The following is a 57,671-nucleotide window of genomic DNA, read 5'->3' as shown; positions in this document are numbered from 1 at the left end:
TTCAGAAACTGGCTGAAACACAACAACAAAATCAGCTAACAACTCAAGAAGTAGCACAGAGAACAGTTCAGCTCGAACAGAAATCCGCAGAAAACAGTGGTTTTGAGTTTCATGGCTATGCCCGTTCCGGGTTACTGATGAATGATGCCGCTTCCAGTAGCAAAAGTGGGCCGTATCTGACTCCCGCAGGTGAAACTGGTGGAGCTGTTGGCCGTCTGGGAAATGAAGCCGATACCTATGTCGAGTTAAATGTAGAACATAAACAAACACTGGATAACGGTGCGACCACACGCTTTAAAGCAATGTTGGCTGACGGACAAAGAGATTACAACGACTGGACTGGCGGCTCCAGTAACCTGAATATCCGACAGGCTTTTGCCGAACTGGGCGCATTACCAAGTTTTACCGGAGCATTCAAAGACAGTACTGTCTGGGCTGGTAAACGCTTTGATCGCGACAATTTTGATATTCACTGGTTAGACTCCGATGTCGTATTTTTAGCGGGAACGGGCGGCGGTATCTATGACGTAAAATGGAACGAGACATTCCGCAGTAACTTTTCTCTCTACGGACGTAATTTCGGCGATCTTGATGATATCGACAATAACGTTCAGAACTACATCCTCACCATGAATCATTATGCAGGCCCCTTCCAGTTGATGGTTAGCGGATTACGGGCAAAAGATAATGATGATCGAAAAGATGCCAATGGTGATCTCATTCAAACTGATGCTGCAAATACTGGCGTACATGCGTTAGTTGGTCTGCACAATGACACTTTCTATGGCCTGCGTGAAGGGACGGCAAAAACAGCACTGCTATATGGCCATGGCCTGGGTGCGGAAGTCAAAGGGATTGGCTCCGATGGCGCTCTGCTGTCTGAGGCGAATACCTGGCGCTTCGCATCTTACGGCACAACACCTCTGGGAAGCGGTTGGTATGTTGCGCCAGCAATTCTCGCACAAAGCAGTAAAGATCGTTACGTCAAAGGCGATAGCTACGAATGGGTGACCTTCAATACACGTCTGATCAAAGAGGTAACACAGAATTTTGCTCTGGCCTTTGAGGGTAGCTATCAATATATGGATCTGAAGCCAAAGGGGTATCAAAACCACAACGCCGTAAACGGCAGCTTCTATAAACTCACCTTTGCTCCAACTCTAAAAGCTAACGATATCAATAATTTCTTTAGCCGTCCGGAGCTTCGCCTGTTTGCCACCTGGATGGACTGGAGCAGCAAACTTGATGATTTTGCCAGCAATGATGCTTTCGGCAGCAGTGGTTTCAATACTGGCGGAGAGTGGAATTTTGGTGTCCAAATGGAAACCTGGTTTTAATACCAGACAGCCTCACGGATGTGAGGCTTTTACTGAAATAACAATGAATTAGAGGGTTATATGGATTTCGATAAAATCGCCCAATCGTTGCTTCCTTTATTAGGTGGTAAGGAGAACATCGCCAGTGCAGCACATTGCGCCACTCGCCTACGGCTGGTACTGGTTGACGACACACTTGCCGATCAACATGCCATTGGCCAGATTGATGGAGTGAAAGGTTGTTTTCGTAATTCAGGGCAAATGCAAATCATCTTTGGCACCGGCGTGGTTAATAAAGTCTATGCTGCCTTTATTCAGGTTGCAGGTATTAGCGAATCCAGTAAAGCAGATACCGCTCGACTCGCCGCTCAAAAACTCAATCCTTTTCAGCGAATAGCACGGCTACTTTCTAATATTTTTGTCCCCATCATTCCAGCCATTGTTGCTTCTGGTTTATTAATGGGGCTTCTGGGAATGGTGAAAACATATGGCTGGGTGAATGCCGATAATGCGATTTATATCCTGCTGGATATGTGCAGTTCAGCCGCATTTATTATTCTCCCCATCCTTATTGGCTTTACTGCTGCTCGTGAATTTGGTGGAAATCCTTATCTTGGCGCGACATTAGGAGGGATTCTGACTCACCCGGCACTCACAAATGCCTGGGGCGTTGCTGCGGGATTTCAGACAATGAACTTCTTCGGTTTTGAAATCGCCATGATTGGCTATCAGGGAACGGTTTTCCCCGTGCTTCTGGCAGTATGGTTTATGAGCATAGTGGAAAAACAGTTACGCAGGTTTATCCCTGATGCTCTGGATCTCATTCTGACGCCATTTCTGACTGTCGTCATTTCTGGCTTTATCGCTCTTTTGATTATTGGTCCGGCAGGACGAGCGTTAGGTGACGGTATCTCTTTCGTTCTCAGCACGCTGATTGCACACGCAGGCTGGTTAGCAGGGTTGTTATTCGGCGGGCTATATTCAGCGATTGTTATTACGGGTATTCATCATAGCTTCCACGCAATTGAAGCAGGACTTTTAGGTAACCCTGCAATCGGTGTTAATTTCCTGCTGCCTATTTGGGCAATGGCAAACGTTGCGCAAGGCGGTGCATGTCTGGCGGTATGGTTTAAAACCAAAGATACAAAAATTAAAGCAATCACCCTACCCTCGGCCTTTTCCGCAATGTTAGGGATTACTGAAGCCGCTATTTTTGGTATCAACCTTCGTTTTGTTAAACCTTTTATTGCGGCCTTAATTGGTGGCGCTGCCGGCGGTGCCTGGGTTGTCTCTGTTCACGTTTATATGACTGCCGTTGGTCTGACCGCAATACCCGGCATGGCAATCGTTCAGCCAACATCGTTGGTTAATTATATTATTGGAATGGTGATTGCTTTCGCTGTCGCTTTTAGCCTCTCTTTATTACTCAAATACAAAACGGACGAGGAGTAATGTCGATGCCTTCACAAATGCCCGCGATTTTACAGGCAGTGATGAAAGGTCAGTCCAAAGCACTGGCAGATGCCCACTATCCTTGTTGGCATCTCGCTCCAGTCACCGGACTAATGAACGATCCAAATGGCTTTTGTTGGTCTGGAGGCCGCTATCATCTGTTTTATCAATGGAATCCACTGGCTTGTGATCATAAGTACAAATGTTGGGGGCACTGGAGTTCGACGGATTTATTGCACTGGCAGCATGAACCATTAGCGCTAATGCCCGATAAAGAGTACGACCGTAATGGTTGTTACTCAGGAAGCGCGGTTAATAATCAGGGCGTTCTCACACTTTGCTATACCGGTAATGTTAAGTTTGATGATGGCAGCAGAACAGCATGGCAATGTCTGGCCACCGAAAATAACCAGGGCGGGTTTGATAAACTAGGCCCTGTCATACCGTTACCTGATGGTTACACCGGACATGTTCGTGATCCAAAAGTCTGGAAGCACAACAGCCAATGGTACATGGTGCTTGGCGCGCAAGATAAAGAGAAACGGGGGAAAGTACTGCTGTATTCCTCTGTCGATCTCTATACCTGGTCTTTTCATGGAGAAATTGCTGGTAATGGTCTGAATGAAATAGATAACGCAGGATACATGTGGGAATGTCCTGATCTTTTCGCCCTTGATGGTGAATACATTCTCCTCTGCTGCCCCCAGGGAATGGCGCGCGAACATGAGCGCTATCTGAATACTTATCCCTGCGCCTGGCTACATGGACAGTTTGATTACGAGACAGGCAAGTTTACGCATGGCGCTTTCTCAGAGCTGGATGCGGGATTTGAATTCTATGCACCACAGACGATGGAAGCCCCGGACGGGCGACGATTGCTGGTCGGCTGGATGGGGGTTCCTGATGGCGAAGAGATGTTGCAACCAACCAGAAAGCATCATTGGCAGCATCAAATGACCTGTTTTCGCGAACTCTCATTCCAGAAGGGAAAATTGTTTCAGATGCCAATCAGGGAACTCGCGCAACTGCGTGAAGCTGAACACTTCTGGCAAGGAAAAGCGGATCATGCGCCGCATGTCGAAATTGAACGCCTGGAAATGGACATCATTCCGTCGGGTGAGCTGTATCTGAATTTTGGCAATGCGCTGGCACTGCATCTTAATGACGATGGTATTCAACTACAGAGGAGAAGCCTTGCAGGGCAAGAGAAACTAACTCGTTACTGGCGAGGAAGCGTAACGTCACTGAAGATTCTCTGTGACAGTTCCAGCGTAGAGATATTCATCAATAATGGTGAAGGTGTAATGAGTAATCGTTATTTTCCCCATCATCCAGCTTCGCTGATATTACAGGGTGAGTCTGACGTCACGTTACGCTACTGGTCGCTACGCGCCTGCATGGTAGAATGAGGGTTTTGAATTACGGATCCTCGTCGTGAGAAAAACCAAACGCGTTACTATTAAAGACATTGCTGAACTGGCGGGAGTGTCGAAAGCAACCGCCAGTCTGGTTCTCAATGGTCGTGGCAAAGAGTTACGTGTTGCGCAGGAAACGCGTGAGCGTGTGCTGAGTATTGCCCAACAGCAGCATTATCAGCCCAGCATTCATGCCCGCTCATTACGGGACAACCGCAGTCATACCATTGGTCTCGTCGTTCCTGAAATCACTAACTACGGATTTGCAGTATTTTCCCATGAACTGGAAACATTGTGTCGGGAAGCGGGCGTCCAACTCCTCATATCCTGTACTGATGAAAATCCTTCACAGGAAACAATGGTGGTGAACAATATGATTGCCCGCCAGGTTGATGGGTTAATCGTCGCATCCAGTATGCTGCATGATAATGACTATCAAAAACTTAGCGAGCAATTACCTGTTGTGTTGTTCGATCGCCACATGAACGGCAGCACATTGCCATTGGTCATTACTGACTCTGTTTCTCCCACCGCCGCTCTGGTGGCAGATATTGCACGGAGTCACCCGGATGAATTCTATTTTCTGGGGGGACAACCCCGTTTGTCACCGACTCGTGATCGACTGGAAGGATTTACACAAGGCTTGCAGCAAGCCGGAGTAACGCTACAACCTGAATGGATTATTCACGGTAATTATCATCCGAGCTCAGGCTATGAAATGTTTGCCGCGCTATGCGCTCGTTTAGGACGTCCCCCTAAAGCCTTATTCACTGCCGCTTGTGGATTACTGGAAGGCGTTCTGCGCTATATGAGCCAATATAATTTACTCGACAGTAAAATCCACCTGGCGAGTTTTGATGATCATTACTTGTATGATTCACTTTCGGTAAGAATCGACACAATACAACAGGATAATCGCCAACTTGCTTTTCACTGCTTTGAACTTATTTCGCAACTGATTGAAGGTGAAACGCCATCCCCATTACAGCGTTATCTTCCTGCCAGTCTACAAAAACGCTACCGATAATCCCGTCACTATCTTGCATCGCCCCTGTAAAACGGGGCGATTATTTTCATCCTGAACGTTAAATATCAATGATGCATAATCAAATCAGGCAATATTTAAATATTTATGCGTTTGCATCGACAAACGCCAGTTGCGCGCAATGCAGGTATCGATACATAAACGCGTAGCATCTTCCTTCTGGCTAATTGGCTGCAGTGCAATGACTCGCGGTTTATCATCGGTCAGCGTCGCAAGCAATTCATCCAGTGCTTCGATATCACGTACGCGTCCCACTGGGTGTTTGATTTCGTTGGCTCGCTCCAGTGCCTGTGACAACACTTCATAGCCACCGCGCATATTCAGCTTTGGCGACACGGTGACCCAGGTATTCGGTGTACAGCGTACTTCATGAGTACCACTGGTTTCTATCTGGCAGCTAAAACCGTTCTTTTCGAGCAGGTCAGTCAGCGGCAGCAAATCATGAATGCAAGGCTCACCACCCGTAATCACCACGTGACGCGCGGTGTATCCCTGACGGCCAATGACAGCCAGCAAATCTTCACTGCTCGCCGCCCCCCACTTATCACTCTCTTTGGTCTTCGCCAGAATGCTGAAAAGGGAGACTTCCCGATCCTCAAGCTTTTCCCAGGTGTGTTTGGTGTCGCACCAGGCACAGCCAACCGGACATCCCTGTAAACGAATAAAAATGGCGGGGACGCCGGTAAAGTAACCCTCACCTTGCAGGGTCTGGAACATCTCGTTAATCGGGTACTGCATAGCATTCTCTGTGAAGTGGATAATTGTTAATTATTGCAGATCCTGCCACAACAATCATGTCTTATTAACATTCTGTTACCGGCAGGTTTAAAGAAAAATGCGAAACATATCGTTAATAATAAAAGGGAGTGACGTATTATGTCAGAAAGAAATAAAGTAAAGGGATTTAATCATGTCAAAAACATTCACCAAAATTATATTTATCTTTTCTGTATTCATTTTTAATTATAACGAACCTCAAATTACCGATACCGCCGTCAATTTATTTATCCAGCTTTAATAGGACATTTATAATGCGCTATTTCATACTAATATTCACACTCGTGTGTTCCTTTGTTGCAGCCCAACCAACTATTGTCCCACAATTACAGCAACAAGTTACGGATCTTACGAGTAGCTTAAACTCACAAGAAAAGAAAGAACTGACGCGCAAGCTAGAATCTATTTTCAATAATACCCAAGTACAAATTGCTGTATTAATTATTCCCACAACCAAAGACGAGACAATTGAACAATATGCTGCAAGGGTTTTTGACAATTGGCGTTTAGGAGATGCCAAACGCAATGATGGGATACTGATCATTGTTGCCTGGTCGGATCGCACTGTCCGCATCCAGGTAGGTTATGGACTGGAAGAAAAGGTAACCGATGCTCTGGCTGGAGATATCATCCGTAGCAACATGATACCCGCATTTAAACAACAACAATTAGCTAAAGGATTAGAGTTAGCTATAATCGCTTTGAATAACCGACTCACTTCACAACACCAATATTCGGTTAATCCTTCAGAAAGTGAATCAGCATCTTCCAGCGATCATTACTACTTTGCTATTTTTTGGGTATTTGCAGTGATGTTCTTCCCTTTCTGGTTTTTTCATCAAGGCAGTAATTTTTGTCGCGCATGTAAAAGCAGTGTCTGTATTTCAGCAATCTATCTTTTAGATTTATTCCTGTTCTCCGATAAAACTTTTTCCATTGCTGTATTTTTCTTCTTTTTTACTTTCACCACCATTATGGTCTTTACCTGTTTATGTGTACTTCAGAAAAAAGCATCTGGTAGAAGTTATCATTCAGACAACAGCGGTTCCGGTGGCGGCTCAAGTGGCGGCGGATTTAGCGGCGGGGGCGGTTCTTCTGGCGGTGGCGGCGCGTCCGGTCGTTGGTAACTCAACCATAAAAAACGCCAGCCCGAAGGCTGGCATTTTTAAATCAGATAAAGTCAGACTTATGCTTGGCCTTTGATCTCTTTACGACCGTTGTACGGTGCTTTTTCGCCCAGAGCTTCTTCGATACGAATCAGCTGGTTGTATTTAGCAACACGGTCAGAACGGCTCATAGAACCCGTTTTGATCTGGCCTGCAGCAGTACCAACAGCCAGGTCAGCGATGGTAGCGTCTTCAGTTTCGCCAGAACGGTGAGAGATAACTGCAGTGTAGCCAGCGTCTTTCGCCATCTTGATTGCAGCCAGAGTTTCGGTCAGAGAACCGATCTGGTTGAATTTGATCAGGATGGAGTTAGCGATACCTTTTTCGATACCTTCTTTCAGGATCTTGGTGTTGGTTACGAACAGGTCGTCACCAACCAGCTGGATTTTGTCGCCCAGAACTTTGGTTTGGTATGCGAAACCGTCCCAGTCAGATTCGTCCAGACCGTCTTCGATGGAAACGATCGGATACTGTTTGGTCAGTTCTTCCAGGAAGTGAGTGAATTCTTCAGAGGTGAATGCTTTGTTGCCTTCGCCAGCCAGAACGTATTTACCGTCTTTGTAGAATTCAGAAGCTGCGCAGTCCATCGCCAGAGTGATGTCTTTGCCCAGTTCATAACCAGCAGCTTTAACAGCTTCAGCGATAACAGCCAGAGCTTCAGCGTTGGAACCCAGGTTCGGCGCATAGCCACCTTCGTCACCAACAGCAGTGTTCATGCCTTTCGCTTTCAGAACTTTTGCCAGGTGATGGAAAACTTCAGAACCCATGCGGATGGCTTCTTTCACAGTTTTCGCGCCAACCGGCTGAATCATGAATTCCTGGATATCAACGTTGTTGTCAGCGTGCTCACCACCGTTGATGATGTTCATCATCGGAACCGGCATAGAGTATTTGCCCGGAGTGCCGTTCAGTTCAGCGATGTGCTCGTACAGCGGCATACCTTTAGCAGCTGCAGCAGCTTTGGCGTTAGCCAGAGATACAGCCAGGATTGCGTTTGCGCCGAATTTGGATTTGTTTTCAGTGCCGTCCAGGTCGATCATGATCTTGTCAATGCCAGCCTGATCTTTAGCATCTTTGCCAATCAGCGCCTGAGCGATCGGGCCGTTAACCGCAGCAACAGCTTTGGTTACGCCTTTGCCCAGGAAACGGGATTTGTCGCCATCGCGCAGTTCCAGAGCTTCACGGGAACCAGTAGAAGCACCTGACGGAGCAGCTGCCATACCGACGAAACCACCCTCCAGATGTACTTCGGCTTCAACAGTCGGGTTACCACGGGAGTCGATGATTTCACGACCGATGATTTTTACGATTTTGGACATTAGGTTTTCCTCAAGTCACTAGTTAAACTGAAACTCCAGACAAACAACGCGTACCCAGGGTACGCGTTGCCGTTCTAACTTTTTTACTTACTTCGCCTGACGTTTCTGGAACTCGCTGGCGGCTTTTACAAAGCCAGCAAACAGCGGGTGACCATCACGTGGAGTAGAAGTAAACTCCGGATGGAACTGGCAAGCCACGAACCACGGATGATTCGGAACTTCGATGATCTCGACCAACTGATCATCCCCGGAACGGCCCGCAACGCGCAGACCTGCATCTTCAATCTGTTTCAACAGCATGTTGTTGACTTCGTAACGGTGACGATGACGCTCAACAATTGTCGGCGCATTGTACAGCTGGCGAACCAGGCTATCGTCAACCAACTGGCACTGCTGTGCGCCGAGACGCATGGTACCGCCGAGATCGCTCTTCTCGCTACGAACTTCAACGTTGCCGTTTTCATCGCGCCACTCGGTAATCAGCGCCACAACCGGGTACTTACAGTCTGGCACAAATTCCGTAGAGTTGGCGTTCTCCATGTTGGCAACATGGCGAGCGTAATCAATTAACGCCACCTGCATACCCAGGCAAATGCCCAGATAAGGAATATTGTTCTCACGCGCAAAACGCGCGGTCGTAATCATGCCTTCTACGCCACGATAGCCGAAACCGCCAGGTACGAGGATTGCGTCCAGACCTTTGAGGATTTCAACGCCGCGCGTTTCAACATCTTGTGAATCGATCAGTTTGATGTTGACGCTGACACGATTCTTCAGCCCACCGTGTTTCAGTGCTTCGATCACGGATTTGTATGCATCCGGCAGCTCAATGTATTTGCCGACCATACCAATGGTGACTTCACTTACCGGATTCGCTTCTTCGAAGATAACCTGTTCCCATTCGGACAGATTCGCTTCCGGGCAGTTTAAGCTGAATCGTTTACAAATATAATCGTCCAGCCCCTGAGATTTCAACAGGCCCGGAATTTTATAGATGGAATCGACGTCTTTCAGAGAAATAACCGCTTTTTCCGGAACATTACAGAACAATGCAATCTTCGCACGTTCGTTCGCTGGAACGGCGCGATCTGAACGACAAATCAGGATATCAGGCTGGATACCGATTGAAAGCAGCTCTTTTACAGAGTGCTGAGTCGGTTTGGTTTTGACTTCACCTGACGCTGCCATGTACGGCACCAGCGTCAGGTGCATAAACAGGGTGTGCTCACGGCCAATTTCAACAGCCATCTGGCGAATCGCTTCGAGGAACGGCAGGGATTCGATATCACCGACAGTACCGCCGATTTCGACCAGTACTACGTCATGACCTTCGCCGCCTTCCAGCACGCGCTCTTTGATAGCGTTAGTGATGTGCGGAATAACCTGTACGGTTGCGCCGAGATAGTCACCGCGGCGTTCTTTACGCAGAACGTCAGAGTAGATACGACCCGTGGTGAAGTTGTTGCGGCGGCTCATTTTGGTACGAATGAAACGCTCGTAGTGCCCCAGGTCCAGGTCGGTTTCAGCGCCGTCTTCAGTAACGAACACTTCCCCGTGTTGGATTGGGCTCATAGTACCGGGATCGACGTTGATGTACGGATCCAGTTTCATGATGGTCACATTGAGGCCACGGGCTTCAAGAATGGCTGCGAGGGAGGCTGCGGCAATGCCTTTACCCAGAGAGGATACGACCCCGCCGGTCACAAAAATATAGTTCGTTGTCATGCTGAACCTGAGAAGTTAGGTTGAAAAGACGATGGAATAACCAGGACGGGAAAGCAGTATACCCGAACATGACCTGTGCCACAAACTTTCATTATCCCTCCTCTTCGCCAGCGCACTATTGAAATCAGGAGTGAGAAAATAGCCCCTTTGGGGTAAATGTTTTTGACGCAAATCAAGCGCTTGTCATTTAAAAAATGACACAAATCGCGCTTGACCACGTAATTCCCTTAGAGATCAATTTCCTGCCGTTTTACCTGTTGCCAGACTTCTTCCATTGTTTCGAGGTCAACACCTGTCATTTCCAGTCCACGCGCGGCAACAATACGCTCCACTTCGCGAAAACGACGCTCGAATTTTTCGTTCGCTTTTTGCAATGCGATTTCCGCTTTTGTCCCTAAATGACGAGCCAGATTGACCGTGGCAAACAGCAGGTCACCCATTTCCTCCTCCAGTTTAGCCTGGTCGACAACAGCCTGCCGCGCCTCGTACATCACCTCGTCGATCTCTTCGTAGACTTTATCGACTACCGGACCAAGCGTCGTCCAGTCGAAACCAACGTTGGCGCAACGTTTCTGGATTTTTTGCGCACGCATTAAAGCCGGTAAACTACGAGGAATATCGTCCAGCGCCGAATGCTGCGCTTTCTGCGCGCGCTCTTCGGTTTTGATTTGCTCCCAACGGGCAAGCACTTCACTACTATTTTCGGCAGAACTGTCAGCAAAAACATGCGGATGGCGACGCTCTAATTTATCGCTAATAGCAGCGCAAATATCATTAAAGTCAAAGCGCCCTTCTTCCTGAGCTATTTGTGCGTAAAACACCACCTGGAACAGCAGATCGCCCAGTTCACCGCGCAGATCGTCAAAATCTTCACGGGCGATGGCGTCCAGCACCTCGTAGGTTTCTTCAAGGGTGTAAGGCGCAATGGTGGCAAATGTCTGCTCTTTATCCCACGGGCAGCCGTTTTCCGGGTCGCGCAGGCGCTGCATGATGGTGAGCAAACGGTCGATTTGATTCATTGAATTATCCTGAAAATTGCGGGTCCGTCAGGTGTAATACCTTCGAGTAAAAGATATCGCTGGATACGGCTGACGCCATATCCAGCTATGTAAGATTAACTCCCGTGCAACCGACGCGCGTCGATAACATCCGGTACCTGGTTGAGTTTACCCAGCACGCGACCCAGCACTTGCAGGTTGTAAATCTCAATGGTCATGTCGATGGTCGCCAGTTGCTGTTTGGTGTCGCTACGGCTGGCAACGCCAAGTACGTTCACCTTCTCGTTGGCGAGAATGGTGGTGATATCACGTAACAACCCACTACGATCATTAGCCACCACGCGGACCACCAGCGAATATCCGGCGGAGTAGCTCTCGCCCCATACCGCGTCAACAATGCGTTCTGGCGCATGGGAGCGCAGTTCCGCCAATTGTTCGCAATCGGCGCGGTGTACTGAAATACCGCGCCCCTGGGTAATGAAGCCGACAATCTCATCTCCAGGAATCGGCTGGCAGCAGCGCGCGATGTGGTGCATCAGGTTACCGACCCCTTCTACCACCACACGACCGTTATCTTTACTGCGGTTTTGCGGCGTGTAGCTTTTTTGCTGAAGCTGTTTCAGCGCGGCGGCGTCCTGCTCTTCGGCACTCGGCTTATTAAATTGCGATTGCAGGAAGTTCACCATCTGATTGAGACGGATATCCCCGCCACCAATCGCCGCCAGCAACTCGTCGACATCATTGAAGTTGTAACGCGGCAGCAGATGTTTTTCTGCTTCTTTCAGGCTGATCCCCAGATGTTCCAGCTCGTCGTCAAGGATTTGCCGCCCAGCCAGAATGTTTTTGTCACGGTCCTGTTTACGGAACCAGGCGTGAATTTTCGAACGCCCACGGCTGGTTGTGACGTAACCGAGGTTTGGGTTTAACCAGTCACGGCTGGGGTTCGGCTGTTTCTGGGTGATAATTTCAATCTGGTCGCCCATCTGCAGCTGGTAGGTGAACGGCACAATGCGCCCGCCAATTTTTGCCCCGATGCAGCGGTGTCCGACATCACTGTGGATGTGGTAAGCGAAGTCCAGCGGCGTTGATCCCGCAGGCAAATCAACGACATCACCTTTCGGCGTAAAGACGTACACTCGGTCGTCAAAGACCTGACTACGTACTTCGTCGAGCATTTCGCCGGAATCAGCCATCTCTTCCTGCCACGCAATCAGTTTACGCAGCCAGGCAATCCGGTCTTCATGTCCCGAACGTGCGCCGCCAGCAGCCGCGCCCTCTTTATATTTCCAGTGCGCAGCAACACCCAACTCTGCATCTTCATGCATCTGTTTGGTGCGGATTTGGATCTCAACGGTTTTGCCACCCGGCCCCAGAACCACGGTATGAATAGACTGATAACCGTTTGGTTTCGGGTTAGCGACGTAATCGTCAAACTCATCCGGCAGGTGGCGATAGTGAGTGTGCACTATCCCCAGTGCGGCATAACAATCCTGTAAACGCTCGGCGACAATACGTACCGCACGCACATCAAACAGCTCATCGAAGGCGAGGTTCTTTTTCTGCATTTTGCGCCAGATGCTGTAGATGTGTTTCGGACGGCCATACACTTCGGCTTTAACGCCTTCAGCTTTCATCTCAGCGCGCAGATGGCCGACAAACTCTTCGATATAGTGTTCGCGGTCGAGACGGCGTTCATGCAACAGTTTTGCGATGCGTTTGTATTCGGTCGGGTGGAGATAACGGAAGCAGTAATCTTCCAGCTCCCATTTCAGTTGCCCAATCCCAAGACGGTTCGCCAACGGCGCGTAGATATTGGTGCACTCTTTTGCCGCCAGTACACGTTCATCTTCCGGCGCATCTTTTACTTCGCGCAGATGAGCAATACGCTCCGCCAGTTTGATGACTACGCAGCGAAAATCATCGACCATCGCCAATAACATCCGGCGAACGTTATCGACCTGTTCGGAGGAAACAGAATCAGTGTGCGTCGCTTTCAGCTGGCGGATCGCCGCCATATCACGCACGCCGTGAATAAGGTTAACGACCGACTTACCGACGCTCTCGCGCAGCACATCTTCGCTGACTACGTTGGCATCAGCCAGAGGGAATAGCAGCGCCGCCCGCAGCGTGTCAATGTCCATACTTAATGTCGAGAGGATCTCCACCATCTCAACACCACGCCACAATAACAGACTGGCATCCGGATGCCCCTGCGTCTGTTGCAGACAATACGCCCAGGTTTCGGCTAAGCACTCACACGACTTCTGGCTGGTAATACCCAGACTTGCGATCCATTTTTCCGGATCAAATTCACCAGCCTTATTGATATGTGCACTTCTTACCGCAACCATCGTCCTCTCCTTTAGGGACCAGACCTGCCGAAATCGGCAAATCGTAACTATTTAACGCGCGAGAAAAGTACCATCGATTCCAGATGTCCCGTGTGTGGGAACATATCCAGCATCGCCAGTCGCGCAATGGTATATCCTGCTTTTAATAACGCTTCGCTATCCCGAGCCAGCGTTGCAGGGTTACAGGATACATAAACTATACGAATAGGTTCCAGTTTTATAATTTGCTGCATAACACCTGCGGCACCTGCTCGCGCCGGGTCCAACAACACTTTATCGAAGCCGTTTTTCGCCCACGGCTGCTTTGTGACATCTTCTTCAAGATTTTCGTGATAAAACGTCACATTCTGTAAGCCATTAAGACGCGCATTCTGCTGGCCTTTTTCCACCAGCGCCGGAACACCTTCTACACCGACCACACTGGCAGCTTGTGTCGCCAATGGCAGTGTAAAGTTGCCCATACCGCAGAACAGATCCAGTACGCGATCTTCAGGTTCCACATCCAGCCATTCCAACGCACGCGCTACCATTTTTTGGTTCACACCCGCATTGACCTGAATAAAATCGCGCGGGCTAAAAGTTAAGCGCAACCCATTTGAGTCATACCAGGGCATCTCACCAGAGACGGTTTCGAGTATCTCACTATCGGGGGCGAGATACAGATCCAGGCCTTCAGAATGCGAAAAGCATTCCAGTTTTTCGCGATCTGCCGAACTTAGCGGTGCGGTATGGCGCAAAATCATTAGCGTGCCGCTGGTTGCCTGTACCAGTTCAACATGACCAAGATGGCGCATAGCTTGTAAGCTGCCCAGGCATGCCCTGACTTTGGGCAGCAATGCTTCTAGTTGGGGCACTAAAATGGGGCATTGTTTAACGTCGACAATGTCACTGGAGCCCGCTTTGCGAAACCCCATCTGAAGTTGCTGTGTTTTCGGTAAGTAGTTCAGACTTAAACGCGCGCGACGGCGATAGCCCCAAGGAACATCGGCGATCACTTCAGAGACTTCGTGTTTCATTAATCGGGCGAGTGCCGCACTTTTGCTTCGCTGCTGTAAATCCACGCTGGCGTGTTGTTGCTGACAGCCGCCGCATACGCCAAAATGAGGACAGCGTGGCGTTTCGCGTTCCGGGCTATCGCTTAACCGGCGTACGACTTTAGCGCGGGCATACTGTTTTTTATCTTCAGTAACAGTAACTTCCGCGTTTTCCTGCGGCAATAATCCGGGGATAAATAATGTTTTGCCGTTATGTCGCGCCACACCCTGACCAAAAGAGTCGAGGTCGTTGACTGAAACGGTTATGATCTGACGCGTCGTCGTGCGTCGTTTTGCAGAGTAGAATTGCGCCATTGGCGAGACTTTCTCAATTTAACAGTGTGACCTTAATTGTCCCATAACGGAACTCCATGACCAACTACAGCCTGCGCGCACGCATGATGATTCTGATCCTGGCACCGACCGTCCTTATTGGTTTATTGCTGAGTATCTTTTTCGTCGTGCATCGCTATAACGACTTGCAGCGTCAACTGGAAGATGCCGGTGCCAGCATTATTGAGCCGCTTGCAGTTTCTACTGAATATGGCATGAGTCTGCAAAATCGCGAATCTATCGGTCAGTTAATAAGCGTACTGCATCGTCGCCATTCTGATATTGTTCGCGCGATTTCGGTTTATGATGAAAATAACCGACTCTTTGTCACCTCCAATTTTCATCTTGATCCCTCATCAATGCAGCTCGGCAGCAACGTGCCGTTTCCTCGCCAGCTCACTGTCACTCGTGACGGCGATATTATGATCCTCCGCACGCCGATTATTTCTGAGAGTTACTCCCCCGACGAATCGCCCAGTAGCGATGCCAAAAATAGTCAAAATATGTTGGGATATATTGCGCTTGAGCTGGATCTTAAATCGGTTCGCTTGCAGCAATATAAAGAGATCTTTATTTCCAGCGTGATGATGCTGTTTTGTATCGGTATTGCGCTTATTTTTGGCTGGCGCTTAATGCGCGATGTAACCGGTCCGATTCGCAACATGGTGAATACCGTCGACCGCATCCGTCGCGGGCAACTCGACAGCCGGGTGGAAGGATTTATGCTCGGCGAGCTGGATATGCTGAAAAACGGTATCAACTCGATGGCAATGTCGCTGGCGGCTTATCACGAAGAGATGCAACACAATATCGACCAGGCGACGTCCGATCTGCGTGAGACGCTGGAGCAAATGGAGATTCAGAACGTTGAGTTGGATCTGGCGAAAAAGCGCGCCCAGGAAGCGGCGCGTATTAAATCCGAGTTTCTGGCAAATATGTCACACGAGCTGCGTACACCACTGAATGGTGTTATTGGCTTTACCCGCCTGACGCTGAAAACAGAATTAACACCAACGCAGCGCGATCACCTGAATACGATTGAACGTTCGGCAAATAATTTGCTGGCAATTATTAATGATGTTCTCGACTTCTCGAAACTGGAAGCCGGTAAGCTGATTCTGGAAAGTATTCCGTTCCCACTGCGCAGCACGCTGGATGAAGTCGTTACCCTTCTGGCACACTCTTCCCACGATAAAGGGCTGGAATTGACGCTCAATATTAAGAGCGACGTCCCCGATAACGTGATTGGCGACCCGCTACGTTTACAGCAAATCATCACTAACCTGGTGGGGAACGCGATTAAATTCACCGAGAATGGCAACATCGATATTCTGGTGGAAAAACGTGCGCTGAGTAATACCAAAGTGCAAATTGAAGTGCAGATTCGGGATACCGGCATTGGTATTCCTGAACGCGATCAATCGCGCTTATTCCAGGCCTTCAGACAGGCTGATGCCAGTATTTCCCGCCGTCATGGTGGCACCGGGCTGGGGCTGGTGATTACACAAAAACTGGTTAATGAAATGGGCGGTGATATTTCGTTCCATAGCCTGCCGAATCGTGGTTCAACTTTCTGGTTCCACATTAATCTCGATCTGAACCCGAACATTATTATCGAAGGGCCATCCACCCAGTGCCTCGCTGGTAAGCGCCTGGCCTATGTCGAACCAAACTCCGCAGCAGCACAATGCACGCTGGATATTTTAAGTGAAACGCCGCTGGAAGTGGTTTATAGCCCAACGTTCTCCGCGCTGCCTCCCGCGCATTACGACATGATGTTGTTAGGCATCGCGGTGACCTTCCGCGAGCCGCTAACAATGCAACATGAGCGATTAGCGAAAGCGGTATCGATGACCGATTTCCTGATGCTGGCACTTCCTTGCCATGCACAAGTCAATGCTGAAAAACTTAAGCAAGATGGTATCGGCGCGTGTCTGCTGAAACCATTAACACCTACGCGCCTGTTGCCTGCCCTGACGGAATTTTATCATCACAAACAAAACACGCTTTTGCCTGTAACCGATGAAAGTAAGCTGGCAATGACAGTCATGGCGGTTGATGACAACCCCGCTAACCTGAAACTTATCGGCGCATTGCTGGAAGATATGGTGCAACATGTGGAACTTTGCGATAGCGGGCATCAGGCAGTTGAACGGGCGAAACAGATGCCGTTCGATTTAATCTTAATGGATATTCAAATGCCGGACATGGACGGCATTCGGGCATGTGAGCTCATCCACCAGCTCCCGCATCAGCAGCAAACGCCGGTTATCGCGGTAACGGCGCATGCGATGGCCGGGCAAAAAGAGAAACTGCTTGGCGCGGGGATGAGTGATTATCTCGCCAAACCGATCGAAGAAGAGCGATTGCATAATTTGCTGTTGCGCTACAAGCCTGGCAGCGGTATTTCCTCTCGCGTCGTGACGCCCGAAGTCAACGAAATTGTGGTCAACCCGAATGCGACCCTCGACTGGCAACTGGCACTACGCCAGGCAGCAGGAAAAACCGATTTAGCGCGCGATATGCTGCAAATGTTACTCGATTTCCTGCCTGAAGTTCGCAACAAAGTTGAGGAACAGCTGGTTGGAGAAAACCCGGAAGGCCTGGTTGATTTGATTCATAAACTGCATGGCAGTTGCGGCTATAGCGGTGTACCGCGTATGAAGAATCTCTGCCAACTGATCGAACAACAGCTACGTAGCGGTACTAAAGAAGAAGATTTGGAGCCGGAGCTGCTGGAACTGTTGGACGAGATGGATAATGTAGCGCGCGAAGCCAGCAAAATTCTCGGGTAATGGACGTCTTGTCGAGTAGCAACCGGATTTTTATGACGCTGGTTTCAGATTGGTGACAAGTGCCTGTGTTTATGCCGGATGCGGCGTTAACGCCTTATCCGGCCTGCAAAACCAATTAAATTCAATGAATTAAAAAATGATGTAGCCCTGATACGTAGCGCAACAGGCAATTTTGCGTTTGGCATCAGTCTCAAACCGGCTCCAGATAGAGCCGGTTTTGGTTTTCTGTCTTAACGCACCATGCACGGACGCTTGTTATCGAACGTCCAGCCGGGGATCAGGTACTGCATTCCCATCGCATCGTCACGCGCGCCAAGCCCGTGTTTCTGATACAGCTCGTGCGCTTTCATCACTTGATCCATATCGATTTCTACACCCAGCCCCGGTTTTTCTGGCACCTGAACCAGACCGCCTTTGATCTCTAACGGTTCTTTGGTCAGGCGCTGATTACCTTCCTGCCAGATCCAGTGCGTATCAATCGCGGTGATTTTACCCGGTGCGGCAGCGGCAACATGGGTAAACATCGCCAGGGAAATATCGAAGTGGTTGTTGGAGTGTGAACCCCAGGTCAGGCCAAATTCATGACACATTTGCGCCACACGTACCGAACCTTGCATCGTCCAGAAATGCGGATCCGCAAGCGGGATATCAACGGATTGCAACGAGAGCGTATGGCCCATCTGCCGCCAGTCGGTGGCGATCATATTGGTTGCGGTCGGCAGGCCAGTTGCGCGACGGAACTCTGCCATCACTTCACGCCCGGAGAAACCTTGCTCCGCACCACACGGATCTTCTGCATAAGCCAGCGAACCTTTCAGGTATGTACCGATTTTAATCGCTTCGTTCAGCGACCAGGCACCGTTAGGATCGAGCGTAATACGCGCCTGCGGGAAACGTTGCGCCAGTGCCACAATAGATTCTGCTTCTTCTTCCCCGGCCAGTACACCGCCCTTCAGTTTGAAATCGTTGAAGCCATATTTTTCATATGCCGCTTCCGCCAGGCGCACCACCGCATCCGGCGTCATCGCTTCTTCGTGACGCAGGCGATACCAGTCACATTGATCATCCGGCTGGCTTTGATACGGCAGCGGTGTGGCTTTGCGATTACCGACGAAGAACAGATAACCGAGCATTTCGACTTCGCTACGCTGTTGGCCATCGCCCAGCAGCGATGCCACGTTTACCCCCAGATGCTGCCCCAACAGATCCAGCATTGCCGCTTCTATCCCGGTAACTACATGAATAGTGGTACGCAAATCAAATGTCTGCAAACCGCGCCCACCGGCATCACGATCGGCAAACGTATTACGCACCAGCGTCAGAACGTTTTTGTATTCACCCAGCGTTTTACCCACCACCAGCGGAATCGCATCTTCCAGCGTTTTACGGATTTTCTCGCCGCCGGGAATTTCCCCTACGCCAGTGTGACCGGAATTATCTTTGATAATCACAATATTACGCGTGAAGAACGGTGCATGTGCACCACTCAGATTCATCAGCATACTGTCATGACCCGCCACCGGGATGACCTGCATTTCAGTAACAACAGGCGTCGTAAATTGAGAACTCATATTTATGTCCTTTTTCAGAATCAATGACGGCCGAAAACGGGGCGTTTACGGTCAAAGGTCCAGCCGGGGATCAGGTACTGCATCGGGCCTGCGTCGTTACGCGCACCGCCAGGCAGACGTTTATAGGCCTCATGTGCCTTTTGTACCTGTTCCCAGTCCAGTTCCACGCCCAGACCGGGCGCATCAGGAACGGCAATTTTTCCGTTTTTAATCTCCAGCGGATTTTTGGTCAGACGACAATCGCCCTCCTGCCAAATCCAGTGGGTATCGATAGCGGTAGGATTACCCGGTGCCGCCGCGCCCACATGGGTAAACATCGCCAGAGAGATATCAAAGTGGTTATTAGAATGGCAGCCCCAGGTCAGCCCCCAGTCGTCGCAAAGTTGCGCCACGCGGACTGCACCGGAAAGCGTCCAGAAGTGCGGATCGGCAAGTGGAATATCTACCGCATTGAGCATCACCGCATGACCCATTTCGCGCCAGTTGGTGGCAATCATGTTGGTCGCGACGGGCAAGCCGGTCGCCCGTCGAAACTCCGCCATCACTTCACGACCGGAGAAACCCTGCTCAGCGCCGCACGGGTCTTCCGCATAGGTAAGAACATCATTCAGCCCTTTGCACAGAGAAATGGCTTCATCAAGCAGCCAGGCACCATTGGGATCAACGGTAATCCGCGCATCCGGGAAGCGTTTCTTCAATGCACGAACAGTGTCGATTTCTTGCTCGCCAGGTAACACGCCACCCTTAAGTTTGAAATCTTTAAAGCCATAGCGATCCTGTGAGGCTTCCGCCAGACGCACAACGGCTTCGCTGTTCATCGCTTTCTGATGCCGCAACTGATACCACTCATGGTTGCCCGGCGTATTTTCCAGATAAGGAAGATCGGTTTTGGTCCGATCACCGATATAAAACAGATAACCGAGAACGGTAATAGCATCACGTTGCTTGCCTGGCCCTAACAGTTCGCAGACCGGAACATTCAGCGCCTGACCTAACAGGTCAAGCAAGGCGGCTTCCAGCGCCGCTACGGCATTAACGCGCAATTCAAAAGTCCAGGCACCTTTGCCGAAGGTATCAAAATCGGCTGCCTGATTACCTTTATGCACCTGCTGAACCACTTTATTCAGGCGCGCAACTTCCTGGCCCAGCACCATCGGAATAGCCCCGACCAGTGTTTGATAAATCACCTCTCCGCCCGGCGCTTCACCAATGCCGGTATGCCCGGCATTATCGGTGAGTACCACAATATTGCGGGTGAAATATGCGTTATGTGCACCACCAATATTAAGCAACATGCTGTCATGTCCGGCGACCGGAATGACTTTCATATCAGTAATAACAGGACTGGATTGTGTCGTCATCTTATTGCCCCGCGACAGGTTTCAGCTCAATACGCTTGATATCGCCCACCAGCACCAGGTAGCTGAGTACCGCGATTAAGGCATGAACACCAACATAAATCAGCGCCCCATTAAAGGAGCCAGTCGTGCCAACGATATAACCAATTGCGATTGGCGTGACGATGCCAGAAATGTTACCAAACATGTTGAACAGGCCACCGGAAAGACCGCTGATCTCTTTTGGCGCAGTATCAGCCATTACAGCCCAACCCAGCGCACCGATCCCCTTACCGAAGAAGGCCAGCGCCATAAAGCCGATGATCATCCACTCAACGTTGACGTAGTTGCAGAACACCATCACCATCGACAACAACATGCCCATCACGATCGGTGTTTTACGCGCAATGTTCAGTGAACCCGTGCGACGCATCAGCCAGTCGGAAATAATCCCCCCCAACACACCGCCGATAAAACCGCAAACCGCCGGAACGGAAGCCACAAAGCCCGCTTTCAGAATCGACATCCCGCGCGCCTGCACCAGATAAACCGGGAACCAGGTAATGAAAAAGTAAGTCAGGGCGTTGATACAGTACTGACCGATATAAACGCCGATCATCATCCGTGACCCGAGCAGCTGTTTGATCTGCCCCCACTTCACGCTGAACGGCACTTTAACTTTGGTGTTTTGCTGATCCATATTGATCAGCGCGCCACCCGCGGCGATGTACTCCAGCTCTTTCTGATTTACGCCCGGATGTTGATTTGGCTCGTGGATGACTTTCAACCAGATAAAGCTGATGACAATGCCCAGACCGCCCATAAAGAAGAAGACGTGTGACCAGCCCACTTCATGAGTCAGCCAGCCCATAATCGGCGCGAAGATAACCGTTGCGAAGTATTGGGCGGAGTTAAAAATCGACACCGCCGTTCCCCTTTCCTGCGCCGGAAACCAGGCCGCAACAATGCGGCTGTTGCCAGGGAAAGATGGCGCTTCAGCAAGCCCGACCAGGAAGCGCAGTGTAAACAGGGCCACGATAATGCCGAATCCACTAAAGATATCGACGAAGCCTTGCAGCAAGGTAAACATCGACCAGATAAAGATCGACCAGAAGTAGACGCGTTTTGAACCAAAACGATCCAGCAACCAGCCACCAGGGATCTGCCCGATAACATAAGCCCATGAGAAGGCAGAGAACACATAGCCCATTCCCACGGGATCAAGGCCGATATCTTTGGCCATTTCCGAACCGGCAATAGAAAGCGTAGCGCGGTCGCCGTAGTTGAAGGATGTGACGATAAACAACATCACCACTATCCAGTAACGAGCATTCGTGCGTTTTTCCACACTGCTCGCAGCCTGACTTAAAGAACTCATTGTTGCACTCCTGAAAATTCGCGTTAGCCACGCTCACTCTGGACTGCGACATCGCCAGGAAATCAGAGGTGACGTAGGGTGTTTTTGCCGTTTTTATAGGTCGTTCGCCGAATACGGCGCGTGTTTATATCTGGCAATAGCAGTATAAAAAGCGCGCCATAGCGGCTCACCGTGCAACAACACAACATTAATGCGTTCAATGAGGCCCGATTTTGGCATTAGCCCTGGACGGTGGAATCCACTTCACGGAAATGAAAACAAGAACAAGAAAGGAAGGGTTAAAACGAAGAAATAAAGAAGAGTATGAAATGGATCGCTTGACTCCAGGCAAACGCCAGTAAAAATCCGCGCTATGAAGCAGTTTTTACTGGCATTTGCCTGAAAAGATTCGATTCAGCACCGCTAAAACGGCATTTACCGCTCGCTGAACATATCAGGACAACATCGTGCCCCAATGTTCAACCCACGGATTTGATTCCGTTTCCGGTTCCGGGTTCTCACTGGCGTCAATCAACAGCATTTCGCCAACCCGCTGAGCGCTCTGTTCCTGCAACAAGGCATCGAACTGTTTGCCGCCATTGCAGAAATTCACATAACTACTGTCGCCGAGCGCAATCACGCCATAACGCAGATTCGGCTGGAAGCCCAGGGTATCTTTAATTCCCTGAAAGAGCGGCACAATGCTATCAGGAAGGTCGCCCTGCCCGGTCGTGGACGTAACCACCAGAACATACTTATCCTGATAGGGCAGCCAGTCGCTTAATTCAGGATCTTCAAATACCGTTGCTTTGTGGCCCTGCGCGGTCAGAATCGCTTCCGCTTCTTCGGCCACTAACAGCGAATTTCCGTACATAGTGCCGACAAAAATACCAATTTCCGCCATACCGTTTTCTCCCTGGATTAGGAACTTATCTCTCCATCCTGACCCGATGGCGCACTGAACTCAACCCTTTCATTTTCAGGAAGCAGACCCCGCCAGCCAAATTGTGATAACGCCTGCATCCAGGTGTCGTCCAGGCCCGCGTGAATAGCCAGCGGCTCGCCAGTAAAAGGATGCGTCAATGACAACTGACTGGCATGCAGCATTAACCGCTGAAGGCCAAAATGCTCAGCACCGCTGCGATTCTGGCGTAAATCACCATGTTTGCTGTCGCCAATAATCGGGTGCCGCAAATGGGCAAGATGGCGACGAAGCTGGTGCTTGCGTCCAGTTTTCGGCTCCAGTTCCACCAGGCCGTAGCGCGTGGTCGGGTAACGTCCAGTCGCTACCGGCATTTCTACGGTCGCCAGACCGCGATAATGCGTCACTGCTGGCTGCGGGCCTTTATCTTCGCGGGCAAATTTATCAGCGATTTTGTCCAGTTCTTCCACCAGTGGATAATCCAGCACCGCTTCTTCCATCAACCAGCCACGCACAATCGCATGGTAACGTTTCTGGATTTGGTGCTGTTCAAACTGTTGTGCCAGCAGCCGTCCGGCTTCGCTGGATAATCCCATCAACAACACACCAGAAGTTGGTCGGTCCAGACGATGAGCAGTAAAAACATGCTGGCCTATCTGGTCACGCACGGTTTGCATGACCACTACTTTCTCGTCGCGATCCAGCCAGCTGCGGTGAACCAGCCAGCCGGAGGGTTTATTTACCGCAACCAGCCATTCATCCTGATAGAGTATTTCCAGCATTAGCTCGCATCATCCGCAAAAAGAGCATCCAGTTTCTCCAGCTCAGCCAGAATAAGCGCGCGTTGCGGATGATCAGTCGCCAGCGCCATTTCATAATAGGGCGCAACAGCAAAAGCGCCCGGTAACGGCTGGTTGTTATCTAACAAATCGTGCATTCGCGGGATCAGCACCCACTGCAACCACTCCAGTGGTTCCATGGTGTCCATAAAGAACGGTTGGGTACTATTAAATTGATGCGGCTGGGGTTCATCGTTTCGCCAGTGCTGATGTTCACGCAGTAACGCTTCAAGCGCCTGCAACTGGAGACGAACGCGGTCATGAGTGGTCATAAAGCAACCTCAATAAGAAAAACTGCCGCGAAGGATAGCAGGAATAAAAAAAGGGAGCACTGTATTCACAGTGCTCCCGGTTCGTTTCGCAGCATTCCAGCTACTTTTGTTGCTCCCTGCTCATCCTTGACAACTTTTCCTCTGGCCTTGCGGCCAATCGTTCATCCTGAACTATTGCTTCCTGCTCACACCACCCCGATGTGATACTTCATCCTGAAGTGTCCCTGGCCTTCCTGACCCACCGAATCATCCTGACCGGTTCTCATTCTCCATCCTGGAGGTGTCCTTTAACGCGTCCTGCGTCATCCTCTTCGCTTCATCCAGAAGCCTTTCCCTGAAACACCATCCTGGTGTGTCCTTCAGAAGTGTCATCATCCTGATGTTCACTTCGTTGTCTGACTCCCTGTCGACGAAGATAGAATCGTCTTTTTCTCGAAGTCTTACAAGGCGCTTACAGACAATGCCTTAAGGAAAATTTCATATGAAAGTTAAGAATTAACAAGCAACATGTTGTTTTTAAATGAGAATAACGATTCTTATCTTTTTAAGTATTCGCTTATTTCCTGGCGATCTCCTACAGAGTCTGTAAGAGATCTCTCACAATCAGATGGGGTATTTGGATTACAGAAGAGGCTTAAGTTGATTAAGGAATTCCGCAAGATTTGAGGCTAAATGCGTCCGTTTACGTGTTCCCAGCGTCTCTTTGCACACTTCACCGGAGAGATTACACACCGAGATGACCTCTAACTCTTCTTCCAGCGTCGCGATAAATAGCGTGGGCGGCAGTTTTAGCCTTTTCTGAGTCACCAGATGACCAATCAGATTTTCCTGCACCCGACGGAAGTCGTCTTCACTCCAGGTTTGCAGCAATGTCAGTTTGATATCGCCAAACTGCGCGTGCATATCCCCGGCAAACTGAGTCGTATAAAAGGTATGAATCGTGGGTTGTATCACAATATCAAAAGCGCGTTCAACCGCGTTTACATTTTGTTCCCCGGTAAACGGCTGGGGTTGCCAGTATACGGCATCTTCGGTAGTTGAAATAATGCACGGTGAAGGAACGCCGTACAGTTCCTCACTTAACGGCCAGCTTTTATGCTCTTCATGCCACGCATCGCAGTAGCGTGCAGTAAAATCTTTCAGGGCTCGTGCGGTCAAATCGTCCACTAATTTCTCTCTTCACTTAAACCAGATACACTTGTCGTTTAGTTTATCTGGTTTATGACGGTGAAACATGTCTTCTTATGCAAACCATCAGGCACTTGCGGGCCTGACACTTGGAAAATCAACCGATTACCGGGATACCTATGACGCCAGCCTACTGCAAGGCGTTCCACGCAGCCTGAATCGCGACCCGCTGGGTCTGAAAGCGGATAACCTGCCTTTTCACGGTACGGATATCTGGACGCTGTATGAACTTTCCTGGCTGAATGCGAAAGGTTTGCCGCAACTCGCTGTCGGTCATGTTGAACTTGATTACACCAGCGTAAATCTGATTGAGTCGAAGAGTTTTAAGCTCTATCTCAACAGTTTTAACCAGACGCGTTTTAATAACTGGGATGAGGTGCGCCAGACGCTAGAGCGCGACTTAAGCACTTGCGCCCAGGGTAAGGTTAGCGTGGCGTTATATCGTCTTGATGAACTGGAAGGCCAGCCGATAGGTCATTTCAATGGCACCTGCATTGATGACCAGGATATCACTATCGATAACTATGAATTCACTACTGACTATCTGGAGAATGCCACCAGCGGTGAAAAAGTAGTGGAAGAGACGCTTGTCAGCCACCTGCTGAAATCAAACTGCCTGATCACCCATCAACCAGATTGGGGTTCCATCCAAATTCAGTATCGTGGACGCCAAATTGACAGAGAAAAACTGCTGCGTTACCTGGTCTCTTTCCGTCATCACAACGAGTTCCACGAACAGTGCGTGGAACGCATCTTTAATGACCTGTTACGCTTCTGCCAGCCAGAGAAATTGAGCGTTTACGCACGTTATACCCGTCGTGGCGGTCTGGACATTAACCCGTGGCGCAGTAATAGCGATTTTGTCCCATCGACCACAAGACTGGTTCGGCAATAAATTTTTTCTCAATTTTGCGTGCTGGATTCACGCAGAAGGTTGTGAAAGGTCATCAGGCAGGGCTATTGTAATCAAAGGGAATGACGATATTCGTCCCATAAGGAGTTTTTCTTGATTACACATATTAGCCCGCTTGGCTCCATGGATATGTTGTCGCAGCTGGAAGTGGATATGCTTAAACGCACCGCCAGCAGCGACCTCTATCAACTGTTTCGCAACTGTTCACTTGCCGTACTGAACTCCGGTAGTTTGACCGATAACAGCAAAGAATTGCTGTCTCGTTTTGAAAATTTCGATATTAACGTCCTGCGACGTGAACGCGGCGTAAAGCTGGAACTGATAAATCCCCCGGAAGAGGCTTTTGTCGATGGGCGAATTATTCGCGCTTTGCAGGCCAACTTGTTCGCGGTTCTGCGTGACATTCTCTTCGTTTATGGGCAAATTCATAACACCGTTCGTTTTCCCAACCTGAATCTCGACAACTCCGTCCACATCACTAACCTGGTCTTTTCCATCTTGCGTAACGCTCGCGCGCTGCATGTCGGTGAAGCGCCAAATATGGTGGTCTGCTGGGGCGGTCACTCAATTAACGAAAACGAGTATTTGTATGCCCGTCGCGTCGGGAATCAGTTGGGCCTGCGTGAACTGAATATCTGCACCGGCTGTGGTCCGGGAGCGATGGAAGCGCCGATGAAAGGTGCTGCGGTCGGACACGCGCAGCAGCGTTACAAAGACAGTCGCTTTATTGGTATGACAGAGCCGTCGATTATCGCCGCTGAACCGCCTAACCCGCTGGTCAACGAATTGATCATCATGCCAGATATCGAAAAACGTCTGGAAGCGTTTGTCCGTATCGCTCACGGTATCATTATCTTCCCTGGCGGTGTGGGTACAGCAGAAGAGTTGCTGTATTTGCTGGGAATTTTAATGAACCCGGCCAACAAAGATCAGGTTTTACCATTGATCCTCACCGGCCCGAAAGAGAGCGCCGACTACTTCCGCGTACTGGACGAGTTTGTCGTGCATACGCTGGGTGAAAACGCGCGCCGCCATTACCGCATCATCATTGATGACGCCGCTGAAGTCGCTCGTCAGATGAAAAAATCGATGCCGCTGGTGAAAGAAAATCGCCGCGACACTGGTGACGCTTACAGCTTTAACTGGTCAATGCGCATTGCGCCAGATTTGCAAATGCCGTTTGAGCCGTCTCACGAGAATATGGCTAATCTGAAGCTTTACCCGGATCAACCCGTTGAAGTGCTGGCTGCCGACCTGCGCCGTGCGTTCTCCGGTATTGTGGCGGGTAATGTAAAAGAAGTCGGTATTCGCGCCATTGAAGAGTTTGGTCCTTACAAAATCAACGGCGACAAAGAGATTATGCGTCGTATGGACGACCTGCTACAGGGTTTTGTTGCCCAGCATCGTATGAAGTTGCCAGGCTCAGCCTACATCCCTTGCTACGAAATCTGCACGTAATCTCCCCTCCCCCGGTGACGTTTGTTGCCGGGTTTTATCGTTTTTGGTCACTTACTCATCAACTCATTTCATTTGTTATATGAATGTTTCTTACCAACCTCACGCGACAAATATCACCACAGTTAATATGTCATACAATTTATGTTGAAACGCAAACGTTTCCCTATTTTCATAAACCACATTTTATCGCCATGAAAAAGAAATTATCGCCATGATTAACTAAAAGTATTGATTTTTCCAGTTCAACCTACATATATTGCGCGCCCCAGAAGAAGTCAGATGTCGTTTAATGGGCAAATATTGCCCTTAAATTCTCTTTTACTTTTGATTTACAGAGTAAAGCGTTGTGATTATCTATCTTCCAAGTAGATTATTGTATTTGGGATCAAGATCACTGATAGATACATAACTTGTGTGTATCTTTCCGCCCTCAAATTATTACGGTGGAAAATGATTAAGCCATCGCCGATAGACAGATTTCATTTTTACGGTCAGGCACCTTCCCGGGCTGAACTGGCTAAAAGCTGAATTATTTGCATTCCTCCAGGAGAAATAGATGGAAACGACTCAAACCAGCACGATTGCGTCGAAAGACTCTCGTAGTGCCTGGCGCAAGACAGACACCATGTGGATGCTGGGCCTTTACGGCACGGCAATCGGCGCGGGCGTGCTGTTCCTGCCAATCAACGCCGGTGTTGGCGGTATGATCCCGCTGATCATCATGGCTATCCTTGCATTCCCGATGACGTTTTTTGCTCACCGCGGCCTGACTCGCTTCGTACTGTCTGGTAAAAACCCGGGCGAAGACATCACCGAGGTTGTAGAAGAACACTTTGGTATTGGCGCAGGTAAACTGATTACTCTGCTCTACTTCTTCGCTATCTACCCGATCCTGCTGGTTTATAGCGTGGCAATCACCAATACAGTTGAAAGCTTCATGTCTCACCAACTGGGTATGACGCCACCGCCACGTGCGATTCTGTCGCTGATCCTGATCGTGGGTATGATGACCATCGTTCGCTTCGGTGAGCAGATGATCGTTAAAGCGATGAGTATTCTGGTATTCCCGTTTGTTGGCGTACTGATGCTGCTGGCTCTGTACCTGATCCCGCAGTGGAACGGCGCAGCACTGGAAACGCTGTCTCTGGACACTGCATCTGCAACCGGAAACGGTCTGTGGATGACCCTGTGGCTGGCAATTCCGGTAATGGTGTTCTCGTTCAACCACTCTCCGATCATCTCTTCTTTCGCCGTTGCGAAGCGTGAAGAGTACGGCGATATGGCAGAACAGAAATGCTCTAAGATCCTGGCATTCGCACACATCATGATGGTGCTGACCGTAATGTTCTTCGTCTTCAGCTGCGTACTGAGCCTGACTCCGGCAGACCTGGCTGCGGCTAAAGAGCAGAACATCTCGATTCTGTCTTACCTGGCTAACCACTTTAACGCGCCGATCATCGCGTGGATGGCTCCGATTATCGCGATTATCGCTATCACCAAATCCTTCCTCGGCCACTACCTGGGCGCACGTGAAGGCTTCAACGGTATGGTGATTAAATCTCTGCGTGGTAAAGGTAAGTCTATCGAAATCAACAAGCTGAACCGTATCACTGCGCTGTTCATGCTGGTAACGACCTGGATTGTTGCCACCCTGAACCCGAGCATCCTGGGTATGATTGAAACCCTGGGCGGCCCAATCATCGCGATGATCCTGTTCCTGATGCCGATGTACGCAATTCAGAAAGTACCGGCAATGCGTAAGTACAGCGGTCACATCAGCAACGTATTCGTTGTCGTGATGGGTCTGATTGCAATCTCCGCAATCTTCTACTCTCTGTTCAGCTAAGTCCTTTCGCGCCGCTTTCGGGCGGCGCTTCCTCCGTTTTAACGCGATGTATTTCCTATGATTAGCGTATTCGATATTTTCAAAATCGGCATTGGCCCTTCCAGTTCTCATACCGTTGGACCAATGAAAGCGGGTAAACAATTTACCGACGATCTGATTGCCCGTAACCTGCTTAAAGACGTGACCCGCGTGGTGGTTGACGTGTACGGCTCGCTCTCTCTGACCGGTAAAGGCCACCACACAGATATCGCCATAATTATGGGTCTGGCGGGTAACCTGCCGGATACCGTGGATATCGATTCCATCCCTGGTTTTATTCAGGATGTGAATACTCATGGTCGCCTGATGCTGGCAAACGGTCAGCATGAAGTGGAGTTCCCGGTTGATCAGTGCATGAACTTCCATGCCGACAACCTTTCTCTGCATGAAAACGGTATGCGCATTACCGCGCTGGCGGGCGATAAAGTCGTTTACAGCCAGACTTATTACTCTATTGGCGGTGGCTTTATCGTTGATGAAGAGCATTTTGGTCAGCAGGATAGCGCACCGGTTGAAGTTCCTTATCCGTACAGTTCCGCTGCCGATCTACAAAAACATTGTCAGGAAACCGGGCTGTCACTCTCTGGCCTGATGATGAAAAACGAGCTGGCGCTGCACAGCAAAGAAGAGCTGGAACAGCACCTGGCGAACGTCTGGGAAGTCATGCGTGGCGGTATTGAACGCGGTATTTCTACCGAAGGCGTGTTACCTGGCAAACTGCGCGTTCCACGCCGTGCTGCGGCACTACGCCGGATGCTGGTCAGCCAGGATAAAACCACCACTGACCCGATGGCGGTAGTTGACTGGATCAACATGTTTGCACTGGCAGTGAACGAAGAGAACGCTGCTGGCGGTCGCGTGGTGACTGCGCCGACTAACGGTGCGTGCGGGATTATCCCGGCCGTGCTGGCGTACTACGACAAGTTTATCCGCGAAGTGAACGCTAACTCACTGGCGCGTTACCTGCTGGTAGCCAGCGCCATTGGTTCTCTTTATAAGATGAACGCCTCGATTTCTGGTGCCGAAGTCGGCTGCCAGGGTGAAGTCGGCGTGGCGTGCTCTATGGCGGCAGCTGGTCTGGCAGAACTGTTAGGCGCAAGCCCGGCGCAGGTGTGCATCGCGGCGGAAATCGCCATGGAGCATAACCTCGGTCTGACGTGTGACCCGGTTGCTGGACAGGTGCAGGTACCGTGCATCGAGCGTAACGCCATTGCGGCAGTAAAAGCGGTGAACGCCGCGCGTATGGCGCTGCGCCGTACCAGCGAGCCGCGCGTCTGCCTCGATAAAGTTATCGAGACCATGTACGAAACAGGTAAAGATATGAACGCCAAGTACCGCGAAACCTCTCGCGGCGGCCTGGCAATGAAGATCGTTGCCTGCGATTAATCGCTCTCCAGAGGCCTCTTTTTGCGAGGCCTCTTCCCGATTTCTCATCCAGCCATAGCCTGTTCTGGCATCGAATGTTACCCTTATCGCCTGATCTTTAAGGGGGTTATCGTGGCTGTTCATTTGCTTATTGTCGATGCACTGAATCTTATTCGTCGCATTCATGCCGTTCAGGGTTCGCCCTGTGTCGAAACCTGCCAGCACGCGCTCGATCAGCTCATTATGCACAGCCAGCCAACCCACGCGGTCGCCGTTTTTGATGATGAAAACCGCAGTAGCGGCTGGCGTCATCAGCGTTTACCAGATTACAAAGCGGGTCGACCGCCAATGCCGGAAGAGTTGCACAACGAGATGCCTGCATTACGCGCCGCCTTTGAGCAACGCGGCGTCCCGTGCTGGTCCGCCAGCGGCAACGAAGCCGATGACTTAGCCGCCACGCTGGCGGTCAAAGTGACACAGGCCGGGCATCAGGCAACGATTGTTTCGACAGATAAAGGCTACTGTCAGTTACTTTCACCGACATTACGTATTCGTGATTACTTCCAGAAACGTTGGCTGGATGCGCCATTTATCGATAAAGAATTTGGCGTTCAACCGCAGCAGTTGCCCGATTACTGGGGGCTTGCGGGGATCAGCAGTTCAAAGGTACCGGGTGTTGCGGGGATCGGACCAAAAAGCGCCACGCAGCTACTGGTCGAGTTTCAGAGTCTGGAAGGGATATATGAGAATCTGGATGCGGTTGCCGAAAAGTGGCGCAAAAAATTAGAAACCCATAAAGAGATGGCGTTTCTGTGCCGCGATATTGCCCGCTTACAAACCGATTTGCATATCGACGGCAATTTACAGCAATTGCGGTTGGTAAGGTAACGGCGTGCCGGATGCAAACGATTATCAACACATTGAATTTAATGCACTTATATGCCGGATAAGACGCGGCTAGCGTCGCATCCGGCATTATCACATCAGCACATTTACCAGGCGGTATGGTAAAGCTCTACAATATCCTCAAGCGTTGCTTCACGCGGGTTGCCACCGGTACAAACATCATCCAGTGCCGCCTGCGCCAGTGCCGGAATGTCTTCCTTGCGTACACCAACATCACGTAAATGTGGCGGAATACCGACATCACGGTTGAGAGCAAACACCGCTTCAACGGCGGCATTACGCGCCTCTTCCAGGCTCATACCTTCCACTTTCACGCCCATAACGCGCGCGATATCGCGGTACTTCTCATCGGTAAAGTCAGCGTTATAGCGCATGACATGCGGTAACAGGATGGCGTTCGCAACACCGTGTGGCGTGTTGTAAAACGCGCCCAGTGGATGCGCCATACCATGCACCAACCCTAACCCAACATTCGAGAATCCCATACCCGCAACATACTGCCCGAGCGCCATTTCTTCTCCGGCATCCTTATCACCAGCAACCGATCCTCGCAGCGCCCCAGCAATGATTTCAATCGCTTTAATGTGCAGCGCATCAGTTAGCGCCCACGCGCCACGGGTAATATACCCCTCAATAGCATGAGTGAGCGCATCGACACCCGTCGCGGCTTTCAGCGCTGGAGGCATACCATCCATCATGTCAGCGTCAATAAACGCCACCTGCGGGATATCATGCGGATCAACGCAAACAAACTTGCGCCGTTTCTCTTCGTCAGTGATCACGTAGTTAATGGTCACTTCTGCCGCAGTGCCTGCTGTGGTGGGGATTGCCAGAATCGGTACACTGGGTTTATTGGTCGGGGAAAGCCCTTCCAGGCTACGCACATCGGCAAACTCCGGGTTGTTGCTGATAATGCCAATCGCTTTACACGTATCCTGTGGAGAACCACCACCAATAGCGATCAGGTAATCCGCGCCGCTATTCTGGAATACATCGAGCCCTTCTTTGACGACAGTAATTGTTGGGTTAGGTACTACGCCGTCGTAAATCGCCCATGCCAGTCCTGCGGCATCCATCTTGTCGGTCACTTTCGCCACCACGCCGCATTGCACCAGCGTTTTATCGGTGACGATCAGCGCCTTCTGATAACCACGGCGTTTCACTTCATCGGTTAAAGCTCCAACAGCACCTCGACCAAACCATGCCGTTTCGTTCAGAATCATTCTGTTAGCCATCATCCTTCTCCTTGTTGCTTTACGAAATTACTCTTCAATCCGTAACCCGTAGGTTTTGAATTTCTCCAGCACTACGGCAATCTCTTCATCGCTCAGCACTGGCACCGGGTCCGTAATCGCCAGGGTCGTCAGGTAAAGTTGTGCCAGCACTTCAACTTCATGCGCCAGCCATAACGCTTTCTCCAGATTCGCCTCACAAGCGATAAGCCCATGATGTTGTAACAAAGTTGCCTTACGATTTTTGAGAGCCAGCGCAACATGTTCAGAAAGTTCGCGTGTTCCAAAGGTCGCATAAGGCGCGCAAGGAATAGAATTACCGCCAGCCGCCGCAATCATGTAGTGAATCGCGGGGATCGGTCGGTTAAGAATGGAAACTGCCGTACAATGAACGGCATGATTGTGAACAACCGCGTTGGCATCCGGTCTGCTTTGATAGGCCGCCATATGGAAACGCCACTCGCTTGAGGGGAGTTTTCCTTCCTCATGTTTGCCGTTGCCATCAATAAAGACAATATGCGACTCCGTCAGTTTTTCATATGGAATACCTGTAGGCGTAATCAGCATCCCATCCTGATAACGTACACTGACGTTACCCGCTGTTCCCTGGTTCAGCCCCAGGCGAGTCATTTCCAGGCAAGTGTCAATAATCTGACGAGCAAGTTTATTTCGTTCCATTAGCTACCTCTCTCTGATTCAAAACAGGGCAATAATGTTGTTCCTTTCACACTATTGAATTAGCCGTTTAATTACTCACCATATTCTTCCTGATTAACCAGAAAGAAATTCACAAGCTTATATTTTGTGACCTGGTTCAACTAATCACAGTAAATAACTGCAAGTTCTCTTTTTATAACCCCATTAAAAATGACCGCTCTTAAAAATATTTATCAAAACGGTCATTTTTCTACTCCTCCCTGCCAGGAATGCCCGTTTTCGGCACAAACAATTAATACGGTCATCTGGTTTGTGTTTTTTATGATTTATTTTCTGAAACGGGCATGAAATTTCGATTATTAAAGTGATGGTAGTCACATAAAGTCACCCTCCGGCTAATAAGTGTGACCGCCGTCATATTACAGAGCGTTTTTTATTTGAAAATGAATCCATGAGTTCATTTCAGACAGGCAAATATTCACTGATATGAAGCCCGAACTCGCTGGTTTTGCACTTTTGAAAACATAACCGATTACGTGCTTAAGCTTCTGAACCTAAGAGGATGCTATGGGAAACACATCAATACAAACGCAGAGTTACCGTGCGGTAGATAAAGATGCAGGGCAAAGCAGAAGTTACATTATTCCATTCGCGCTGCTGTGCTCACTGTTTTTTCTTTGGGCGGTAGCCAATAACCTTAACGACATTTTATTGCCTCAATTCCAGCAGGCTTTTACGCTGACAAATTTCCAGGCTGGCCTGATCCAATCGGCCTTTTACTTTGGTTATTTCATTATCCCAATCCCTGCCGGGATATTGATGAAAAAACTCAGTTATAAAGCAGGGATTATTACCGGATTGTTTTTATATGCCTTCGGCGCTGCATTATTCTGGCCCGCCGCAGAAATAATGAACTACACCTTGTTTTTAGTTGGCCTATTTATTATTGCAGCCGGATTAGGTTGTCTGGAAACTGCCGCAAACCCTTTTGTTACGGTATTAGGGCCGGAAAGCAGTGGTCACTTCCGCTTAAATCTTGCGCAAACATTTAACTCATTTGGCGCAATTATCGCGGTTGTCTTTGGGCAAAGTCTTATTTTGTCTAACGTGCCACATCAATCGCAAGACGTTCTCGATAAAATGTCTCCAGAGCAATTGAGTGCGTATAAACACAGCCTGGTATTATCGGTACAGACACCTTATATGATCATCGTGGCTATCGTGTTACTGGTCGCCCTGCTGATCATGCTGACGAAATTCCCGGCATTGCAGAGTGATAATCACAGTGACGCCAAACAAGGATCGTTCTCCGCATCGCTTTCTCGCCTGGCGCGTATTCGCCACTGGCGCTGGGCAGTATTAGCGCAATTCTGCTACGTTGGCGCACAAACGGCCTGCTGGAGCTATTTAATTCGCTACGCTGTAGAAGAAATTCCAGGTATGACAGCAGGCTTTGCCGCTAACTATTTAACCGGAACCATGGTGTGCTTCTTTATTGGTCGTTTCACCGGTACCTGGCTCATCAGTCGCTTCGCGCCACACAAAGTCCTGGCAGCCTACGCATTAATCGCTATGGCACTGTGCCTGATCTCAGCCTTCGCTGGCGGTCATGTGGGCTTAATAGCCCTGACTTTATGCAGTGCCTTTATGTCGATTCAGTACCCAACAATCTTCTCGCTGGGCATTAAGAATCTCGGCCAGGACACCAAATACGGTTCGTCCTTCATCGTTATGACCATTATTGGCGGCGGTATTGTCACTCCGGTCATGGGGTTTGTCAGTGACGCAGCGGGCAACATCCCCACTGCCGAACTGATCCCGGCACTCTGCTTCGCAGTCATCTTTATCTTTGCCCGTTTCCGTTCTCAAACGGCAACTAACTGAACATATTTTCCGAATAAAGTGAGGAATCAGTAATGAAAAAAATCAGCTTACCGAAAATTGGTATCCGCCCGGTTATTGACGGTCGTCGCATGGGTGTTCGTGAGTCGCTTGAAGAACAAACAATGAATATGGCGAAAGCCACGGCTGCACTGCTGACCGAGAAACTGCGCCATGCCTGCGGAGCTGCCGTCGAGTGTGTCATTTCCGATACCTGTATCGCGGGTATGGCTGAAGCCGCTGCTTGCGAAGAAAAATTCAGCAGTCAGAATGTAGGCCTCACCATTACGGTAACGCCTTGCTGGTGCTATGGCAGTGAAACCATCGACATGGATCCAACCCGCCCGAAAGCCATTTGGGGCTTTAACGGCACTGAACGTCCCGGCGCTGTTTACCTGGCAGCGGCTCTGGCAGCTCACAGCCAGAAAGGCATCCCGGCATTCTCCATTTACGGTCATGACGTTCAGGATGCCGATGACACATCGATTCCTGCCGATGTTGAAGAAAAACTGCTGCGCTTTGCCCGCGCCGGTTTAGCAGTCGCCAGCATGAAAGGTAAAAGTTATCTGTCGCTGGGCGGCGTTTCGATGGGTATCGCCGGTTCCATCGTTGATCACAACTTCTTTGAATCCTGGCTGGGAATGAAAGTCCAGGCGGTGGATATGACCGAACTGCGTCGCCGTATCGATCAGAAGATTTACGACGAAGCCGAACTGGAAATGGCGCTGGCCTGGGCTGATAAAAACTTCCGCTATGGCGAAGATGAAAATAACAAACAGTATCAACGCAATGCCGAGCAAAGCCGCGCAGTTCTGCGCGAAAGTTTACTGATGGCGATGTGTATCCGCGACATGATGCAAGGCAATAGCAAACTGGCCGATATTGGTCGCGTGGAAGAATCACTTGGCTACAACGCCATCGCTGCAGGCTTCCAGGGGCAACGTCACTGGACCGATCAATATCCCAATGGCGATACCGCTGAAGCGATCCTCAACAGTTCATTTGACTGGAATGGCGTGCGCAAACCGTTTGTCGTGGCGACCGAAAACGACAGTCTTAACGGCGTGGCAATGTTAATGGGCCACCAGCTCACCGGCACCGCTCAGGTATTTGCCGATGTCCGTACCTACTGGTCACCAGAAGCAATTGAGCGTGTAACGGGGCATAAACTGGACGGGCTGGCAGAACACGGCATCATCCATTTGATCAACTCCGGTTCTGCTGCGCTGGACGGCTCCTGTAAACAACGCGACAGCGAAGGTAAACCGACGATGAAGCCGCACTGGGAAATCTCTCAGCAAGAGGCTGACGCTTGCCTCGCCGCTACCGAATGGTGCCCGGCGATCCACGAATACTTCCGTGGCGGCGGTTACTCTTCCCGCTTCCTTACCGAAGGCGGCGTCCCGTTCACCATGACTCGTGTCAACATCATCAAAGGCCTGGGACCGGTACTGCAAATCGCGGAAGGCTGGAGCGTGGAATTGCCGAAGGATGTGCATGACATCCTCAACAAACGCACCAACTCAACCTGGCCAACCACCTGGTTTGCACCGCGCCTCACCGGTAAAGGGCCGTTTACGGATGTGTACTCGGTAATGGCGAACTGGGGCGCTAACCACGGAGTTCTGACCATCGGCCACGTTGGCGCAGACTTTATCACTCTTGCCTCCATGCTGCGTATCCCGGTATGTATGCACAACGTTGAAGAGACCAAAGTGTATCGTCCTTCTGCCTGGGCCGCGCACGGCATGGATATTGAAGGCCAGGATTACCGCGCTTGCCAGAACTACGGCCCGTTGTACAAGCGTTAATACATGACTCCCTGATGTGATGCCCGGTCGCTCCGGCTACCGGGCCTGAACAAGCAAGAGTGGTTAGCCGGATAAGCAATGTTATCCGGCTATATTGCAGGAGCGATTATGAAACAAGAAGTTATCCTGGTACTCGACTGTGGCGCGACCAATGTCAGGGCCATCGCGGTTAATCGGCAGGGAAAAATTGTTGCCCGCGCCTCAACGCCTAATGCCAGCGATATCGCGATGGAAAACAACACCTGGCACCAGTGGTCTTTAGACGCCATTTTGCAACGCTTTGCTGATTGCTGTCGGCAAATCAATAGTGAACTGACTGATTGCCACATCCGTGGTATCGCCGTCACCACCTTTGGTGTGGATGGCGCTCTGGTAGATAAGCAAGGCAATCTGCTCTATCCGATCATTAGCTGGAAATGTCCGCGAACAGCCGTGGTAATGGACAATATTGAACGGTTGATCTCCGCACAGCAGTTGCAGGCTATTTCTGGAGTCGGAGCCTTTAGTTTCAATACGTTATATAAGTTGGTGTGGTTGAAAGAAAATCATCCACAACTGCTGGAACGCGCGCACGCCTGGCTCTTTATTTCGTCGCTGATTAACCACCGTTTAACCGGCGAATTCACTACTGATATTACGATGGCCGGAACCAGCCAGATGCTGGATATCCAGCAACGCGATTTCAGTCCGCAAATTTTACAAGCCACCAGTATTCCACGCCGACTCTTCCCTCGTCTGGTGGAAGCGGGTGAACAGATTGGTACGCTACAGAACAGCGCCGCAGCAATGCTCGGCTTACCCGTTGGCATACCGGTGATTTCCGCAGGTCACGATACCCAGTTCGCCCTTTTTGGCGCTGGTGCCGAACAAAATGAACCCGTGCTCTCTTCCGGTACATGGGAAATTTTAATGGTCCGCAGCGCCCAGGTTGATACTTCGCTGTTAAGTCAGTACGCCGGTTCTACCTGCGAACTGGATAGCCAGGCAGGGTTGTATAACCCAGGTATGCAATGGCTGGCATCCGGCGTGCTGGAATGGGTGAGAAAACTGTTCTGGACGGCTGAAACTCCCTGGCAAATGTTGATTGAAGAAGCTCGCCTGATCGCGCCTGGCGCAGATGGAGTGAAAATGCAGTGTGATTTATTGTCGTGCCAGAACGCTGGCTGGCAAGGCGTAACGCTTAATACCACGCGGGGGCATTTCTATCGCGCGGCGCTGGAAGGGTTAACCACGCAATTACAGCGCAATCTACAGATGCTGGAAAAAATCGGGCACTTTAAAGCCTCTGAATTATTGTTAGTCGGCGGAGGAAGTCGCAACACATTGTGGAATCAGATTAAAGCCAATATGCTTGATATTCCGGTAAAAGTTCTCGACGATGCCGAAACGACCGTCGCAGGAGCTGCGCTGTTTGGTTGGTATGGCGTAGGGGAATTTAACAGCCCGGAAGAAGCCCGCGCGCAGATTCATTATCAGTACCGTTATTTCTACCCGCAAACTGAACCTGAATTTATAGAGGAGGTGTGAAATGCTGAAAACAATTTCGCCGTTAATTTCTCCCGAACTATTGAAAGTGCTGGCAGAGATGGGGCATGGAGATGAAATTATTTTTTCCGATGCTCACTTTCCCGCCCATTCGATGGGACCGCAGGTGATCCGCGCTGATGGCCTGTTGGTGAGCGACTTGCTCCAGGCGATTATCCCGTTATTTGAACTGGACAGTTATGCACCACCGCTGGTGATGATGGCGGCGGTAGAAGGTGACACTCTCGATCCTGAAGTAGAACGACGTTACCGTAATGCGCTTTCACTACAAGCCCCGTGTCCTGACATCATCCGCATCAATCGTTTTGCGTTTTATGAACGGGCGCAAAAAGCCTTTGCGATCGTTATCACAGGCGAACGAGCGAAGTACGGGAATATTCTTTTAAAAAAAGGGGTAACACCGTAATCTCATACCGGTACGCCCGCATGACGCGGGCGGTTATCGAATGATGGGGTGAAAAATATGAAAGCGGCACGCCAGCAAGCGATAGTCGACCTGCTGCTGAACCATACCAGCCTGACCACGGAAGCTCTCTCTGAACAGCTAAAGGTCAGTAAAGAAACCATTCGTCGCGATCTCAATGAATTACAGACGCAGGGTAAAATTCTGCGCAATCATGGGCGCGCTAAATATATCCACCGTCAAAATCAAGACAGTGGCGATCCCTTTCACATCCGGCTGAAAAGCCATTATGCGCATAAAGCAGATATCGCGCGCGAGGCGCTCGCGTGGATTGAAGAAGGGATGGTGATAGCCTTAGACGCCAGTTCAACCTGCTGGTATCTGGCACGCCAGTTGCCTGACATCAACATCCAGGTCTTCACCAATAGCCATCCGATTTGCCATGAACTCGGTAAACGCGAACGCATTCAACTGATCAGTTCCGGCGGCACACTTGAGCGCAAATATGGCTGTTACGTCAATCCCTCGCTGATTTCCCAACTTAAATCGCTGGAAATCGATCTGTTTATTTTTTCTTGTGAAGGGATCGATAGCAGCGGCGCACTGTGGGACTCCAATGCCATCAACGCTGATTACAAATCAATGTTATTAAAACGTGCCGCGCAATCGTTGTTATTGATTGATAAAAGTAAATTTAATCGTTCAGGGGAAGCCCGCATCGGGCATCTGGATGAGGTCACGCACATTATTTCTGATGAGCGCCAGGTTGCAACTTCTTTGGTAACAGCCTGACGGAAAGGGTAGCAGGCCGGAGACGACGCCCCGGCCTTGCCTGTTATCGCTCGTCGCGACGACCACCCACCGCAGCCCAGATACGGCGGACGTGCACCGTCACTTCTTCGCGATCGTGATACAACTGCCGCGCCTGAATCTGAGCATTTATGCCATGTTCATCAAGCTGTGCCTGAATATACGCCAGATTGTGTGACACTTCTTCGTAGCGTTTTTTCATCGGCAGTTTGAGATTGAAGATAGTTTCACGGCACCAGCCATTAACCAGCCACTGCGCCATTAATGCCGCAACTTTCGCCGGTTTTTCAACCATATCGCATACCATCCAGGAGATATTGCTGCGTGTCGGACGGAATTTGAAACCGTCTTCCCGCAGCCACGTCACCTGCCCGGTATCCATCAGACTTTGCGCCATCGGGCCGTTGTCGACGGAATAAACCCACATGTTGCGCTTCACCAGTTGGTAGGTCCAGCCGCCTGGGCAAGCGCCCAAATCCACCGCCCACATCCCGTTCGCCAGGCGTTCATCCCACTCATCCGCGGGAATAAACACATGAAATGCCTCTTCCAGTTTGAGCGTGGAACGACTCGGCGCATCTGCCGGAAATTTCAGGCGCGGAATGCCCATATAGAACGGCGAATTATTGTTGCTGTATGAGTAACCGGTATAGCAACAGCCTGGTGCAATAAAGAATACATGCACAACCGGACGCTTCGGCGTTTCATAGTTCGCCAGCACCCCCGCATCACGCAAGGCAGCGCGTAGCGGCACGGTGAATTTACGGCAGAATTTCAGCAACTCTTTGCTTTCGTTGGTATCGGCAACTTCAACACGCAGTTCACCGCCCTTCTCTACTACACCCTGCAACATGCCAACAATGGGGGTAATACGATCTTCTGGCGGCAAATGCTGCAGGAGTTCCCCCACTACAAACCACTGGCGGGCAAAAATTAATGAACTGAACGGCAGCTCACGGATTAACTTATCGCCATCATCAGGTTGATAACATTCATAAATCACATAACCCGCATTCTCTTTCACGCGGGCAAAACCGAAAATTTCCCACTGGCCGGCTTTATCGGTAATTTCTGCGGCGCACTCTTTTTCAAAGCCCGGACGGCACAGCAATACAACCTTATTCATGACTTACGCCCTTGCGCTTTAAACGGATAGCACCAACTAACATTAACGCCCAACCCGCAAGGAAGCTCACGCCGCCAACCGGTGTAACAAACGCCCACAAACGCAGATGGGACAGCGCCAGGCAATAAAGGCTGCCGCTGAACAGCACCGTGCCTAACGCGAGGAAAACGCTACTCCAGTAAAACCAGATACTGATGCGACGCTGCATTGCCACCGCCAGACCTAAGATCGCCAGCGTATGAAACGCCTGGTATTCGAGGCCGGTCTGGATCCAGCCCATCTCAACGGCCCCCATGGTTTTACTTAACACATGCGCGCCAAAAGCGCCCAGAGCCACAAAAATGAAGCCGCTAATGGCGGCGAAAATCAGCATAAAACGGCTGGTCATGGTCGTACCCTACGTAAATTATTGTTCATAACGAAAGCGGAATTTTTCTTGTTCAGCAGCGGCTTTCGCCAGGATCCATTGGCGAAAGGCGGCTATTTTACCCAGTTCTGCCTGGCTGTCATGACAAACCAGATAAAAAGCGTTTTTACTGACCAGAACATCATTAAACGGGCAAACAAGACGTCCGGCTTCAATTTCAGATTGCGCCATCACGTTATTTGCCAGCGCCACTCCCTGCCCGTGGATAGCCGCTTGCAGCACCATGGCGCTATGGCTAAAAATTGGCCCTTGCTGAACGTTGATATGATTTAACCCCAACTGTCGGGTATATGTCTGCCAGTCACGGCGTGACGCATCATGTAATAACGTATGTTTAGCCAGATCTTCCGGGGTCTTCAAGGGGTTTTCGCCAGTCAGCAGTAGCGGCGAGCACACCGGCAATAAATATTCGGCGTACAGTTTTTCCACCCGTAGCCCCGGCCAGTTGCCCCGACCATAAAATATCGCCACATCAACATCATCCGCCAGCTTATCTTCCTGACGATCAACCGCCTGGATTCGAACATCAATTCCCGGATAAGCTGAATTAAAGCTGGAAAGTCGCGGAACCAACCAATGAATGGCGAAACTGGGGAGTAAACTGACCGTCAACGCCCCCTTAGCGCTACGGGCCTGGAGTTTACGCGTCGCTTCGGTTAATTGCGAAAATATCTCTTTGATATCGAGGAAATAGCTTTGCCCTTCCTCGGTCAGCAGGAGTGAACGATTACGGCGGCGGAACAGTTTTAGCCCCAGAAAATCCTCAAGAGACTTGATTTGATGACTTACTGCGGCCTGGGTCACAAAAAGCTCTTCTGCTGCGCGAGTGAAACTTAAATGGCGTGCTGCGGCATCAAAAACTCGTAAGGCATTTAGCGGTGGTAATCGTTTAGACATGGCTTTTAAACTTTGATGTTAAATGAATTTAACAATTAGATTACACTGTGTAACCTATTAGTTTTTTTAATCTGAGCCATTATAAATTGTCCGTTGAGCTTCTACCAGCAAATACCTATAGTGGCGGCACTTCCTGAGCCGGAACGAAAAGTTTTATCGGAATGCGTGTTCTGGTGAACTTTTGGCTTACGGTTGTGATGTTGTGTTGTTGTGTTTGCAATTGGTCTGCGATTCAGACCATGGTAGCAAAGCTACCTTTTTTCACTTCCTGTACATTTACCCTGTCTGTCCATAGTGATTAATGTAGCACCGCCTAATTGCGGTGCTTTTTTTTACCTTGCGATCGCGAATTACTGATCCAGTTCGACCATCTCTTTCACGTCGGTACGGTTGATCTGCTGTTTGTTGCCATTAGCGTCTTTATACGAAATCATACCGGTATCGTTATCAGTCTGTGGTTTGCCGTCAGAGACGATGGTACGTCCGTCATTGGTGTGCATCACATAGTTCGAACCGGAACAGGCGCTCAGGGCAAAAGTCAGCATACAGGCAGAAATAATTGCGGCAGTCTTTTTCATCATCTTCTCCTTAAAGCGATTAATAAATCTTAATAGTATTGATTAACAGGCTAAAATTAACGCCTAACACTATTCAGCATATGTTACTGACGCGGCTTCGCCAGGATATCCAGATAATTCTGATGGTTAGCACTCTCCTTGTATCAAAGTGAATTTTGCGTCACGATCGGTGCATCAAGCCGAGGAGTACCATGAACGTTTTTAATCCCGCGCAGTTTCGCGCCCAGTTTCCCGCGCTACAGGATGCGGGCGTCTATCTCGACAGCGCCGCGACCGCGCTTAAACCTGAAGCCGTGGTTGAAGCCTCCCGACAGTTTTATAGCCTGAGCGCCGGAAACGTCCATCGCAGCCAGTTTGCCGAAGCCCAACGCCTGACCGCGCGTTACGAAGCTGCGCGGGAAAAAGTGGCACAATTACTGAATGCATCGGATGACAAAAATATCGTCTGGACGCGCGGCACCACTGAATCCATCAACATGGTGGCGCAATGCTATGCCCGTCCGCGTCTGCAACCGGGCGATGAAATTATTGTCAGTGTGGCAGAACACCACGCCAACCTCGTCCCCTGGCTGATGGTCGCCCAACAAACGGGGGCCAAAGTGGTGAAATTGCCGCTTAATGCGCAGCGACTGCCGGATGTCGATTTGTTGCCAGAACTGATTACTCCCCGTAGTCGGATTCTGGCGTTGGGCCAGATGTCGAACGTCACTGGCGGTTGCCCGGATCTGGCGAGAGCGATTACTTTTGCTCATTCAGCCGGGATGGTGGTGATGGTTGATGGTGCTCAGGGGGCGGTGCATTTCCCCGCGGATGTTCAGCAACTGGATATTGATTTCTATGCTTTTTCAGGTCACAAACTGTATGGTCCGACAGGCATCGGCGTGCTGTATGGCAAACCAGAACTGCTGGAAGCGATGTCGCCCTGGCTGGGCGGCGGCAAAATGGTTCACGAAGTGAGTTTTGACGGTTTCACGACTCAATCTGCGCCGTGGAAACTGGAAGCAGGAACGCCAAATGTCGCTGGCGTCATAGGATTAAGCGCGGCGCTGGAATGGCTGACAGATTACGATATCAACCAAGCCGAAAGCTGGAGCCGTAGCTTAGCAACGCTTGCAGAAGAAGCGCTGGCGAAACGTCCAGGCTTTCGTTCATTCCGCTGCCAGGATTCCAGCCTGCTGGCCTTTGATTTTGCTGGAGTTCATCACAGCGATATGGTGACACTGCTGGCGGAGTACGGTATTGCCCTGCGCGCCGGGCAGCATTGCGCTCAGCCGCTACTGGCAGAATTAGGCGTAACCGGCACACTGCGCGCCTCATTTGCGCCATATAATACAAAGAGTGATGTGGATGCGCTGGTGAATGCCGTTGACCGCGCGCTGGAATTATTGGTGGATTAATGACAAACCCGCAATTCGCCGGACATCCGTTCGGCACAACCGTAACCGCAGAAACGTTACGCAATACCTTCGCACCGTTGACGCAATGGGAAGATAAATATCGGCAGTTGATCATGCTGGGGAAACAGCTTCCGGCTTTGCCAGAGGAGTTAAAAGCGCAGGCTAAAGAGATTGCCGGATGCGAAAACCGCGTCTGGCTGGGATATACCGTGGCTGAAAACGGCAAGATGCATTTCTTTGGCGACAGCGAAGGGCGCATTGTGCGCGGCCTGTTGGCGGTGTTGTTGACTGCCGTTGAGGGGAAAACCGCTGCCGAATTGCAGGCACAGTCGCCGCTGGCATTGTTTGATGAGCTGGGATTACGTGCGCAACTTAGCGCCTCACGCAGCCAGGGGTTGAATGCGTTAAGCGAGGCGATTATCGCTGCGGCGAAGCAGGTTTAAGCACAGAACCAGGTCGGATAAGACGTTCGCGTCGCATCCGACCTGATTGTTTACCCCTGACGCGCCGCTTTCGCCATCATCTTCTTCAGCGCATGAGAAACCGCAACAAAGCCAAAAGTGGCGGTCACCATCGTCGCCGCGCCAAATCCTGAGGCACAATCCATCCGCTTTGGCCCTTCCGCCGTGGCTTTCATCGCACAGACGGTGCCGTCTGACTGCGGGTACACCAGCGCTTCGGTAGAGAACACGCAATCCACGCCGAGCTTACCTTTACTGTTTTTCACTACGCCAAAATCGCTTTTCAGGCGCTCGCGCAACTTCGCCGCCAACGGGTCCTGAATCGTTTTCGCCAGATCGGTAACCTGAATCTGCGTCGGGTCAATCTGCCCACCAGCGCCACCGGTCGTGACCAGCGGGATTTTATTGCGCCGACAATAAGCAATCAGCGCCGCTTTGGGCCGTACACTATCAATAGCATCAATCACGTACGAATAACCGGCATTCATATATTGCGCTACGTTATCCGGCGTCACGAAGTCATCCACTACCGTTACACGGCACTCCGGGTTAATCTGGCGAATACGCTCCGCCATGACTTCCGCTTTTGCCAGCCCGACGTTATCGCGCAGAGCGTGAATTTGCCGATTGGTATTGGTGACGCACACATCATCCATATCGATAAGCGTGATTGCACCAATCCCCGTGCGCGCTAGCGCTTCCGCCGCCCAGGAACCGACACCACCGATACCAACCACACAAATATGCGCGTCAGCAAACAGTTGCAATGCTTTTTCACCATACAGACGCGCTGTGCCACCAAAACGCTGACGCCATGCATCACTAATTACCACAGACATAGCACCTCAGAATTAAAAAGGGTGAGGTTACCCCTCACCCTGTCATATCCGTAAAAACGGCATACAGAATATCACATCAGCCGCTAAAGACGTTACCTGCGCCCGGGGCGGTTTTCAGCACCCAGACACGTCCATAGTGGTTGTACCAACCTGCGCGGTGTCCGGCTTCCGGCCCGATCCCTTGATAGATATCGAAGTGTTGGCCTTTGATTGCGCCACCGACATCCAGCGCCACCATCAGACGCAATTCGTACTGACCGTTAAATTTGCCGTTATTATCCAGCAGCGGCACTTCTGCCAGCAAGGTAGTACCTGGCGGAATAATTGAACGATCGGAGGCAACAGAAGCACGGCCAACCAGCGGCACCGCACTTGCCCCTTTCACCGGTGCAAAAGATTGCGGTTTAAAGAAGACGAAAGACGGGTTCTGTTCCAGCAGCTCGCGAACCTCAGCTTCACTGTGTGTTTCGCCCCAGTGACGAATCGCCTGCATCGACATATCTTCTTTTTTCACTTCGCCACGGTCGATCAACACCTTACCAATGCTGCGATAGGCATGACCGTTTTTCCCTGCATAGCTGAAAAAGTTAAGCGGACTGCCATCACCAAAGTCGATATACCCGCTACCCTGCACATCCATAATGAAGTTATCCATCAGGGAGTTACTGTAAGCGAGAATATATTTATCACTCAGCGCTCCTGCGTAGATCTCCGCACGAGACGGCAGACGACCACGTTTTGGCGGCATACGGTAAATCGGATACTGGAACTCGCCCTGACGGGTATGGCGCGCCTGAATTACCGGCGTGTAATAGCCTGTAAACTGCACGTTACCATAGTTGTCGACACCTTCCATCTGCCAGGCATCAATGCCGAACTGGCGCATATTGCGGGTATCACCGCCTGCGCGCAGCCACTCTTGCACCGCGTTATAAACATTACTCTGGTTGCCATACAGACGCGGTGACGAATTACGGATATGGTTAATTTGCTCGGCAAAATCACCGGCATTAATCGGCGCGCCAACGGCATCTGGCTGGTTCACCAGAGAGAAAGGCTGGGTAAATTTCCCGTCTTTATATTGCTGTCCGCGATCGGTTGGTTTGGAAGAGCAGGCGGCAAGCATTGCCACAACCGTGCCCATAAGAAGGTACTTTACCCAACGTCCTTTCATTGTTCTCTTCTTCAGGTTAAAAAATAAGGCGCAACGAAGATAACAAACCACCGCGTTTAATGAAATGAGCAGCCTCTCCCTGACGCAAATTTTGCACAAAAAATAGGCTCTAGTGATTTGTTTTTGTTCAAAATCATGCCAAATCCGTGATCGGGGTAAAAAAAAGGTTGCATGAAAACGCGAGCAGAGTATAGTGCGCATCCACGGACGCGGGGTGGAGCAGCCTGGTAGCTCGTCGGGCTCATAACCCGAAGGTCGTCGGTTCAAATCCGGCCCCCGCAACCAATTAAAATTTGATGAAGTAAAGCAGTACGGTGACGCGGGGTGGAGCAGCCTGGTAGCTCGTCGGGCTCATAACCCGAAGGTCGTCGGTTCAAATCCGGCCCCCGCAACCAATCAAAATTTGATGAAATAAAGCAGTACGGTGACGCGGGGTGGAGCAGCCTGGTAGCTCGTCGGGCTCATAACCCGAAGGTCGTCGGTTCAAATCCGGCCCCCGCAACCAATTTATTAGAATGCTGACAAACCGCAAAGCGACTATTAGCTTGCGGTTTTTTCGTTTTTACGCCTCCTTACCCGTTTCAGTGAAGCCTGAGACAATGAGTAAACCGTTAATATCCCTCAATCAAAGCTATCCATCTTATTTATATATTAAACATATACCCCATTAATGAATTTCATTTATATATTCTATAAATCAATTTATTTTGGTTATGTTAACATTTCAATATCACAACAGGGCGCTACGCTTATATAATTCTTGTACAAAAAACACACAACCTTTTAATTAGTAGAAAAATTAATAATTTTTTGTGGAAGCCCGGACAATAAGTTTCATGAATATCTTAATAGGCTCTCATACTACCCAATTTCTTAAAAGTGCAAATTTGTGAAGCTTATCCTGTTATTATTTTAAGTTTCATGCCAAATTCTCTCACCAGATAATGCCGCCCTCTCCCGAAAAATAATCAAGAGGCCAAACAATATCTAAAATGATACAACTGTATCTATTCCCCTGAAAAATACATTATTCATTTGTATATTTTCCTCATCATTGCTTTTTATTTAAATCATCCGATAATCCCCTGAATATAATTATGTCAATAACCATCAGAAAAAGTGGATGATGAGGAAAAGGATATGGCCGACAGTTTCCAGAATGAAGTTCCCGCCGCTCGTGTAAATATCAAGCTTGACCTGCATACAGGCAATGCTAAAAAGAAAGTTGAACTCCCCCTCAAGCTTCTTGCCGTAGGCGATTACAGTAACGGAAAAGAGCAGCGTCCGCTGTCCGAACGGGACAAGATTGATATCAATAAAAACAACTTCAACAGCGTCATGGCTGAGTTTTCGCCTGCGGTTAATTTAACAGTAGAAGATACGCTAAACGGAAACGGTAATGAACAAAATATCGCGCTTGAATTTAAAAGCCTGAAGGATTTTGAGCCCGAACAGGTAGCAAAAAATATTCCACAACTTCGTGTATTACTCGCTATGCGCAATTTACTACGTGACCTGAAATCCAATCTGCTGGATAACGCAACGTTTCGCCGTGAACTGGAAAATATCCTGAAAGACCCGACGCTCAGTTCAGAACTGCGTGATGAACTGGCGAAAATTGCGCCGCAGGAGAACGTTTAACCCGAACGCGTATTCAGGTTAAACCGGAGAAGAAAGGATCACTGAAAAGGAAATGCTGATGTCTGTACAACAAGAACATGCCACCTCTGAAACTGCAACACTCACCACCACTGAGTCCGGCGGCGTTTATCAGTCCCTGTTTGATAAAATTAATTTAACCCCGGTCTCTTCCATTCAGGAAATCGATTCATGGCAAAACAGCGAAACGCTGGCCGATGCCTCACCCGATGAGCGCGTGACGGCGGCTATCCACGTTCTGCTTTCCTGTCTGGCGAAGTCTGGCGAGGACGTGGTTAAACTCGACAAAAGCCTGCTGGATTTTCATATCGACGATCTGGATCAGAAAATCAGTAAACAGCTTGATGCAGTCATGCACCATCCGGAATTCCAGAAAGTCGAGTCGCTCTGGCGCGGCACATGGTTCGTCGTACAGCGCACTGATTTTCGCAAAAATGTCAGAATTGAACTGCTGGATGTCAGTAAAGAACATCTGCGGCAGGACTTTGATGATTCTCCGGAAATCATTCAAAGTGGTTTATATCGCCATACATACATTCAGGAGTACGATACGCCGGGTGGCGAACCTGTAGCCTCATTAATATCCAGCTATGAATTCGATAACAGCCCGCAGGATATTGCCCTGCTGCGTAATATTTCCAGAGTCTCTGCTGCATCACATATGCCCTTTATCGGTTCCGTCGGACCGAAGTTCTTCCTTAAAAACTCGATGGAAGAAGTCGCCGCAATTAAAGATATCGGCAACTATTTTGACCGCGCGGAATATATCAAATGGAAGTCGTTCCGCGATACCGACGACAGTCGCTACGTGGGATTAGTGATGCCGCGCGTGCTGGGCCGTCTGCCCTATGGGCCGGACACAGTGCCGGTACGCAGCTTTAACTATGTGGAAGAAGTCAAAGGCCCGGATCACGAAAAATACCTCTGGACAAACGCCTCGTTCGCCTTTGCCGCCAATATGGTGAAGAGCTTTGTGAATAATGGCTGGTGCGTGCAGATCCGTGGTCCGCAGGCGGGTGGCGCAGTGGCCGATCTGCCGATCCATCTTTACGATCTCGGCACCGGCAATCAGGTCAAAATTCCGTCCGAAGTGATGATCCCGGAAACCCGCGAATTTGAATTTGCCAACCTTGGCTTTATTCCGCTCTCTTATTATAAGAATCGCGATTACGCCTGCTTCTTCTCAGCGAACTCTGCCCAGAAACCGGCGTTGTATGATACCGCTGACGCCACCGCCAACAGTCGTATTAACGCCCGTTTGCCCTATATTTTCCTGCTGTCCCGCATTGCGCATTACCTGAAAATCATCCAGCGCGAGAATATCGGTACCACCAAAGACCGCCGCGTACTGGAACTGGAGCTTAACACCTGGATCCGCACACTGGTGACGGAGATGACCGATCCGGGTGATGAACTGCAGGCGTCTCACCCGCTGCGCGACGGCAAGGTTATCGTGGAAGATATTGAGGACAATCCGGGCTTCTTCCGCGTCAGACTCTTTGCCGTGCCGCATTTCCAGATTGAAGGGATGGATATCAACCTGTCACTGGTTTCCCAGATGCCGAAAGCGAAAGCCTGACCGGGCCGTGGTGTGATATGAAAATTCATCGACCACTGTGGGCTGAGGGGACATTCCTGTCCTCTCAGCAGTTTCAGCAGCAGGCCCGCTGGGAAGCGTTCAGCAATGACAGCATTGCGCAACTTTGTATTCGTCATCCGTGGGGGATCGCGAATGTGCTCTTTGACCGCGATGCCCTGACGTCCGGAAAGCTGAAAACGCAGGCTGTACGTCTGCGTTTTGCTGATGGCACGCTGATCGATTCAGACGTGAGTGACGTTCTGCCGCTCGCCTGCGATCTGCGCGCGCTGAAGAACGACAGCGCGATTGTCCTGCTGGCGCTGCCGCTTGCGCATGGTAACGGCGGTAATCTCGGTCAGGGTGAGCAGACTGAAAGACCGCTGCGCTATCGTCAGGAATGGCAAAAGGTGCAGGATATCTACGGCAGTGACAGTGAAGATATGGCCGTTGAGCGTCATGCGCTGTCCCTGCGCTTTGCTCATGATAACAATCAGGATTACATCACCTGCCCACTGGCGCGTCTGGTGCGGGATGTTCAGGGCAACTGGACACAGGATGAGAGCTATATTCCGCCGTTACTGGCGTTTAACGCCCATGACGGGCTGGTACAGCGTCTGGACACGCTGCTGTTGCAGCTACGGGCGAAGTGCCAGCGTCTGATGGCGATGCGCCGGGAAAGCAACCAGCGTATGGCGGACTTCGCTGTCGCCGATGTCTCCCTGTTCTGGCTGCTTAACGCGCTGAACTCCGCCGAGCCGGTACTGAGTGATTTCCTGCGCTACCCGGCGGTTCATCCCGAACTGGTCTGGCGGGAGCTGGCGAGGCTTGCCGGTGCGCTGCTGACGTTTTCCCTTGAACATAACGTCAGCGCCGTTCCGCCCTATGTCCACGAATCGCCGTCCATCGTCTTTCCGCCACTTTTCTCCCTGCTCAGCGAACTGCTGGAAGCCAGCCTGCCGTCACGGGTGATCGCGCTGGATCTGGCGTCCCTGCCGGGCAACCGCTGGAAAGCAGACCTGCACGATCCGCGCCTGCGGGAAGAGGCCGACTTTTACCTGTCCGTTCGTTCCTCTCTGCCTGCGCATCAGGTACTGCACCAGCTACCGCTGGTCTGCAAAATCGGTGCGCCTGATGACGTCACGCTGCTTATCAATGTGGCGCTGAATGGTGTTCCACTGGTGCCGCTTACCTCAGTTCCGGCAGCGCTGCCACTGCGGCTGGAGAACCAGTATTTTGCGCTGGATATGCACAGTGACGCGGCTAAATCGATGCTGGAGTCCGGGTGCTGCATGATTTATGCGCCGGGAACAATGGGCGACCTGAAACCTGAACTGTTTGCGGTGCTGCGCACATGAAAAAAGAGACGGATATCAATATCGACGCGCTGCTGCGCGACACGTTTCTGACGGTGGTGGAACTGCGTCAGGGAACCACCGTGCGTCACGGTATGGAGCTGTATCGCCACTGCCAGCGGCAGGTGGAACTGGTCCGCGAACGCCTGAAAGATGCCGGGTTCAGCCGGGAGAGCGTGGAGCACATTACTTACGCGCAGTGCGCCCTGCTGGACGAAACGGTCCTGAGCCGTGGCGGCATGGACGACGGTCAGGCCATCTGGATGAAGGATCCACTCCAGTCGCATTTCTTCAACACTCTGCAGGCCGGTGAGCTGCTGTACGAGCGGATGAAGCAGGTGCTACAGGAGCCCGCCCCCGCGCAGGCCGTGCTGACCTGCTTTCACCGTGTCCTGCTGCTGGGATTTCGCGGGCGTTATCAGGATCCGGCAGCCCCGGAGCGCGACCAGCTTATTTCGACGCTCAACGGGCAGGTCGCGCCATTTGGTGTGCTGCCGGAAACGGCGGTACTGAACGTGCCGTTATCCCCCCGTCAGCACCCTTTGCTGCATTCGCCGTTTTTCTGGCTGGTGACGCTCACACTGGTACTGGCCGGTGTCTGGTGGGGGCTACATTACTGGCTGAACGTGCTGGTGGATGAACTGCTGCCGCAAAGTCTGCGTTAAAGGGAGTCGTGAGTGAGGAATGCGCTGAAACAGACGGTTTTGTTATGGACTCTGTTGTTGCTGCTGACTACCTGGCTGGGTTTCTTTGCTGTATCTGCGGTCGTGAAGTATGCCGTGGTAGTGATTCTTGTCGCCGTCACAGCGGCGGTGATGGCGTACTGGCATAAGAAAAAGGGACAGGTCGTAGCGGACGACGTATGGCCGTCATCGCTACCGCCGGAAACCTACCGACAGCCGGTAGTGCTGGTCTGTGGCGATATGTCGGCGCACCTGTTCACTGACAGCCCGGTCCGGCAGGTTTCAGAAGGGCTGTATCTGCCTGTTTCTGATGAAGAACAGCTTGTGGCGCAGGTGGAGCGATTACTGACCCTTCGCCCGGCGTGGGCATCGCAGTTTGCCGTGGCGTATACCGTCATGCCCGGCATGTACCGGGATGCGGCGGTTCTGACCGGACAACTGCGCCGGTTCGCTCACAGTATGGCGACGGTGCGTCGCCGGGCGGGCGTAAACGTACCCTGGCTTCTCTGGAGCGGGCTGTCCGGCTCGCCGTTGCCGGAGAGAGCGAATTCACCGTGGTTTATCTGTACCGGCGGCGAAGTTCAGGTAGCAACATCCGCAGAGACCACCATGCCCGCGCAGTGGATTGCACAATCCGGCGCACAGGAACGCAGTCAGCGACTCTGTTACCTGCTGAAAGCCGAAAGCCTGATGCAGTGGCTGGATCTGAATGTGCTGGCGGAACTGAACGGCCCGGAGGCGAAATGTCCACCACTGGCGATGACCGTTGGGCTGGTCCCCTCGTTGCCTGCGGTGGATAACAACCTGTGGCAGTTGTGGATCACCGCCAGAACCGGCCTGACGCCGGATATCGCGGACACCGGCACAGACGATGCGCTGCCATTCCCGGATGCCCTGTTACGGCGGTTGCCGCGTCAGTCGGGCTTTACCCCGCTGCGACGGGCCTGCGTGACCATGCTGGGCGTCACCACCGTGGCGGGTATCGCCGCGCTGTGCCTGTCAGCCACGGCAAATCGCCAGTTATTACGGCAGGTCGGTGACGATCTGCACCGGTTTTATGCCGTCCCGGCGGAAGAATTTATCACCAAAGCCCGTCACCTGTCGGTGCTGAAAGACGATGCGGTCATGCTCGATGGGTATTACCGGGAAGGAGAACCACTACGTCTCGGTCTGGGGTTATACCCCGGTGAACGCATCCGCCAGCCGGTATTACGCGCCATTCGCGACTGGCGTCCGCCTGAGCAAAAAATGGACGTGACGGCTTCGCTTCCGGTTCAGACCGTGCGTCTTGACAGTATGTCGCTGTTTGACGTCGGACAGGCCCGCCTGAAAGACGGCTCGACAAAAGTGCTGGTGGATGCGCTGGTGAACATCCGGGCAAAACCGGGCTGGCTGATCCTCGTGGCCGGATATACCGATGCCACCGGCGATGAAAAAAGCAATCAGCAGTTATCGCTGCGGCGTGCCGAAGCGGTGCGCAACTGGATGCTGCAGACCAGCGACATCCCGGCCACCTGTTTTGCCGTACAGGGACTGGGCGAGAGCCAGCCTGCGGCGACCAACGACACGCCACAGGGCCGGGCAGTCAACCGGCGTGTCGAAATCAGTCTTGTTCCGCGTTCTGACGCCTGTCAGGACGTGAAATAAAACATACCGCCGGAAGAAGGCGGTGCTTCAATCACACTAACAAGGAGAGTAATTCTCATGGCTATTCCTGCTTATCTCTGGCTGAAAGATGACGGCGGCGCGGATATCAAAGGTTCCGTGGACGTTCAGGGGCGCGAAGGTAGCATCGAAGTGGTGGCGCTGGATCACGATGTGTACATCCCGACCGACAACAACACCGGCAAACTGACCGGTACCCGTACTCACAAGCCCTTTACGTTTACCAAAGAAATCGATGCCTCCAGCCCGTATCTCTACAAAGCTGTGACCACCGGCCAGACTCTGAAAACGGCAGAATTTAAGTTTTACCGCATCAACGATGCCGGTCAGGAAGTGGAGTACTTCAACATCACGCTTGATAACGTCAAGCTGGTCAGAGTCGCTCCGCTTATGCACGACATCAAGGATCCTTCCAGAGAGAAGCATAACCACCTGGAACGTATTGAGTTCCGCTACGAGAAAATCACCTGGACTTACAAAGACGGCAACATCATTCATTCCGACTCGTGGAATGAGCGTCCTTCCGCCTGATAACTGCGGCAGACAGGAAACTGTCTGCCTTTTTGTTGTGTGCTTTGTCCAGTGCCGCAGGCACCGGTACTGAGCAAAGCATACCCACAATCTGGTGAAACCTGATGGGCCTGAGTGAGGTAACGGCTATGGGCGGTAGCGTGCCTGAACGCGGATCGCAGGAATACAGAACACGATAAGGAAACCTTCTATGACCGGAAATCACCCCGCCGCGCTGCTGCGTCGCCTTAACCCATACTGTGCACGGGCGCTGGACGCTGCCGCCTCACTGTGTCAGACCCGCGCCCATGCGGAAATAACCATTGAACACTGGCTGCTGAAACTGCTGGAGCAGGGAGAAGGCGATATCACGGTGATTGCCCGCCGCTATGAATGGGATATCGACACGCTCTGGCAGTCTCTGCTGGCACATCTGGACACCTTACCCCGCCCGGTCCGCGAACGTCCTCAACTTTCTGAACCGCTGGCAGCGCTTATCCGACAGGCGTGGCTGATAGCGTCACTGGAAGGCGACGATCCACAAATCCGCAGCCAGCATCTGCTGATGGCGCTGACAGAAAAACCGATGCTGCCCGCCTGTAATGACCTGTGGGTATTGCTGAGCCTGAGCCGTGTGCAGCTTGAGCGGCTGCGTCCCCTGCTGGATGCGCAGTCGGATGAATGTCCGGCACGTCAGCCACAGGTCACCGAACCGCTGACATCCGCGCAACCCGGGGCGGCAACGACGGACGCACCGGCAAAAACGCTGACGGGGAAACAGGATGACGCCCTGCTGGCGGTGCTTAACCGCTTTACCGAAGACGTGACGGAAAAAGCCCGCAGCGGGCGAATCGACCCGGTATTCGGGCGCGACACGGAAATTCGCCAGATGGTCGATATCCTCTCCCGTCGCCGCAAAAACAACCCGATTCTGGTGGGAGAACCGGGGGTGGGCAAAACCGCGCTGGTGGAAGGGCTGGCGCTGCGTATCACCGAAGGCAACGTGCCGGACAGCCTGAAAACGGTGCATATCCGCACACTGGACCTCGGTCTGTTACAGGCTGGCGCGGGCGTTAAAGGTGAATTTGAACAGCGGCTGAAAAATGTCATCGATGCAGTGCAGAAATCACCGGAGCCGGTACTGCTGTTTATTGATGAAGCCCATACCATTATCGGTGCGGGTAATCAGGCAGGCGGCGCGGATGCGGCGAACCTGCTGAAACCGGCGCTGGCAAGGGGCGAACTGCGCACCATCGCGGCGACCACGTGGAGCGAATACAAACAGTATTTTGAGCGCGACGCCGCGCTGGAACGCCGCTTCCAGATGGTGAAAGTCGACGAGCCGGATGATGACACCGCCTGCCTGATGCTGCGGGGACTCAAGGCCCGCTATGCACAGCACCACGGCGTACATATGCTGGACAGCGCCATTCAGACCGCCGTGCGCCTGTCGCGCCGCTATCTGACCGGACGCCAGTTGCCGGACAAAGCGGTTGATTTGCTGGATACCGCCGGGGCAAGAGTCCGCATGAGCCTTGACACTCTGCCGGAGCCGTTGACGCAGCTTCATGCGCGACTGGCGGCGCTGGATATCGAGCGGGAGGCGATTGAGCAGGACAGCGTGTTTTATCCCGAAACCAGCCCGGAGCGGCTGGCGGAACTGACCGATTTGCGTGATGAGCTACAGGCAGAAGCCGGGCATCTGGAAGCGCAGTATCAGCAGGAAAAGGCACTGGCGCAGCAGATTATGACGTTGCGTCAGGAAGGAACAGACAGCTCTGAACTGCAACAGCAACTGCGGACGCATCAGGGCTTTGCACCGCTGCTGGCGCTGGATGTGGACGCCCGCGCCGTCGCCACGGTGGTGGCGGACTGGACCGGCATCCCGCTCTCTTCCCTGCTCAGGGACGAGCAGAGCGACCTGCTCAGTATGGAACAGAGTCTTGAAAACCGCGTTGTCGGGCAAAGCCCGGCGCTCTGCGCCATCGCACAGCGGCTGCGGGCGGCTAAAACCGGCCTCACGCCGGAGAACGGCCCACAGGGGGTATTCCTGCTGACCGGCCCCAGCGGCACCGGCAAAACCGAAACTGCGCTCACACTGGCCGACACCCTGTTTGGTGGTGAAAAATCCCTTATCACCATTAATCTTTCGGAATACCAGGAACCGCATACCGTTTCCCAGTTGAAAGGCTCGCCTCCAGGCTACGTTGGTTACGGTCAGGGTGGCGTACTTACCGAAGCCGTTCGCAAACGCCCTTACAGCGTGGTGCTGCTCGACGAAGTGGAAAAGGCGCATCGCGACGTGATGAACCTGTTCTATCAGGTGTTCGACCGGGGCTTTATGCGCGACGGCGAAGGGCGGGTAATCGACTTCCGCAACACCGTCATTCTGATGACCGCCAATCTGGGCAGCGACCACATCATGCAACTGCTGGAGGAAAAACCGGACGCCACGGACGCAGACCTGCATGAACTGCTGTATCCCCTTCTGCGAGACCATTTTCAGCCTGCACTGATGGCGCGTTTTCAGACGGTGATTTACCGCCCGCTGGGACAGGAGGCGATGCGCACCATTGTGGAAATGAAACTGGCGCAGGTGGTCCGCCGTCTTCACCAGCACTACGGACTGGAAACGGAAATCAACGACAGCCTGTATGACCAGCTTACCGCCGCCTGCCTGCTGCCGGATACCGGGGCGCGCAATATCGACAGCCTCCTGAACCAGCAAATCCTGCCGGTCTTAAGCCAGCAGTTGCTGGCACAGCAGGCCGTGCATCATAAGCCTGCCCGACTGCGGCTTGGCTGGGATGAGGAGGACGGGATTGTACTGGAATTTGATGAGAAATAATGGAGGCTCTTATGAACGTACAGTTCTTCGACCACGCACACCACAAGCTCAAAATTCGCGGCCTGAAAAGCCCGGTGGACGTGCTGACTTTTACAGGCCACGAACAGCTCAGCTCACCCTTCCGCTACGACATTGAGTTTACCAGTACCGATAAAGCCATCGAGCCGGAGTCGGTACTGATGCAGGACGGCGCATTCAGCCTGAGCGCCCCGCCGGTACAGGGGATGCCGGTGCAGGTCCCCCTGCGCACCCTGCACGGCGTCATTACCGGCTTTAAACACCTCTCCTCGTCACAGGACGAAGCCCGTTACGAAGTGCGCCTTGAACCCCGTATGGCGCTGCTTACCCGCAGCCGCCAGAACGCCATCTACCAGAACCAGACGGTGCCGCAAATCGTC

At 51.2% G+C, this 57,671-nt stretch carries 47 protein-coding genes, 3 tRNA genes and 1 pseudogene (1 of these 51 running past the window's edge); 30 read left to right on the top strand and 21 right to left on the bottom strand.

Annotation, left to right across the window (positions count from 1 at the left end; translation table 11 throughout):
• The 4 genes in view from ACJHX4_RS20970 to ACJHX4_RS20955 are tightly spaced (at most 60 nt apart) and all read left to right on the top strand, a layout consistent with a single transcriptional unit that may run on beyond the window.
• Window positions 1–1,337 carry the 3' portion of a carbohydrate porin gene (locus ACJHX4_RS20970; protein WP_000277210.1) on the top strand. It extends 181 nt beyond the left edge of the window, so 1,337 of the gene's 1,518 nt are visible here — the last part of the coding sequence; its start codon lies off the left edge, out of view; it ends in the stop codon at window positions 1,335–1,337.
• Window positions 1,338–1,397: 60 nt separating this feature from the next.
• Window positions 1,398–2,768 (top strand): sucrose-specific PTS transporter subunit IIBC, encoded by a 1,371-nt coding sequence (locus tag ACJHX4_RS20965; RefSeq protein WP_000344912.1) that lies wholly within the window; start codon window positions 1,398–1,400, stop codon window positions 2,766–2,768.
• Complete coding sequence (locus ACJHX4_RS20960; protein ID WP_012896831.1) at window positions 2,768–4,177, top strand: sucrose-6-phosphate hydrolase; 1,410 nt, start codon at window positions 2,768–2,770, stop codon at window positions 4,175–4,177. The genes ACJHX4_RS20965 and ACJHX4_RS20960 overlap by 1 nt, the downstream gene beginning before the upstream one ends.
• Window positions 4,178–4,202: 25 nt before the next feature.
• A complete protein-coding gene (locus ACJHX4_RS20955; protein WP_001232702.1) occupies window positions 4,203–5,210 on the top strand; it encodes a LacI family DNA-binding transcriptional regulator in 1,008 nt (335 codons plus the stop codon).
• An 84-nt stretch (window positions 5,211–5,294) separates the two neighbouring features.
• Here the strand turns inward: ACJHX4_RS20955 and queE are convergent, their stop codons facing one another.
• A complete protein-coding gene (gene queE, locus ACJHX4_RS20950) occupies window positions 5,295–5,966 on the bottom strand; it encodes a 7-carboxy-7-deazaguanine synthase QueE (RefSeq protein WP_001199974.1) in 672 nt (223 codons plus the stop codon).
• A 138-nt stretch (window positions 5,967–6,104) separates the two neighbouring features.
• On the opposite strand from queE, the pseudogene ACJHX4_RS20945 reads away from it, so the two are divergent.
• Window positions 6,105–6,246: pseudogene (locus ACJHX4_RS20945) on the top strand (hypothetical protein).
• A 13-nt stretch (window positions 6,247–6,259) separates the two neighbouring features.
• Entirely contained in the window at window positions 6,260–7,132 is an 873-nt protein-coding gene (locus tag ACJHX4_RS20940; protein WP_001268442.1) for a TPM domain-containing protein, read from the top strand.
• A 59-nt stretch (window positions 7,133–7,191) separates the two neighbouring features.
• Here the strand turns inward: ACJHX4_RS20940 and eno are convergent, their stop codons facing one another.
• From eno to rlmD, 5 genes are all read right to left on the bottom strand, one after another.
• The gene (eno, locus tag ACJHX4_RS20935; protein WP_000036723.1) at window positions 7,192–8,490 is read right to left on the bottom strand and encodes a phosphopyruvate hydratase; all 1,299 of its coding nucleotides are present in this window, start codon (window positions 8,488–8,490) and stop codon (window positions 7,192–7,194) included.
• An 87-nt stretch (window positions 8,491–8,577) separates the two neighbouring features.
• Window positions 8,578–10,215 (bottom strand): glutamine hydrolyzing CTP synthase, encoded by a 1,638-nt coding sequence (gene pyrG / locus ACJHX4_RS20930; protein ID WP_000210878.1) that lies wholly within the window; start codon window positions 10,213–10,215, stop codon window positions 8,578–8,580.
• Window positions 10,216–10,442: 227 nt separating this feature from the next.
• A complete protein-coding gene (gene mazG, locus ACJHX4_RS20925) occupies window positions 10,443–11,234 on the bottom strand; it encodes a nucleoside triphosphate pyrophosphohydrolase (RefSeq protein WP_001071631.1) in 792 nt (263 codons plus the stop codon).
• 95 nt (window positions 11,235–11,329) lie between these two features.
• Window positions 11,330–13,564 carry a GTP diphosphokinase gene (gene relA, locus ACJHX4_RS20920; protein ID WP_000226815.1) on the bottom strand — a complete coding sequence of 745 codons (2,235 nt, stop codon included), beginning with the start codon at window positions 13,562–13,564 and terminating at the stop codon, window positions 11,330–11,332.
• Window positions 13,565–13,611: 47 nt separating this feature from the next.
• Window positions 13,612–14,913, bottom strand: a complete 1,302-nt coding sequence (gene rlmD, locus ACJHX4_RS20915; protein WP_000046817.1) for a 23S rRNA (uracil(1939)-C(5))-methyltransferase RlmD — start codon at window positions 14,911–14,913, stop codon at window positions 13,612–13,614.
• Between the two features lie 56 nt (window positions 14,914–14,969).
• Between rlmD and barA the strand changes: the two genes are divergently transcribed.
• On the top strand, window positions 14,970–17,726 hold the full coding sequence (barA, locus tag ACJHX4_RS20910) for a two-component sensor histidine kinase BarA (protein WP_000186432.1): 2,757 nt from the start codon (window positions 14,970–14,972) through the stop codon (window positions 17,724–17,726).
• A 230-nt stretch (window positions 17,727–17,956) separates the two neighbouring features.
• On the opposite strand, the gene gudD is transcribed toward barA, so the two are convergent.
• From gudD to syd, 7 genes are all read right to left on the bottom strand, one after another.
• On the bottom strand, window positions 17,957–19,297 hold the full coding sequence (gene gudD, locus ACJHX4_RS20905) for a glucarate dehydratase (RefSeq protein WP_000098246.1): 1,341 nt from the start codon (window positions 19,295–19,297) through the stop codon (window positions 17,957–17,959).
• A gap of 20 nt (window positions 19,298–19,317) precedes the next feature.
• Window positions 19,318–20,658: an enolase C-terminal domain-like protein gene (locus tag ACJHX4_RS20900; protein ID WP_000211784.1), complete on the bottom strand. Its 1,341-nt coding sequence runs from the start codon at window positions 20,656–20,658 to the stop codon at window positions 19,318–19,320.
• Between the two features lies 1 nt (window position 20,659).
• Complete coding sequence (gene gudP / locus ACJHX4_RS20895; protein ID WP_000097082.1) at window positions 20,660–22,012, bottom strand: galactarate/glucarate/glycerate transporter GudP; 1,353 nt, start codon at window positions 22,010–22,012, stop codon at window positions 20,660–20,662.
• A gap of 433 nt (window positions 22,013–22,445) precedes the next feature.
• Window positions 22,446–22,895 (bottom strand): flavodoxin, encoded by a 450-nt coding sequence (locus tag ACJHX4_RS20890; RefSeq protein WP_000807757.1) that lies wholly within the window; start codon window positions 22,893–22,895, stop codon window positions 22,446–22,448.
• 17 nt (window positions 22,896–22,912) lie between these two features.
• Window positions 22,913–23,695, bottom strand: coding sequence for a tRNA pseudouridine(65) synthase TruC (gene truC / locus ACJHX4_RS20885; protein ID WP_000889999.1), 783 nt, complete (start codon window positions 23,693–23,695; stop codon window positions 22,913–22,915).
• The gene (locus ACJHX4_RS20880) at window positions 23,695–24,024 is read right to left on the bottom strand and encodes a YqcC family protein (RefSeq protein ID WP_000206991.1); all 330 of its coding nucleotides are present in this window, start codon (window positions 24,022–24,024) and stop codon (window positions 23,695–23,697) included. Before ACJHX4_RS20880 ends, truC begins: the two co-directional genes overlap by 1 nt.
• 621 nt (window positions 24,025–24,645) lie before the next feature.
• Entirely contained in the window at window positions 24,646–25,191 is a 546-nt protein-coding gene (gene syd, locus ACJHX4_RS20875; RefSeq protein WP_000342445.1) for a SecY-interacting protein, read from the bottom strand.
• Window positions 25,192–25,258: 67 nt separating this feature from the next.
• Here syd and queF point away from each other — a divergent pair, with 67 nt between their 5' ends.
• From queF to xni, 5 genes are all read left to right on the top strand, one after another.
• The gene (queF, locus tag ACJHX4_RS20870; protein WP_000100405.1) at window positions 25,259–26,107 is read left to right on the top strand and encodes an NADPH-dependent 7-cyano-7-deazaguanine reductase QueF; all 849 of its coding nucleotides are present in this window, start codon (window positions 25,259–25,261) and stop codon (window positions 26,105–26,107) included.
• Between the two features lie 111 nt (window positions 26,108–26,218).
• Complete coding sequence (gene ppnN / locus ACJHX4_RS20865; protein WP_000627995.1) at window positions 26,219–27,583, top strand: nucleotide 5'-monophosphate nucleosidase PpnN; 1,365 nt, start codon at window positions 26,219–26,221, stop codon at window positions 27,581–27,583.
• A gap of 556 nt (window positions 27,584–28,139) precedes the next feature.
• Window positions 28,140–29,429 carry an HAAAP family serine/threonine permease SdaC gene (gene sdaC / locus ACJHX4_RS20860; protein WP_000450473.1) on the top strand — a complete coding sequence of 430 codons (1,290 nt, stop codon included), beginning with the start codon at window positions 28,140–28,142 and terminating at the stop codon, window positions 29,427–29,429.
• A 57-nt stretch (window positions 29,430–29,486) separates the two neighbouring features.
• On the top strand, window positions 29,487–30,854 hold the full coding sequence (gene sdaB, locus ACJHX4_RS20855) for an L-serine ammonia-lyase II (protein ID WP_000626404.1): 1,368 nt from the start codon (window positions 29,487–29,489) through the stop codon (window positions 30,852–30,854).
• A 111-nt stretch (window positions 30,855–30,965) separates the two neighbouring features.
• A complete protein-coding gene (xni, locus tag ACJHX4_RS20850) occupies window positions 30,966–31,721 on the top strand; it encodes a flap endonuclease Xni (RefSeq protein WP_001296330.1) in 756 nt (251 codons plus the stop codon).
• Window positions 31,722–31,825: 104 nt separating this feature from the next.
• Here the strand turns inward: xni and fucO are convergent, their stop codons facing one another.
• Both fucO and fucA read right to left on the bottom strand, forming a co-directional pair.
• Window positions 31,826–32,974 carry a lactaldehyde reductase gene (gene fucO / locus ACJHX4_RS20845; RefSeq protein ID WP_001531913.1) on the bottom strand — a complete coding sequence of 383 codons (1,149 nt, stop codon included), beginning with the start codon at window positions 32,972–32,974 and terminating at the stop codon, window positions 31,826–31,828.
• A gap of 27 nt (window positions 32,975–33,001) precedes the next feature.
• Entirely contained in the window at window positions 33,002–33,649 is a 648-nt protein-coding gene (gene fucA / locus ACJHX4_RS20840; RefSeq protein WP_000440772.1) for an L-fuculose-phosphate aldolase, read from the bottom strand.
• A gap of 546 nt (window positions 33,650–34,195) precedes the next feature.
• Between fucA and fucP the strand changes: the two genes are divergently transcribed.
• From fucP to fucR, 5 genes are all read left to right on the top strand, one after another.
• Window positions 34,196–35,512 (top strand): L-fucose:H+ symporter permease, encoded by a 1,317-nt coding sequence (gene fucP, locus ACJHX4_RS20835; RefSeq protein ID WP_000528587.1) that lies wholly within the window; start codon window positions 34,196–34,198, stop codon window positions 35,510–35,512.
• Window positions 35,513–35,544: 32 nt separating this feature from the next.
• Window positions 35,545–37,320 carry an L-fucose isomerase gene (fucI, locus tag ACJHX4_RS20830; protein WP_000724161.1) on the top strand — a complete coding sequence of 592 codons (1,776 nt, stop codon included), beginning with the start codon at window positions 35,545–35,547 and terminating at the stop codon, window positions 37,318–37,320.
• Between the two features lie 108 nt (window positions 37,321–37,428).
• Window positions 37,429–38,847, top strand: a complete 1,419-nt coding sequence (gene fucK / locus ACJHX4_RS20825; protein WP_001296331.1) for an L-fuculokinase — start codon at window positions 37,429–37,431, stop codon at window positions 38,845–38,847.
• Between the two features lies 1 nt (window position 38,848).
• Complete coding sequence (gene fucU / locus ACJHX4_RS20820) at window positions 38,849–39,271, top strand: L-fucose mutarotase (RefSeq protein ID WP_000920840.1); 423 nt, start codon at window positions 38,849–38,851, stop codon at window positions 39,269–39,271.
• Window positions 39,272–39,328: 57 nt separating this feature from the next.
• Entirely contained in the window at window positions 39,329–40,060 is a 732-nt protein-coding gene (gene fucR / locus ACJHX4_RS20815; RefSeq protein ID WP_000642344.1) for an L-fucose operon activator, read from the top strand.
• A gap of 43 nt (window positions 40,061–40,103) precedes the next feature.
• Here fucR and rlmM read toward each other — a convergent pair whose 3' ends face one another.
• From rlmM to ACJHX4_RS20795, 4 genes are all read right to left on the bottom strand, one after another.
• Window positions 40,104–41,204 (bottom strand): 23S rRNA (cytidine(2498)-2'-O)-methyltransferase RlmM, encoded by a 1,101-nt coding sequence (rlmM, locus tag ACJHX4_RS20810; protein ID WP_001531914.1) that lies wholly within the window; start codon window positions 41,202–41,204, stop codon window positions 40,104–40,106.
• Window positions 41,197–41,592 carry a DUF423 domain-containing protein gene (locus ACJHX4_RS20805; protein ID WP_000203905.1) on the bottom strand — a complete coding sequence of 132 codons (396 nt, stop codon included), beginning with the start codon at window positions 41,590–41,592 and terminating at the stop codon, window positions 41,197–41,199. Before ACJHX4_RS20805 ends, rlmM begins: the two co-directional genes overlap by 8 nt.
• A gap of 18 nt (window positions 41,593–41,610) precedes the next feature.
• Window positions 41,611–42,528: a glycine cleavage system transcriptional regulator GcvA gene (gcvA, locus tag ACJHX4_RS20800; RefSeq protein WP_000044405.1), complete on the bottom strand. Its 918-nt coding sequence runs from the start codon at window positions 42,526–42,528 to the stop codon at window positions 41,611–41,613.
• Between the two features lie 350 nt (window positions 42,529–42,878).
• A complete protein-coding gene (locus ACJHX4_RS20795; RefSeq protein WP_000750398.1) occupies window positions 42,879–43,106 on the bottom strand; it encodes a YgdI/YgdR family lipoprotein in 228 nt (75 codons plus the stop codon).
• A 191-nt stretch (window positions 43,107–43,297) separates the two neighbouring features.
• Here ACJHX4_RS20795 and csdA point away from each other — a divergent pair, with 191 nt between their 5' ends.
• Both csdA and csdE read left to right on the top strand, forming a co-directional pair.
• The gene (gene csdA, locus ACJHX4_RS20790) at window positions 43,298–44,503 is read left to right on the top strand and encodes a cysteine desulfurase CsdA (RefSeq protein ID WP_001296332.1); all 1,206 of its coding nucleotides are present in this window, start codon (window positions 43,298–43,300) and stop codon (window positions 44,501–44,503) included.
• Complete coding sequence (csdE, locus tag ACJHX4_RS20785; protein ID WP_000184272.1) at window positions 44,503–44,946, top strand: cysteine desulfurase sulfur acceptor subunit CsdE; 444 nt, start codon at window positions 44,503–44,505, stop codon at window positions 44,944–44,946. The genes csdA and csdE overlap by 1 nt, the downstream gene beginning before the upstream one ends.
• A 50-nt stretch (window positions 44,947–44,996) precedes the next feature.
• Here the strand turns inward: csdE and tcdA are convergent, their stop codons facing one another.
• Together tcdA and mltA are read right to left on the bottom strand one after the other, a co-directional pair.
• Window positions 44,997–45,803 (bottom strand): tRNA cyclic N6-threonylcarbamoyladenosine(37) synthase TcdA, encoded by an 807-nt coding sequence (gene tcdA, locus ACJHX4_RS20780; protein WP_000117716.1) that lies wholly within the window; start codon window positions 45,801–45,803, stop codon window positions 44,997–44,999.
• A gap of 76 nt (window positions 45,804–45,879) precedes the next feature.
• The gene (gene mltA, locus ACJHX4_RS20775; RefSeq protein WP_000678650.1) at window positions 45,880–46,977 is read right to left on the bottom strand and encodes a murein transglycosylase A; all 1,098 of its coding nucleotides are present in this window, start codon (window positions 46,975–46,977) and stop codon (window positions 45,880–45,882) included.
• Between the two features lie 208 nt (window positions 46,978–47,185).
• Between mltA and ACJHX4_RS20770 the strand changes: the two genes are divergently transcribed.
• The 11 genes from ACJHX4_RS20770 to ACJHX4_RS20720 all read left to right on the top strand — a co-directional run.
• Window positions 47,186–47,262 (top strand) — tRNA-Met (locus tag ACJHX4_RS20770).
• Between the two features lie 33 nt (window positions 47,263–47,295).
• A tRNA-Met gene (locus ACJHX4_RS20765) sits at window positions 47,296–47,372 on the top strand.
• Between the two features lie 33 nt (window positions 47,373–47,405).
• Window positions 47,406–47,482: transfer RNA gene (locus ACJHX4_RS20760), tRNA-Met, on the top strand.
• Between the two features lie 635 nt (window positions 47,483–48,117).
• On the top strand, window positions 48,118–48,618 hold the full coding sequence (gene tssB, locus ACJHX4_RS20755) for a type VI secretion system contractile sheath small subunit (protein WP_001296334.1): 501 nt from the start codon (window positions 48,118–48,120) through the stop codon (window positions 48,616–48,618).
• Window positions 48,619–48,676: 58 nt separating this feature from the next.
• Window positions 48,677–50,215, top strand: coding sequence for a type VI secretion system contractile sheath large subunit (tssC, locus tag ACJHX4_RS20750; protein WP_001296335.1), 1,539 nt, complete (start codon window positions 48,677–48,679; stop codon window positions 50,213–50,215).
• Window positions 50,216–50,232: 17 nt separating this feature from the next.
• Window positions 50,233–51,570 (top strand): type VI secretion system baseplate subunit TssK, encoded by a 1,338-nt coding sequence (tssK, locus tag ACJHX4_RS20745; RefSeq protein ID WP_000690901.1) that lies wholly within the window; start codon window positions 50,233–50,235, stop codon window positions 51,568–51,570.
• Window positions 51,567–52,232 carry a type VI secretion system protein TssL, short form gene (gene tssL / locus ACJHX4_RS20740; protein ID WP_000712316.1) on the top strand — a complete coding sequence of 222 codons (666 nt, stop codon included), beginning with the start codon at window positions 51,567–51,569 and terminating at the stop codon, window positions 52,230–52,232. Before tssK ends, tssL begins: the two co-directional genes overlap by 4 nt.
• A gap of 12 nt (window positions 52,233–52,244) precedes the next feature.
• Window positions 52,245–53,897 (top strand): OmpA family protein, encoded by a 1,653-nt coding sequence (locus tag ACJHX4_RS20735; RefSeq protein ID WP_001243155.1) that lies wholly within the window; start codon window positions 52,245–52,247, stop codon window positions 53,895–53,897.
• A gap of 57 nt (window positions 53,898–53,954) precedes the next feature.
• Window positions 53,955–54,446 carry an Hcp family type VI secretion system effector gene (locus tag ACJHX4_RS20730; RefSeq protein WP_000997068.1) on the top strand — a complete coding sequence of 164 codons (492 nt, stop codon included), beginning with the start codon at window positions 53,955–53,957 and terminating at the stop codon, window positions 54,444–54,446.
• Between the two features lie 190 nt (window positions 54,447–54,636).
• Entirely contained in the window at window positions 54,637–57,273 is a 2,637-nt protein-coding gene (gene tssH, locus ACJHX4_RS20725; RefSeq protein WP_000147344.1) for a type VI secretion system ATPase TssH, read from the top strand.
• Between the two features lie 11 nt (window positions 57,274–57,284).
• On the top strand, window positions 57,285–57,671 hold a 387-nt coding region (locus ACJHX4_RS20720), incomplete at its 3' end, for a contractile injection system protein, VgrG/Pvc8 family (RefSeq protein WP_045152059.1).

It is taken from the genome of Escherichia sp. WS2035 (assembly GCF_046487065.1).
GTDB classification, from domain to species: Bacteria; Pseudomonadota; Gammaproteobacteria; order Enterobacterales; family Enterobacteriaceae; genus Escherichia; species Escherichia coli.
Note: the sequence above shows the minus strand (reverse complement) of the source record. Positions and strands in the feature narration are given on the sequence as shown.

Bases quoted from the DNA above. Each gene is read 5' to 3' on its own strand.
- ACJHX4_RS20795 (WP_000750398.1), bottom strand. From the start codon at position 43,106: ATGAAAAAGACTGCCGCAATTATTTCTGCCTGTATGCTGACTTTTGCC.
- queF (WP_000100405.1), top strand. From the start codon at position 25,259: ATGTCTTCTTATGCAAACCATCAGGCACTTGCGGGCCTGACACTTGGA.
- tssL (WP_000712316.1), top strand. From the start codon at position 51,567: ATGAAAAAAGAGACGGATATCAATATCGACGCGCTGCTGCGCGACACG.
- sdaC (WP_000450473.1), top strand. From the start codon at position 28,140: ATGGAAACGACTCAAACCAGCACGATTGCGTCGAAAGACTCTCGTAGT.
- ACJHX4_RS20965 (WP_000344912.1), top strand. From the start codon at position 1,398: ATGGATTTCGATAAAATCGCCCAATCGTTGCTTCCTTTATTAGGTGGT.
- tssH (WP_000147344.1), top strand. From the start codon at position 54,637: ATGACCGGAAATCACCCCGCCGCGCTGCTGCGTCGCCTTAACCCATAC.
- tcdA (WP_000117716.1), bottom strand. From the start codon at position 45,803: ATGTCTGTGGTAATTAGTGATGCATGGCGTCAGCGTTTTGGTGGCACA.
- fucU (WP_000920840.1), top strand. From the start codon at position 38,849: ATGCTGAAAACAATTTCGCCGTTAATTTCTCCCGAACTATTGAAAGTG.
- queE (WP_001199974.1), bottom strand. From the start codon at position 5,966: ATGCAGTACCCGATTAACGAGATGTTCCAGACCCTGCAAGGTGAGGGT.
- csdA (WP_001296332.1), top strand. From the start codon at position 43,298: ATGAACGTTTTTAATCCCGCGCAGTTTCGCGCCCAGTTTCCCGCGCTA.
- rlmM (WP_001531914.1), bottom strand. From the start codon at position 41,204: ATGAATAAGGTTGTATTGCTGTGCCGTCCGGGCTTTGAAAAAGAGTGC.
- fucI (WP_000724161.1), top strand. From the start codon at position 35,545: ATGAAAAAAATCAGCTTACCGAAAATTGGTATCCGCCCGGTTATTGAC.
- ACJHX4_RS20880 (WP_000206991.1), bottom strand. From the start codon at position 24,024: ATGACCACTCATGACCGCGTTCGTCTCCAGTTGCAGGCGCTTGAAGCG.
- eno (WP_000036723.1), bottom strand. From the start codon at position 8,490: ATGTCCAAAATCGTAAAAATCATCGGTCGTGAAATCATCGACTCCCGT.
- fucO (WP_001531913.1), bottom strand. From the start codon at position 32,974: ATGGCTAACAGAATGATTCTGAACGAAACGGCATGGTTTGGTCGAGGT.
- truC (WP_000889999.1), bottom strand. From the start codon at position 23,695: ATGCTGGAAATACTCTATCAGGATGAATGGCTGGTTGCGGTAAATAAA.
- barA (WP_000186432.1), top strand. From the start codon at position 14,970: ATGACCAACTACAGCCTGCGCGCACGCATGATGATTCTGATCCTGGCA.
- tssC (WP_001296335.1), top strand. From the start codon at position 48,677: ATGTCTGTACAACAAGAACATGCCACCTCTGAAACTGCAACACTCACC.
- mazG (WP_001071631.1), bottom strand. From the start codon at position 11,234: ATGAATCAAATCGACCGTTTGCTCACCATCATGCAGCGCCTGCGCGAC.
- rlmD (WP_000046817.1), bottom strand. From the start codon at position 14,913: ATGGCGCAATTCTACTCTGCAAAACGACGCACGACGACGCGTCAGATC.
- fucP (WP_000528587.1), top strand. From the start codon at position 34,196: ATGGGAAACACATCAATACAAACGCAGAGTTACCGTGCGGTAGATAAA.
- ACJHX4_RS20940 (WP_001268442.1), top strand. From the start codon at position 6,260: ATGCGCTATTTCATACTAATATTCACACTCGTGTGTTCCTTTGTTGCA.
- sdaB (WP_000626404.1), top strand. From the start codon at position 29,487: ATGATTAGCGTATTCGATATTTTCAAAATCGGCATTGGCCCTTCCAGT.
- mltA (WP_000678650.1), bottom strand. From the start codon at position 46,977: ATGAAAGGACGTTGGGTAAAGTACCTTCTTATGGGCACGGTTGTGGCA.
- ACJHX4_RS20805 (WP_000203905.1), bottom strand. From the start codon at position 41,592: ATGACCAGCCGTTTTATGCTGATTTTCGCCGCCATTAGCGGCTTCATT.
- gudP (WP_000097082.1), bottom strand. From the start codon at position 22,012: ATGAGTTCTTTAAGTCAGGCTGCGAGCAGTGTGGAAAAACGCACGAAT.
- ACJHX4_RS20730 (WP_000997068.1), top strand. From the start codon at position 53,955: ATGGCTATTCCTGCTTATCTCTGGCTGAAAGATGACGGCGGCGCGGAT.
- ACJHX4_RS20890 (WP_000807757.1), bottom strand. From the start codon at position 22,895: ATGGCGGAAATTGGTATTTTTGTCGGCACTATGTACGGAAATTCGCTG.
- ACJHX4_RS20900 (WP_000211784.1), bottom strand. From the start codon at position 20,658: ATGACGACACAATCCAGTCCTGTTATTACTGATATGAAAGTCATTCCG.
- ACJHX4_RS20960 (WP_012896831.1), top strand. From the start codon at position 2,768: ATGTCGATGCCTTCACAAATGCCCGCGATTTTACAGGCAGTGATGAAA.
- fucA (WP_000440772.1), bottom strand. From the start codon at position 33,649: ATGGAACGAAATAAACTTGCTCGTCAGATTATTGACACTTGCCTGGAA.
- tssK (WP_000690901.1), top strand. From the start codon at position 50,233: ATGAAAATTCATCGACCACTGTGGGCTGAGGGGACATTCCTGTCCTCT.
- gudD (WP_000098246.1), bottom strand. From the start codon at position 19,297: ATGAGTTCTCAATTTACGACGCCTGTTGTTACTGAAATGCAGGTCATC.
- tssB (WP_001296334.1), top strand. From the start codon at position 48,118: ATGGCCGACAGTTTCCAGAATGAAGTTCCCGCCGCTCGTGTAAATATC.
- csdE (WP_000184272.1), top strand. From the start codon at position 44,503: ATGACAAACCCGCAATTCGCCGGACATCCGTTCGGCACAACCGTAACC.
- fucR (WP_000642344.1), top strand. From the start codon at position 39,329: ATGAAAGCGGCACGCCAGCAAGCGATAGTCGACCTGCTGCTGAACCAT.
- fucK (WP_001296331.1), top strand. From the start codon at position 37,429: ATGAAACAAGAAGTTATCCTGGTACTCGACTGTGGCGCGACCAATGTC.
- gcvA (WP_000044405.1), bottom strand. From the start codon at position 42,528: ATGTCTAAACGATTACCACCGCTAAATGCCTTACGAGTTTTTGATGCC.
- pyrG (WP_000210878.1), bottom strand. From the start codon at position 10,215: ATGACAACGAACTATATTTTTGTGACCGGCGGGGTCGTATCCTCTCTG.
- relA (WP_000226815.1), bottom strand. From the start codon at position 13,564: ATGGTTGCGGTAAGAAGTGCACATATCAATAAGGCTGGTGAATTTGAT.